Source organism: Novosphingobium sp. Chol11 (assembly GCF_900218065.1).
Taxonomy (GTDB): Bacteria; Pseudomonadota; Alphaproteobacteria; order Sphingomonadales; family Sphingomonadaceae; genus Sphingobium; species Sphingobium agri.
In genome coordinates, this window is sequence record NZ_OBMU01000001.1 from 1,447,077 (window position 1) to 1,503,630 (window position 56,554).

Annotated in this window: 55 protein-coding genes and 1 tRNA gene (2 of these 56 only partly in view); 35 read left to right on the top strand and 21 right to left on the bottom strand. The window is 61.8% G+C overall.

Going from position 1 to position 56,554, the window contains the following annotated elements:
* Together NCHOL11_RS07175 and NCHOL11_RS07180 are read right to left on the bottom strand one after the other, a co-directional pair.
* Positions 1-558: the beginning of a glycosyltransferase family 4 protein gene (locus NCHOL11_RS07175; RefSeq protein ID WP_097091687.1), read on the bottom strand. It extends 582 nt beyond the left edge of the window; the window shows 558 of its 1,140 coding nt (coding positions 1-558); it begins with the start codon at positions 556-558; its stop codon lies off the left edge, out of view.
* A complete protein-coding gene (locus NCHOL11_RS07180) occupies positions 551-1,420 on the bottom strand; it encodes an alpha/beta fold hydrolase (protein ID WP_097091688.1) in 870 nt (289 codons plus the stop codon). The genes NCHOL11_RS07175 and NCHOL11_RS07180 overlap by 8 nt, the downstream gene beginning before the upstream one ends.
* Before the next feature lie 67 nt (positions 1,421-1,487).
* Between NCHOL11_RS07180 and NCHOL11_RS07185 the strand changes: the two genes are divergently transcribed.
* From NCHOL11_RS07185 to NCHOL11_RS07195, 3 genes are read left to right on the top strand one after another with little or no spacing between them, the layout of a single operon-like run.
* Positions 1,488-2,882, top strand: a complete 1,395-nt coding sequence (locus NCHOL11_RS07185) for a protein adenylyltransferase SelO (RefSeq protein ID WP_097091689.1) — start codon at positions 1,488-1,490, stop codon at positions 2,880-2,882.
* Positions 2,879-3,400: a DNA-deoxyinosine glycosylase gene (locus tag NCHOL11_RS07190; RefSeq protein ID WP_097091690.1), complete on the top strand. Its 522-nt coding sequence runs from the start codon at positions 2,879-2,881 to the stop codon at positions 3,398-3,400. Before NCHOL11_RS07185 ends, NCHOL11_RS07190 begins: the two co-directional genes overlap by 4 nt.
* Before the next feature lie 37 nt (positions 3,401-3,437).
* Positions 3,438-3,917, top strand: a complete 480-nt coding sequence (locus NCHOL11_RS07195) for a MaoC family dehydratase (protein ID WP_369680246.1) — start codon at positions 3,438-3,440, stop codon at positions 3,915-3,917.
* Between the two features lie 12 nt (positions 3,918-3,929).
* On the opposite strand, the gene NCHOL11_RS07200 is transcribed toward NCHOL11_RS07195, so the two are convergent.
* A complete protein-coding gene (locus NCHOL11_RS07200) occupies positions 3,930-4,460 on the bottom strand; it encodes a hypothetical protein (RefSeq protein ID WP_255254736.1) in 531 nt (176 codons plus the stop codon).
* A complete protein-coding gene (mutL, locus tag NCHOL11_RS07205) occupies positions 4,457-6,235 on the bottom strand; it encodes a DNA mismatch repair endonuclease MutL (RefSeq protein WP_097091692.1) in 1,779 nt (592 codons plus the stop codon). The genes NCHOL11_RS07200 and mutL overlap by 4 nt, the downstream gene beginning before the upstream one ends.
* Positions 6,236-6,394: 159 nt before the next feature.
* Here mutL and NCHOL11_RS07210 point away from each other — a divergent pair, with 159 nt between their 5' ends.
* From NCHOL11_RS07210 to NCHOL11_RS07235, 6 genes are all read left to right on the top strand, one after another.
* Positions 6,395-7,441 (top strand): rod shape-determining protein, encoded by a 1,047-nt coding sequence (locus tag NCHOL11_RS07210; protein WP_007685698.1) that lies wholly within the window; start codon positions 6,395-6,397, stop codon positions 7,439-7,441.
* Positions 7,442-7,459: 18 nt separating this feature from the next.
* Positions 7,460-8,374 carry a rod shape-determining protein MreC gene (gene mreC / locus NCHOL11_RS07215; protein ID WP_097091693.1) on the top strand — a complete coding sequence of 305 codons (915 nt, stop codon included), beginning with the start codon at positions 7,460-7,462 and terminating at the stop codon, positions 8,372-8,374.
* On the top strand, positions 8,371-8,898 hold the full coding sequence (gene mreD / locus NCHOL11_RS07220; RefSeq protein WP_097091694.1) for a rod shape-determining protein MreD: 528 nt from the start codon (positions 8,371-8,373) through the stop codon (positions 8,896-8,898). The genes mreC and mreD overlap by 4 nt, the downstream gene beginning before the upstream one ends.
* The gene (gene mrdA / locus NCHOL11_RS07225; RefSeq protein WP_097092800.1) at positions 8,895-10,928 is read left to right on the top strand and encodes a penicillin-binding protein 2; all 2,034 of its coding nucleotides are present in this window, start codon (positions 8,895-8,897) and stop codon (positions 10,926-10,928) included. Before mreD ends, mrdA begins: the two co-directional genes overlap by 4 nt.
* Positions 10,925-12,040 carry a rod shape-determining protein RodA gene (gene rodA, locus NCHOL11_RS07230; protein ID WP_097091695.1) on the top strand — a complete coding sequence of 372 codons (1,116 nt, stop codon included), beginning with the start codon at positions 10,925-10,927 and terminating at the stop codon, positions 12,038-12,040. The genes mrdA and rodA overlap by 4 nt, the downstream gene beginning before the upstream one ends.
* Positions 12,041-12,165: 125 nt before the next feature.
* Positions 12,166-12,241, top strand: a tRNA-Lys gene (locus NCHOL11_RS07235).
* Positions 12,242-12,328: 87 nt separating this feature from the next.
* On the opposite strand, the gene NCHOL11_RS07240 is transcribed toward NCHOL11_RS07235, so the two are convergent.
* Genes NCHOL11_RS07240 through NCHOL11_RS07270 form a run of 7 tightly spaced genes read right to left on the bottom strand, consistent with a single transcriptional unit; the run spans position 12,329 to position 19,974 of the window.
* A complete protein-coding gene (locus tag NCHOL11_RS07240) occupies positions 12,329-13,375 on the bottom strand; it encodes a UDP-glucuronic acid decarboxylase family protein (RefSeq protein ID WP_097091696.1) in 1,047 nt (348 codons plus the stop codon).
* Positions 13,376-13,406: 31 nt separating this feature from the next.
* Positions 13,407-14,486, bottom strand: a complete 1,080-nt coding sequence (locus tag NCHOL11_RS07245; RefSeq protein WP_097091697.1) for a CgeB family protein — start codon at positions 14,484-14,486, stop codon at positions 13,407-13,409.
* Positions 14,483-15,586, bottom strand: a complete 1,104-nt coding sequence (locus NCHOL11_RS07250; protein WP_097091698.1) for a CgeB family protein — start codon at positions 15,584-15,586, stop codon at positions 14,483-14,485. Before NCHOL11_RS07250 ends, NCHOL11_RS07245 begins: the two co-directional genes overlap by 4 nt.
* On the bottom strand, positions 15,583-16,707 hold the full coding sequence (locus tag NCHOL11_RS07255) for a CgeB family protein (RefSeq protein WP_097091699.1): 1,125 nt from the start codon (positions 16,705-16,707) through the stop codon (positions 15,583-15,585). The genes NCHOL11_RS07250 and NCHOL11_RS07255 overlap by 4 nt, the downstream gene beginning before the upstream one ends.
* Positions 16,704-17,786, bottom strand: coding sequence for a glycosyltransferase family 4 protein (locus NCHOL11_RS07260; protein ID WP_255254737.1), 1,083 nt, complete (start codon positions 17,784-17,786; stop codon positions 16,704-16,706). The genes NCHOL11_RS07255 and NCHOL11_RS07260 overlap by 4 nt, the downstream gene beginning before the upstream one ends.
* Entirely contained in the window at positions 17,786-18,865 is a 1,080-nt protein-coding gene (locus NCHOL11_RS07265; RefSeq protein ID WP_097091700.1) for an SDR family NAD(P)-dependent oxidoreductase, read from the bottom strand. The genes NCHOL11_RS07260 and NCHOL11_RS07265 overlap by 1 nt, the downstream gene beginning before the upstream one ends.
* The gene (locus tag NCHOL11_RS07270; protein WP_097092802.1) at positions 18,862-19,974 is read right to left on the bottom strand and encodes an SDR family NAD(P)-dependent oxidoreductase; all 1,113 of its coding nucleotides are present in this window, start codon (positions 19,972-19,974) and stop codon (positions 18,862-18,864) included. Before NCHOL11_RS07270 ends, NCHOL11_RS07265 begins: the two co-directional genes overlap by 4 nt.
* 273 nt (positions 19,975-20,247) lie before the next feature.
* On the opposite strand from NCHOL11_RS07270, the gene NCHOL11_RS07275 reads away from it, so the two are divergent.
* The 6 genes from NCHOL11_RS07275 to NCHOL11_RS07300 are packed head-to-tail and all read left to right on the top strand — an operon-like array spanning position 20,248 to position 25,829.
* Positions 20,248-20,868: a histidine phosphatase family protein gene (locus NCHOL11_RS07275; RefSeq protein ID WP_255254796.1), complete on the top strand. Its 621-nt coding sequence runs from the start codon at positions 20,248-20,250 to the stop codon at positions 20,866-20,868.
* Positions 20,865-21,692, top strand: a complete 828-nt coding sequence (locus NCHOL11_RS07280) for a TIGR04290 family methyltransferase (RefSeq protein WP_097091702.1) — start codon at positions 20,865-20,867, stop codon at positions 21,690-21,692. Before NCHOL11_RS07275 ends, NCHOL11_RS07280 begins: the two co-directional genes overlap by 4 nt.
* A complete protein-coding gene (locus NCHOL11_RS07285) occupies positions 21,689-22,612 on the top strand; it encodes a glycosyl hydrolase (protein WP_097091703.1) in 924 nt (307 codons plus the stop codon). Before NCHOL11_RS07280 ends, NCHOL11_RS07285 begins: the two co-directional genes overlap by 4 nt.
* Before the next feature lie 12 nt (positions 22,613-22,624).
* Entirely contained in the window at positions 22,625-23,770 is a 1,146-nt protein-coding gene (locus tag NCHOL11_RS07290; protein WP_097091704.1) for an inositol-3-phosphate synthase, read from the top strand.
* An 11-nt stretch (positions 23,771-23,781) separates the two neighbouring features.
* Complete coding sequence (locus NCHOL11_RS07295; protein WP_217991046.1) at positions 23,782-24,795, top strand: MDR/zinc-dependent alcohol dehydrogenase-like family protein; 1,014 nt, start codon at positions 23,782-23,784, stop codon at positions 24,793-24,795.
* On the top strand, positions 24,792-25,829 hold the full coding sequence (locus NCHOL11_RS07300; RefSeq protein ID WP_097091705.1) for a Gfo/Idh/MocA family protein: 1,038 nt from the start codon (positions 24,792-24,794) through the stop codon (positions 25,827-25,829). The genes NCHOL11_RS07295 and NCHOL11_RS07300 overlap by 4 nt, the downstream gene beginning before the upstream one ends.
* Here the strand turns inward: NCHOL11_RS07300 and NCHOL11_RS07305 are convergent.
* From NCHOL11_RS07305 to NCHOL11_RS07325, 5 genes are all read right to left on the bottom strand, one after another.
* Complete coding sequence (locus tag NCHOL11_RS07305; RefSeq protein ID WP_176502195.1) at positions 25,826-27,112, bottom strand: Coenzyme F420 hydrogenase/dehydrogenase, beta subunit C-terminal domain; 1,287 nt, start codon at positions 27,110-27,112, stop codon at positions 25,826-25,828. The two genes, NCHOL11_RS07300 and NCHOL11_RS07305, sit on opposite strands and share 4 nt — an antisense overlap.
* Positions 27,113-27,218: 106 nt before the next feature.
* Positions 27,219-28,304, bottom strand: a complete 1,086-nt coding sequence (locus NCHOL11_RS07310) for a polysaccharide pyruvyl transferase family protein (RefSeq protein WP_097091706.1) — start codon at positions 28,302-28,304, stop codon at positions 27,219-27,221.
* Positions 28,305-28,766: a DUF6165 family protein gene (locus NCHOL11_RS07315; RefSeq protein WP_097091707.1), complete on the bottom strand. Its 462-nt coding sequence runs from the start codon at positions 28,764-28,766 to the stop codon at positions 28,305-28,307.
* Positions 28,767-28,770: 4 nt separating this feature from the next.
* Positions 28,771-29,676, bottom strand: a complete 906-nt coding sequence (locus tag NCHOL11_RS07320; protein ID WP_097091708.1) for a glycosyltransferase family 9 protein — start codon at positions 29,674-29,676, stop codon at positions 28,771-28,773.
* 251 nt (positions 29,677-29,927) lie between these two features.
* Positions 29,928-30,965: a rod shape-determining protein gene (locus tag NCHOL11_RS07325; RefSeq protein ID WP_097091709.1), complete on the bottom strand. Its 1,038-nt coding sequence runs from the start codon at positions 30,963-30,965 to the stop codon at positions 29,928-29,930.
* Between the two features lie 657 nt (positions 30,966-31,622).
* Between NCHOL11_RS07325 and NCHOL11_RS07330 the strand changes: the two genes are divergently transcribed.
* The 16 genes from NCHOL11_RS07330 (at position 31,623) to NCHOL11_RS07405 (ending at position 49,395) form a co-directional block, all read left to right on the top strand.
* Entirely contained in the window at positions 31,623-31,847 is a 225-nt protein-coding gene (locus tag NCHOL11_RS07330) for a hypothetical protein (RefSeq protein WP_097091710.1), read from the top strand.
* A 290-nt stretch (positions 31,848-32,137) separates the two neighbouring features.
* Positions 32,138-33,529 carry a sugar transferase gene (locus NCHOL11_RS07335; RefSeq protein ID WP_097091711.1) on the top strand — a complete coding sequence of 464 codons (1,392 nt, stop codon included), beginning with the start codon at positions 32,138-32,140 and terminating at the stop codon, positions 33,527-33,529.
* A 753-nt stretch (positions 33,530-34,282) separates the two neighbouring features.
* Entirely contained in the window at positions 34,283-35,356 is a 1,074-nt protein-coding gene (locus NCHOL11_RS07340) for a hypothetical protein (RefSeq protein ID WP_236574961.1), read from the top strand.
* 26 nt (positions 35,357-35,382) lie between these two features.
* Complete coding sequence (locus NCHOL11_RS07345; RefSeq protein WP_097091712.1) at positions 35,383-36,201, top strand: polysaccharide biosynthesis/export family protein; 819 nt, start codon at positions 35,383-35,385, stop codon at positions 36,199-36,201.
* Positions 36,198-37,625, top strand: coding sequence for an ATP-binding protein (locus NCHOL11_RS07350; RefSeq protein ID WP_255254739.1), 1,428 nt, complete (start codon positions 36,198-36,200; stop codon positions 37,623-37,625). Before NCHOL11_RS07345 ends, NCHOL11_RS07350 begins: the two co-directional genes overlap by 4 nt.
* The gene (locus tag NCHOL11_RS07355; RefSeq protein ID WP_097091713.1) at positions 37,622-38,980 is read left to right on the top strand and encodes a GNVR domain-containing protein; all 1,359 of its coding nucleotides are present in this window, start codon (positions 37,622-37,624) and stop codon (positions 38,978-38,980) included. The genes NCHOL11_RS07350 and NCHOL11_RS07355 overlap by 4 nt, the downstream gene beginning before the upstream one ends.
* Positions 38,977-39,885, top strand: a complete 909-nt coding sequence (locus NCHOL11_RS07360; protein WP_097091714.1) for a capsular biosynthesis protein — start codon at positions 38,977-38,979, stop codon at positions 39,883-39,885. The genes NCHOL11_RS07355 and NCHOL11_RS07360 overlap by 4 nt, the downstream gene beginning before the upstream one ends.
* Positions 39,882-40,682 (top strand): WecB/TagA/CpsF family glycosyltransferase, encoded by an 801-nt coding sequence (locus NCHOL11_RS07365; protein ID WP_097091715.1) that lies wholly within the window; start codon positions 39,882-39,884, stop codon positions 40,680-40,682. Before NCHOL11_RS07360 ends, NCHOL11_RS07365 begins: the two co-directional genes overlap by 4 nt.
* A 133-nt stretch (positions 40,683-40,815) precedes the next feature.
* Complete coding sequence (locus tag NCHOL11_RS07370) at positions 40,816-42,063, top strand: polysaccharide biosynthesis protein (RefSeq protein WP_255254740.1); 1,248 nt, start codon at positions 40,816-40,818, stop codon at positions 42,061-42,063.
* Positions 42,064-42,067: 4 nt separating this feature from the next.
* Positions 42,068-43,432, top strand: a complete 1,365-nt coding sequence (locus NCHOL11_RS07375; RefSeq protein WP_097091716.1) for an O-antigen ligase family protein — start codon at positions 42,068-42,070, stop codon at positions 43,430-43,432.
* The gene (locus NCHOL11_RS07380) at positions 43,425-44,354 is read left to right on the top strand and encodes a glycosyltransferase family 2 protein (protein WP_097091717.1); all 930 of its coding nucleotides are present in this window, start codon (positions 43,425-43,427) and stop codon (positions 44,352-44,354) included. The genes NCHOL11_RS07375 and NCHOL11_RS07380 overlap by 8 nt, the downstream gene beginning before the upstream one ends.
* Complete coding sequence (locus NCHOL11_RS07385; protein WP_097091718.1) at positions 44,351-45,295, top strand: glycosyltransferase family 2 protein; 945 nt, start codon at positions 44,351-44,353, stop codon at positions 45,293-45,295. Before NCHOL11_RS07380 ends, NCHOL11_RS07385 begins: the two co-directional genes overlap by 4 nt.
* On the top strand, positions 45,295-46,263 hold the full coding sequence (locus NCHOL11_RS07390; protein WP_097091719.1) for a glycosyltransferase family 2 protein: 969 nt from the start codon (positions 45,295-45,297) through the stop codon (positions 46,261-46,263). The genes NCHOL11_RS07385 and NCHOL11_RS07390 overlap by 1 nt, the downstream gene beginning before the upstream one ends.
* Complete coding sequence (locus NCHOL11_RS07395) at positions 46,263-47,390, top strand: endo-1,4-beta-xylanase (RefSeq protein ID WP_255254741.1); 1,128 nt, start codon at positions 46,263-46,265, stop codon at positions 47,388-47,390. The genes NCHOL11_RS07390 and NCHOL11_RS07395 overlap by 1 nt, the downstream gene beginning before the upstream one ends.
* Positions 47,387-48,472 carry an acyltransferase family protein gene (locus NCHOL11_RS07400; RefSeq protein WP_097091721.1) on the top strand — a complete coding sequence of 362 codons (1,086 nt, stop codon included), beginning with the start codon at positions 47,387-47,389 and terminating at the stop codon, positions 48,470-48,472. The genes NCHOL11_RS07395 and NCHOL11_RS07400 overlap by 4 nt, the downstream gene beginning before the upstream one ends.
* Positions 48,469-49,395, top strand: a complete 927-nt coding sequence (locus NCHOL11_RS07405) for a glycosyltransferase family 2 protein (protein WP_097092808.1) — start codon at positions 48,469-48,471, stop codon at positions 49,393-49,395. Before NCHOL11_RS07400 ends, NCHOL11_RS07405 begins: the two co-directional genes overlap by 4 nt.
* Here the strand turns inward: NCHOL11_RS07405 and NCHOL11_RS07410 are convergent.
* On the bottom strand, positions 49,380-50,570 hold the full coding sequence (locus tag NCHOL11_RS07410) for a family 16 glycosylhydrolase (protein ID WP_236574966.1): 1,191 nt from the start codon (positions 50,568-50,570) through the stop codon (positions 49,380-49,382). The two genes, NCHOL11_RS07405 and NCHOL11_RS07410, sit on opposite strands and share 16 nt — an antisense overlap.
* On the opposite strand from NCHOL11_RS07410, the gene NCHOL11_RS18515 reads away from it, so the two are divergent.
* A complete protein-coding gene (locus NCHOL11_RS18515) occupies positions 50,569-50,790 on the top strand; it encodes a hypothetical protein (RefSeq protein ID WP_236576310.1) in 222 nt (73 codons plus the stop codon). The genes NCHOL11_RS07410 and NCHOL11_RS18515 overlap by 2 nt on opposite strands.
* 91 nt (positions 50,791-50,881) lie before the next feature.
* On the opposite strand, the gene NCHOL11_RS07420 is transcribed toward NCHOL11_RS18515, so the two are convergent.
* Both NCHOL11_RS07420 and NCHOL11_RS07425 read right to left on the bottom strand, forming a co-directional pair.
* Positions 50,882-52,225 carry a UDP-glucose dehydrogenase family protein gene (locus tag NCHOL11_RS07420; protein WP_097092810.1) on the bottom strand — a complete coding sequence of 448 codons (1,344 nt, stop codon included), beginning with the start codon at positions 52,223-52,225 and terminating at the stop codon, positions 50,882-50,884.
* A gap of 271 nt (positions 52,226-52,496) precedes the next feature.
* Positions 52,497-53,258 carry a competence/damage-inducible protein A gene (locus tag NCHOL11_RS07425; RefSeq protein WP_097092811.1) on the bottom strand — a complete coding sequence of 254 codons (762 nt, stop codon included), beginning with the start codon at positions 53,256-53,258 and terminating at the stop codon, positions 52,497-52,499.
* A gap of 90 nt (positions 53,259-53,348) precedes the next feature.
* Between NCHOL11_RS07425 and map the strand changes: the two genes are divergently transcribed.
* The gene (map, locus tag NCHOL11_RS07430) at positions 53,349-54,179 is read left to right on the top strand and encodes a type I methionyl aminopeptidase (RefSeq protein WP_097091723.1); all 831 of its coding nucleotides are present in this window, start codon (positions 53,349-53,351) and stop codon (positions 54,177-54,179) included.
* Positions 54,180-54,208: 29 nt separating this feature from the next.
* On the opposite strand, the gene NCHOL11_RS18350 is transcribed toward map, so the two are convergent.
* Positions 54,209-54,388, bottom strand: coding sequence for a hypothetical protein (locus tag NCHOL11_RS18350; protein WP_141397822.1), 180 nt, complete (start codon positions 54,386-54,388; stop codon positions 54,209-54,211).
* A 30-nt stretch (positions 54,389-54,418) separates the two neighbouring features.
* Here NCHOL11_RS18350 and NCHOL11_RS07435 point away from each other — a divergent pair, with 30 nt between their 5' ends.
* Both NCHOL11_RS07435 and glnA read left to right on the top strand, forming a co-directional pair.
* Positions 54,419-54,757, top strand: a complete 339-nt coding sequence (locus tag NCHOL11_RS07435) for a P-II family nitrogen regulator (RefSeq protein WP_097091724.1) — start codon at positions 54,419-54,421, stop codon at positions 54,755-54,757.
* Between the two features lie 103 nt (positions 54,758-54,860).
* The gene (gene glnA / locus NCHOL11_RS07440) at positions 54,861-56,273 is read left to right on the top strand and encodes a type I glutamate--ammonia ligase (protein ID WP_097091725.1); all 1,413 of its coding nucleotides are present in this window, start codon (positions 54,861-54,863) and stop codon (positions 56,271-56,273) included.
* Between the two features lie 229 nt (positions 56,274-56,502).
* Here the strand turns inward: glnA and NCHOL11_RS07445 are convergent, their stop codons facing one another.
* Positions 56,503-56,554: the 3' portion of a histidine phosphotransferase family protein gene (locus NCHOL11_RS07445; RefSeq protein ID WP_097091726.1), read on the bottom strand. 602 nt of this gene lie beyond the right edge of the window; the window shows 52 of its 654 coding nt (coding positions 603-654); its start codon lies beyond the right edge, outside the window; it ends in the stop codon at positions 56,503-56,505.

Here is a 56,554-nt window from a genome sequence, read left to right on the forward strand (position 1 = left end):
AGCATAGCGCGCCACATCAATCCCGTTGCGGATCAGATGAACCTTTGACGCGGGCTGACGCCATGTTCTTCGCGCAATCTCGTCCAGCCGGATGGACGGCACGACTAGGGCGTGGGCGCGTTGGAGCGCCAGGCGGCGATAGAGGTTGCGCTTCGTTTTGAGCCGCTCTGCCTCCTCGATATTGAAGCCGTCCTCATGATGGATGAGCGGCGGCAGGCGCAGGAAAGGCTCGCAGACGCGATGCGCCATGACGGCGTCCATGGCTCCCCAATTATAGGTGAGCACAAGATCAAAGCCGGACAGGAAGCGTCCCAGCGCCCGAAAGCGGCTTGCGCCGGGTCGGCCGGTCAACGCTGGCGCGTCGGGGAAGCTGACCTCCACCCCCGGCGCGATCGCGAACCGGGCGCCCATGGCGTCAGGAGCGGCGCTGACAATCGTATGGCTGGCGCGATCGCCCCACAGGTTCATGAGACGGACAGCGCGTGCTTCCTTACCGCCCAGGGAAAAGCTGCCGTGAACATGCAGCAGGCGCGGCGGCCCGCTTCGGGTCTCAGCCATGCAGGACTCGTGCGAGGAGGCGGTCGATCCCGGCAGCGGCTTCCGATTCGTCGAGCAGCGGAGCGTGGCCGACATCGGGAACTGTCACAAGCTCAGCGCTGGGACCCATTTCCGAAAGCATGCGCTGCGCAGTGGCAGCGCTGAGCAGATCGGATCTTTCGCCCCGTAGGATGAGAGAGGGGATGCCATTAAAAGACGCCATGACAGGCCAGAGATCGACCCCCGCCTCGCCTCCGGACAGGCGGAGGGGTTCGGCGACGCGCATGTCATAGTCCAACACGACGCGTCCGCCGCTGTTGAGCCGGTAGAGGCGCTTCGCCATGGCAAGCCATTGTTCAAGATCGTAGCGGGGGTAGATGTCGCGATTGGCTTCTTCCAGCGCGCGGGCGGCCTGAACCCAGCTTTGATGCGACTGGCCGACCCCGACATAGGTCCGGATGCGGTCGAGCCCCGCCGGTTCGAGCTTTGGCCCCACGTCGTTCAACAGCGCGCCTGCCAGCCATTCGCGGTGAGTCGCGGCAATCAACATGGTGATCAAGCCGCCGAGCGAGGTGCCGATCGCGACGAAACGGGTAATGGCGAGATCGGCTAAAAGGCGGCTGATGTCCTGCAAGTAGGTTAGCGGGACATAGGTCATCGGGTCCTTCGCCTGCGCGCTTTCGGAACGGCCGCGCATGTCGGGACAGATGAGGCGCCACTCGCCCGCGAGGCGATCGGCCAAGGGTTCGAAATCGCGAGCGTTGCGTGTCAGGCCGGGAAGGCACAGCAGCGGCGGGCGGCCATCTTCACCGCCGGCATAGTCACGATAGTGGAGCCTGAGGCCGTCGGGAGACCACCAGTAGCCGTCAGTGAAGCTGGTCAACGGTCGTGCGTCCTCAAATTACAGCGAAGCGGTTGTAACTGCCCGCCTTGTCCCCCCATATCGCCGCATGGACAAATCCTCGCAAGCCAGCAGATACAATCCGGCAAAGGAAATCTTCGCGTTGCAGCCCGACTTCGCCGATGAAGTCGCAGCGGCGAACTTCCCGCAGACGATATTGCGATATCGGAACGATAGGGCCGCAGCGAGCGTGGGGCTGGACCGGCTGAGCGATGAGGAGTGGCTTCGTCACTTCGGCCGATTCGAACCATTGCCAGGCAGCCTGCCGCAGCCGCTGGCATTGCGTTATCATGGCCATCAGTTCCGGGTCTATAATCCTGACATTGGCGATGGCCGGGGATTCCTGTTCGCGCAGTTGCGCGACGAAGCCGGACGGTTGCTGGACCTTGGGACGAAAGGATCGGGCCAGACGCCCTACAGCCGCTTTGGCGATGGGAGATTGACGCTGAAAGGCGGGGTTCGCGAGATATTGGCGACCGAGATGCTGGAGGCGCTGGGCGTCAACACGTCGAAGACCTTTTCATTGATCGAGACGGGCGAGGCGCTGGAGCGGCATGACGAGCCCTCCCCCACTCGCTCTGCGGTCATGGTGCGATTGAGCCATTCCCATATCCGCATCGGGTCCTTCCAGCGCGCCGCCTATTTCGATGATAAGCCTCTGCTGGAGCGGCTCACCAATTATGCGCTGCGCAACCTCTATAATGAAGAGCCGGGAAACAATGCGCCCGCGCAGTTGCTGGGCCGCGTGGTCGAGCGGACGGCTGATCTGGCGGCGAGCTACATGGTCGCGGGTTTCGTGCATGGCGTGCTGAACAGCGACAATATCAATGTGACGGGCGAAAGCTTCGACTATGGCCCATGGCGCTTTACGCCTTATTGGGAGCCGGGTTTCACGGCCGCCTATTTCGACCATGCCGGGCTTTATGCCTTCGGACGGCAGGCTGAAGCGATTCACTGGGATGTGGCGCAATTGGCTGTTTCGCTGAGACCCTTGGTCGAAGCCGAACCGCTGATCGAGCAACTGGAGCGGTTTCCCGAATTGTTCGGAGGGGCAATGGCGCGGCGCTTTTGCTGGCGGCTAGGCGTCGTCCCCTCAGGCGATGTGAACTCAATGATCGAGGCGGCGGTCAAGGGAATGGCCGCGAGCGAGACACAGATCGATCGTTTCTTTCATGATTGGCGAGGCGGCGAACCGCGCGAGGGAACGGACTATTCGGGCGAGGCTTGGGCGCCGTTCCGCGAAGCTGTTGCCGGGATAGAACCAAGCGGCAGGAAAGAGCATGCTTATTGGAGCGATGCCGCGCCCTGTTCGATGCATATAGACGAAGTCGAGTCCATCTGGAGCGCGATCGCCGAACGGGATGATTGGTCGCCGTTGCAGGAGAAAGTCGCGGCGATCCGGCGGATGGGTGAGGCTTTGGGGCGTGGGCCGGAAGTGCCTTGAAAACCGGCCAGACCCCGGCCCAGCGCAAGGCCGCCTTTCCGCCCAGCGCGGACAAACGCACGACACTGCTGATCCTTGGCAGCCTGCCGGGCGATGCCTCTATCAGGCAGGGTGAATATTATGCTCATCGCGGGAACGCTTTCTGGTCGCTGATGAGCGATGTGCTGGGTGATGATCTGCGCGCACTGCCCTATGCCATGCGGCTGAAGCAATTGCGCGCCCAAGGCGTCGGCCTGTGGGACGTGATCGAAAGCGCGGACCGCGAAGGTAGTCTCGACAGCGCTATCCGGGGTGCGGAGTTTCGGGATTTGAGGGGCTTTATCGCGCAGCTGCCTGCGCTGCGGGCGATCGCGTTCAACGGCAAGACAGCGTCAGTGCATGGCCGACGTCAGATCGGTACTGCCACGGAGTTGACGATGATCGATTTGCCATCCAGCAGCGGCGCCTATGCCATGCTTTCCAGAGACAAGAAGGCAGAGGCGTGGCGGACGTTGCGTCGATGGATTGCACCGTCCTAACATTGACGTAAGCGTAAGGCGGACTTAGACCATTTGCATCAAGAGGGTGCCGACGGTGAGCAAGAGTGTCTATTTCGAGGATTTGGAAATCGGCGACAGGCTGGATTTTGGTCCGGTAAGTGTCAGCCGCGACGAAATCATGGCCTTTGCCGCTGAATTCGATGCCCAGCCTTTCCACCTGTCGGATGAAGCGGCCGCAGGGACGCATTTCGGGAGCCTGTCGGCGAGCGGCTGGCACACGACTGCGCTGTTCATGAAGATGTTCGTCGCGAAGATGCAGGCCGCCGGGCATCAGGATGCGAGCCTGGGCGCCATGGGCATCGATGAACTGCGATGGCTGCGGCCAGTGAGGCCTGGCGATACGCTGAGGGGCACATCCGAGGTCGTGGAAAAGAAGGCGTCCCGGAGCAGACCGGAGATGGGCGTAGTCAAGAGCAGGGTCACTGTGTTGAACCAGCGGGATGAGCCGGTGCTGACGATGATGCCGATCACGATGTTCCGCACGCGTCCGAACTGACGCGGAAAATCTTTATCGGTTCTGGACTGGCGGCAGCGGCTGATTGGCGCGCGCGTCCGCAGCCATGATGCGGACTTGGCTGGATGCCGCACCCAACAGTTGAATGAGATGCACGCCTGGCGTCAGATCGAACCAGACGATCTTCCGGATGCCCGAACATCCCGGGCCAGGACTGTGCGCGGTGGACGCGATAGGGCTATTCCCGAAGACGATATCGACCCAGGCGGGACCGGAAAGGCCTATCCCTATCCGTGCCGGTGTCTTGACGGCCAGGCTGAAGAGGCCGCCATAGCTTTTAGGTGCCTGATGTTCAGGTTTGACCACATATTGGACTTGAAGCGAAGGGCGCAGCGTCGCCACGACGGGCTTGCCCAAGATAAGACGAGGTGCCGAAGCCGCTTCGCCCGCGGCGGATTCCGTTCCGCTCTGGTTCCAACTGGTCCAAGGTTCAGGGGGCAGCGGCGCGTCAAGGCATGGGTCGGCGGCAAGTGCGGGCGCGGAAAGGCTCATGGCAGCGAGGCAAGCGATCAGGCGCATCGTCATTTCCTTCCGAATAGCTTTTCTATGTCTCCATGGCCTAGCTTTACCCAGGTCGGACGACCGTGATTGCACTGGCCGCTGCGTGGCGTGATCTCCATCTCGCGCAGGAGCGCGTTCATTTCCGCCACGCTCAGCACCCGGCCCGCGCGGACCGAGCCGTGGCATGCCATCGTCGCTGCGACCAGATCGAGCCGCTCCTTCAGGGATAGCGCTTCGTCATAAGCAGCGAGATCATCGGCTAGGTCGGTGACAAGCCCCTGCACGTCCCCTTGGCCCAGCATCGCGGGCACGGCGCGCACAAGCATGGCGGAGGGGCCGAACCGCTCCAGTTCAAGGCCGAAGTTACGCAGCTCATCGATGCGCGTTTCCAGGCGATCGCAGGCGGGCTCATCCAGTTCGACCACTTCGGGCAGCAGCAGCGCCTGCGTGGCGACGCGCTGCCCCTCCATGGCGCGGCGCATGCGTTCGAGCGTAAGGCGCTCGTGGGCGGCATGCTGATCGACGATCACCAGCCCATCCTCCGCCTCCGCGACGATATAGGTGCGCGCCACCTGTCCGCGCGCGACGCCGAGCGGGAAGCTGGTCCCTTCCGGCGCGGGTGCGGCGGCAGGCTCGGCGCGCGCCTGTGGCGGGGGCGTGGTGAAGGAGGGGCGACGATCAGCGAACGTGGCGGCAGGCGGCGCATAGTTTAGCGAGCCAGCTTCGAAGATGGGAAGCGCGCTGATCGGCGTGGGCGTAACCGGCTCGGTTTTCCAGGCGGAAAGGCTCGCCGGATCGGCCTGCTGCACGGACCGAAAGCCCCCTGCGTCGAGCGCGCGACGGACGCCCGACACGATCATGCCCCGGATCATCGCAGGGTCACGAAAACGCACTTCCGTCTTCGCCGGGTGGACGTTGACGTCCACCTCAAGCGGTGGAACGTCCAGGAACAGGGCCACCACCGGGTGCCTGTCCCGCGCCAGCATGTCGGCATAAGCGCCGCGCACCGCGCCGATCAGCAAGCGGTCGCGAACAGGGCGGCCGTTGACGAACAGGAACTGATGATCGCCAACGCCGCGATTATAAGTCGGCAGCGACGCCACGCCCGACAGGCGCACGCCTTCGCGTTCCAGCGAGACGATGACATGGTTTTCCGCGAGCGCCCGGTCGGTAAGGGCAGCGACGCGATCCTCCCGCGCCTCTCCCCCCTGAACGGCGATCGCCCGGCGGCCGTCATGTTCCAGCGTGAAGGCCACCGAAGGGTGCGCCATTGCGAGCCTTCGCACGACATCAAGGCAGGCTGCATATTCCGCCTTGGCAGAACGCAGGAATTTGCGGCGAGCGGGCACCCTTGCGAACAGCTGTTCCACGGTGATCCGCGTGCCCGGCGGCAAGGCAGCAGGGCCTTCGGACAGCAGCACGCCATTGTCGACGGTGCGGTTCCAGCCATCCTGCCCCTTGGGCCTGCTGTCGATCGACAAGCGCGCAACGCTGGCGATGGATGGGAGCGCTTCACCACGGAAGCCCAGGGTGGACACATTCTCGATCGCGTCGTCGGGCAGCTTCGACGTCGCATGCCGCTCAAGCGCCAGCGCGATTTCGTGCGCGGCCATGCCGCAGCCGTCGTCACTCACTTCGATCCGGTCCAGCCCGCCGCCGCTCAACCTGATGGAAATGCGGGTCGATTTAGCATCCAGTGCGTTTTCAATGACTTCCTTGAGCGCGCTGGCGGGTCTTTCGACCACTTCACCGGCAGCGATACGATTGACCAGATGTTCGGGCAGGCGGCGTATTGACATTGATTAGTGACTAGCCCAAGCGAGCGCTTTCCGCGAGCCGTTGCCCCCGAAAATTTTGCCTCATCACAGGGAATGATGACAGGGACGGCGGAACGTGGCAGGGACCTCCGAACGCCCCGGTTCGCGTCGCCGGGACGGGCGGGCTGAACAGGAACAAGCATGTCGATCTTTTCGCGACTTTTCAAACTCTCCTCCCAGGATATGGCTATCGATCTCGGCACGGCGAATACCGTCGTCTATGTGCGGGGCCGCGGGATCGTGTTGAATGAGCCATCGGTCGTAGCGGTGGAGACGCTGAACGGCGTGAAACGGGTCAAGGCCGTGGGCGACGACGCCAAGCTGATGATGGGCAAGACGCCCGACTCGATCGAGGCGATCCGACCGCTGCGCGATGGCGTTATCGCGGACATCGATGTCGCCGAGCAGATGATCAAGCACTTCATCACGAAGGTGCATGGCGGCAAGTCGCGTCCGTGGCGCTTTCCCGAGATCGTGATCTGCGTTCCGTCGGGCTCCACCAGTGTCGAACGCCGCGCGATTCGCGACGCGGCCAGCAATGCGGGCGCTTCTCAGGTGTTCCTGATCGAAGAACCGATGGCAGCGGCGATCGGCGCCGACATGCCCGTGACCGAGCCGATCGGTTCGATGGTCGTGGACATCGGGGGCGGCACCACTGAAGTCGCGGTGCTCTCGCTGCGTGGGCTCGCTTACACCACCTCGGTTCGCGTCGGCGGTGACAAGATGGACGAAGCGATCGTTTCTTTCGTGCGCCGCCACCACAACCTCCTCATCGGTGAAGCGACCGCCGAGCGCATCAAGAAGCAGTTCGGCGTGGCCCAGCCTCCCGAAGACGGCGTGGGGGAAACCATCCATATCAAGGGCCGTGACCTGGTGAACGGCGTGCCGAAGGAAATCTCGATCAATCAGGGTCAGATTGCCGATGCGTTGGCGGAACCCATCAGCACCATCGTCGAAGGTGTCCGGATCGCCCTGGAAAATACCGCGCCGGAGCTGGCGGCGGACATTGTCGACCAGGGCATCGTGCTGACCGGCGGCGGCGCGCTGCTGAAGGGGCTGGACGATGAACTCCGCGACGAGACCGGACTGCCCGTCACGATCGCCGAGGATCCGCTGACCTGCGTCGCCATCGGTACTGGCCGCGCGATGGAGGATCCGATCTTCCGAGGCGTGCTGCAGACCGCTTAAGGTCAGGGGGACCACTACATGGCGCGGCCATCCAGCCGACGTCCCGGCCATAACCGCAAGGCGCAGTACAGCCTGTTTGCCAGCTATGTTGTGGCGATAACGGGTGCGGCTGTCGGCTTGCTGCTGGTCGCCGTGGCGATTTTCGATCCCACCGGATTCGCTGCGATCCGTGCTGCTACCGCGGAACTTTCGCGCCCCGCGTCGCTTGGCCTGCGCAACATGGTGAGTGGCGCAAGTTCGCTGGACGATGTGCTGACCGCATATTGGCGCGCAGGGTCGCAGAATATCGCGCTTCGTCGGCAGGTGGAGGCCGACCGTAACCGCATCATCGAAGCAAAGGCGGTCGCGCAGGAAAATCAGCGCCTCAAGCGGCTGTTGAAGCTGGTCGACGAGGATCATAGCGACCTGCTGACGGCTCGGCTCATTTCCTCCTCTTCATCCAGTGCCCGCCGTTTTGCGCGATTGAATGCGGGTCGCTGGCAGGGCGTCCGGACTGGCATGCCGGTCCGCGCTTCGGAAGGCCTTGTCGGCCGCATTCACAGTGTCACCCCCAATACCGCCGAAGTCCTGCTACTAACCGACAGCAGCAACATCGTGCCGGTTCGCCGCGCGACCGACAGTGTTCCGGCCATCTCGACGGGACTAGGCGACGGGACTGTCGAAATCCGATCACTTGCTGCTGGCCGCAATCCTTTCAACGCCGGTGACATTCTCGTCACATCCGGCGTCGGCGGCATCTATCAGCCCAATATCCCGGTGGCTGTGGTCGTTCGGATCGCGGGCGAAATCGCCTATGGAGTGCCACTGGCCAACCCGTCGAAAGTCGATGCGGTGGTGGTCGAACGCTCATTTGAGGAAGCAGTTACGCGCAACGAACCTGCTTCGCCTGACAGCGCGCAGCCAGAGACGGCAGCCAACGCCAGCGTTCCATGATCGACCCGCATCTTCAGCATGTGCCCCGGCTCGGCCGCCATCCTTCCCGTTTTCGCCTGACCGGGACGCCGGTCATCACGGTCATGCTGGGATCATCCGTCACGATCCTGCCGATTGTCGCCCAAGCCCCTGTCATGCCGCCCTTTGGCTTGTTGTTGCTGCTGTCCTGGCGCTTGCTGCGGCCAGAGCTTTGGCGCGCCTGGATCGGTGTGCCCCTTGGCCTGTTCGACGACATGATTAGCGGGCAACCCATTGGTTCGGCAATGTTCCTGTGGACCGTGATGCTGATCGGCATCGATGCGGTGGAACATCGAATGGTATGGCGCAGCTACCGGCAGGACTGGTTAATCGCTGCTGCCGCGATTATCTTCTGCATCGCCGGTGGGCTATTCCTTGCGCGGATAACCGGCGGAGGAGACATCAAGCTGGAACTGGTCGCGCCGCAAATGCTCTGGACGATCCTGCTCTTTCCCTTCGTCGTGCGGCAATGCGCGCGGATCGATCGCTGGCGCGTGATGGCATGAAGCTGCCCAGGCTCAAGCGGAAGACCGTTACCGAAGCATCGCTGTCCTTCACCTTCACCCGCCGGGCAATGGTGGTCGGCGGATTGCAGGCCGGGATCGGCGCGATGCTGATCGGCCGGATGGCGTGGATCAGCGTTGCCGAAAATGAGAAATATAATCTTCTTTCGGAAAGCAACCGCGTCAACCTGACGCTCATTCCTCCACGTCGCGGATGGATATTGGACAGGAACGGGCGTGCGCTGGCGAACAACCGCACGGACTTCCGCGTCGACCTGATTCCCGAGCGTGTCACTGATCCCGAAGGAACGTTGCGCAGCCTGGCTCATCTTCTGGCACTGGCTCCGGACGAGGTCGAACGGATCAGGACGGAACTGGATAAGGCGCCCGGTTTCCGACCGGTCCAAGTTGCCGAAAAGCTGACCTATGATCAGTTCGCAGCTGTCAGCGTTCGCTTGCCCGACCTCCCCGGTGTCGCCCCTAGCCAAGGATTTTCCCGTTACTATCCCACCGGATCAACGGTGGGGCATTTGCTGGGCTATGTCGGTGCCGCCTCGGCGAAAGACTATGAGAAGCGCAAGGACCCCCTGCTTATCACCCCCGGCTTCAAGGTAGGCAAAGAAGGGCTGGAGAAATGGTTCGACCTTGAACTGACGGGTAAGCCCGGGGCCAAGCGGGTCGAGGTGACGGCGCGCGGCAAGATCGTGCGCGAACTGACGACGCGGCCGGACGCGCCCGGAAATGCAGTGAAGCTGACCATCGACGCAGGGCTTCAGGATTATGCAGGGCGCAGGCTCGGTGCTGAATCCGGTTCCTGCATCGTGCTCGATTGCCTGACAGGAGAAATCCTCTGCATGGCGTCGATGCCCTCCTATGATCCAAACAACTTTTCCGACGGCATCAGCCATGATGAATGGGACATGTTGTCGAGCGACGAGCGCCATCCGCTGATCAACAAGTCACTGAACGCCCTTTATCCGCCGGGATCGACCTTCAAGCCGATGGTTGCGATGGCGTTGCAAAGCGCCGGCGTCGACCCGAAGGAGCGGGTGCATTGTCCCGGTGGGTATCGGCTGGGCAACCGCTTCTTCCGCTGCCTTGGCCGTCATGGTTCGGTCGATATGCACCGTGCTCTCGCCAAAAGCTGCAACACCTATTTCTACACCATGGGCAACCGCGTGGGCATCGACGTCATAGCGCGGATGGGCCATGCCATGGGGTTCGGTGAAAAGTTCGATCTGCCTGTCAGTTCGCAAAGTTACGGCACCATGCCCGACACCGCTTGGAAGATGCGGCGCTATGACCAGAAATGGACCGCATCGGACACGCTCAACGCATCCATCGGCCAGGGCTACGTCGTCGTAAATCCATTACAGCTCGCCGTCATGGCGGGGCGGATCGCGTCAGGCCGCAACATTCAGCCCCGTCTGGTGAAAGGCCGCTATCCCGAGGCGCCGTTCATGCCTTTTCCCAAGGAACATTTCGACGCTGTGCGGGGAGGCATGTGGGAAGTGGTGAATGGTGACGGCACTGCAGGACGTAGCCGCCTGGACCTGCCCGGGATACAGATGGGCGGAAAGACCGGCACGGCGCAGGTGCGCAAGATTGCGGGCAGCCAGCGCGGGCAGAGCGGCGCATGGAAATATCGCGACCATGGCCTGTTCGTCTGCTTCGCGCCCACGAGCAATCCCCGTTATGCGGCATCCGTCGTGATTGAACATGGCATGGGCGGCTCCCGCGCTGCCGCCCCGGTGGCGAAGGATGTGCTGACATATTTGTTCGATCCAGCAAAGGCGATGGCCCGGCTGGAAGAATTGGAGAAAGGCTGGGGCGGCCCTCCCGCTGAGCGGATGGAACGTCAAATGGCGGCCTACCGTCTCGCCAAGGCGATCAAAAAAGGGGAAGTCGTTCCCAAGCCAGCCGATGCTTCAGAGGCGGAGAATAGCGCCAACGCAGCTGCGTCGGCCAATGTGTCAGAGACTGCGGATAACCCTCCGCCTCAGCGAGATCCGAACAGGGAAGCAGGTCGGTGAGCATCATTCCCCAGCCGCTTACTGAATTTCCCTGGAGGGTATTGGGCATTCTCCTCGCGATCGCGGGCTTTGGAACGCTCGTACTTTATAGCGCCGCCAGCGGCAGCATCACGCCCTGGGCCATCAACCAGGCCGTCAGGTTCGTCATCTTTACGGGAATGGCGTTCGTCATCAGCCGGGTGCCGCTAGAACTTTTCGCGCGGTTCGCTTTTCCTGCCTATGGGGCCGTTCTCATATCGCTGGTGCTTGTGGAACTGATCGGCGGCGTCGCAGGCGGTAGTCAGAGGTGGATCAACCTCGGCTTCATGCAATTGCAGCCATCGGAATTCATGAAGCCGATCATCGTGCTGGCGGTGGCCCGCTTCTACGCATTGCTGCCCGTGGGAGAAATTCGACGGTGGACGGCCATATGGCCCGCGCTCGTTCTGATCGGTGTACCATGGGCGCTGGTGCTGGTGCAGCCGGACCTTGGCACAGCGACGATGATTGCTGCGGGCGGCGTAACTGTGATGTTCCTTGCCGGACTGCCGCTGCGGTTGTTCGTCGGGTCGGGACTTGCGATCGCCGCCATCATCCCCATCGCCTTCAGCTTCCTGCATGATTATCAGCAGAAACGGGTCCTCATCTTTATGGACCCTGAAAGCGATCCGCTGGGGGCCGGATACCATATCAGCCAATCGAAGATCGCAATCGGCTCCGGCGGCATCTGGGGCAAAGGCTTCCTCAAGGGCACCCAGAGCCACCTCGATTATCTTCCCGAAGGACATACCGACTTCGTTTTCGCCACCATGGCTGAGGAATGGGGACTGGTTGGGGGGGTATTCCTGATCGGCGCTTTCCTGTTGCTGTTCCGCTGGGGAGTCGGCGTATCGCTGCGTACACAAGATAAATATGCGCGGCTGGTGGCGGCGGGGCTGACAACGACCATTTTCTTTTATGTGGCGATCAACCTCATGATGGTGATGGGGTTAGCCCCGGTTGTCGGCATCCCCCTGCCCTTCATGTCCTATGGTGGCTCGTCCATGCTGACCGTCATGCTGTGTATCGGCATCATAATGGCCATCGAGCGTTCGACCCGTCGCGGCGGACGTAAGCCCGGAAGTTGGGGCTAAAAACCGGCACTGGCGCAAAATTTTCTGCAGCGCCGCGATTTACTGTTTGCAAAGCCGGAGGATAATGCTAACCGCCCGGCCACGCCAAGACGAGGCTCCGAACGGGGCAATCCGAAAGCGAGTGTGGACGCATAGCTCAGTTGGTAGAGCAGCTGACTCTTAATCAGCGGGTCCTAGGTTCGAGCCCTAGTGCGTCCACCACCTTCCCTCTATCTTCAAATAGTTAGCAACGGAAACTCGCAAAATCCGAGAGTTACGGAGATCACCTGAATTGGTGGGCCGCCTCCACTACTCCGCTGCGAGACCGGCGCTGGCTGTCGAGGCCGCTCCCGCGATGGCGCCATCAAAGGCGTAGTCGGGCATCTGCGAAAACAGCTCCTTCTCGAAGAAGGCGCAGGTGATCGCGAGCCCCTCGGCCAATGAGACGCGGGGTTCCCAGTCCAACAGTGTCCGCGCGCGCTTGATATCGGGGCGGCGGCGCCGGGGATCGTCGATGGGCAAGGGCTTGCGGATGACGCGTGACCTGGTGCCGGTCTGCGCCCTGACCAGTTCCAGCACCTCCATCATGCTATATTCTTCCGGATTGCCCAGGTTGATGGGCTGGAGGTCGGCCACGTCCGATTCCATCAGACGCATGAGCCCATCGACCATGTCAGACACATAGCAGAAGCTGCGCGTCTGCGATCCGTCGCCATAAATAGTGATGTCCTTCCCCGACAGCGCCTGGCAGACGAAGTTGGAGATGACCCGCCCATCGTCCGGATGCATGTTGGGGCCATAAGTATTGAAGATGCGTGCGACCCTGACGTCGGCGCGGCCCAGGCGAGCGAAGTCGAAGGCAATGGCTTCGGCGGCTCGCTTGCCCTCGTCATAACATGCGCGAGGGCCGGTGCAGTTCACCCAGCCACGATAATCCTCACGTTGGGGATGCGCTTCAGGATCGCCATAAACCTCACTGGTGGAGGTCAGGAGGAAACGGGCGTCATTCTGTTCCGCGAGCCTGAGCAGCCGATCCGTACCCACGACGCTGGTCAGCATCGTATGTTCAGGATCTGCCTGATATTGCGGAGGCGACGCTGCGCAGGCGAGATTGTAGATGCGCGTGATATCCCGGCGGCGCGTCACGGCGTCGGGCAACGGATCGACGATGTCGGCGCGGATGAAGCTGAAGGCGCGATGGCCCTCCAGCATTTCGAGATTCACTTCGCGCGCAGTCTGGAGATTGTCGAGGCAGATGACGTCATGCCCCTGTTCCAGAAGAGCGCGGCAAAGATGGGAACCGATAAAGCCAGCTCCGCCTGCGACCAGCGACACATTTTTGTTCATGCTTATCATCCGTTGTTATCCTTCTCCCTTTGCCGGGACGTCATCCTGCGATTGCGACCTTATCCTGCGCCTGCATCGCCGAAGCTTCGTGGAGGTAGGTTTCGAGCTGCTGCGCTCGATGGTCGGCGGTATGTTCGGCGAGGATGCGGGCGCGCCCCGCTTCGCCGACAGCCGCGCGCTCCTCATCCAGCGCGACGATCACCTGCTCGGCATTCCAGGCGAACAATATCTCCTTGTTTGGTGTCAGCAGGTCGCCAAGGCCTGGCCAAACGTCCGAGATGATCGTGGTCCCGCAAGCCCCCGCCTCGAACAGCCGGACGGAGGGTGACCATCCCGCCTCAATCATGTCGGCGCGCGTCACGTTGAGGGTGAAGCGTGAGGCCGAATAGAATTCCGCATGGTCCTGCGGGGGCAGATGCTCGATCCGCTCCACATTGGCTGGCCAATCGATGTCCGCCGGATATTGCGGACCGGCTACGACGAAGCGCCGGTCAGGCATCAGGCGCGCGGGTTCGATCAGCAACCGTTCCAAGGTAGGCTGCCGATCTGGACTATAAGTGCCGAGATAGGACAGGTCCCAGCGCTTCGGCACATCTATCGGCCGGTAGGCCGCCGCATCGACCGAACAATAAAGTGCCCTCGCCATGGGCGAGCCATATTCACGCTCCAGCAGATCAAGCGTCGGGCCACCAGTGAAAGAGCAATAAATGTCATATCCGGAGATGAGGTCTGGCGACAGATAATCACATTTTCCCGCACGCACATTGGCCAAGGTGATCGGCGTGTCGATGTCGTAGAAAAGCGTGGTGCCGCGGGCATGGCGCTGCACATATTGGCCGACCGCGATACCTTCCGGCACATAAGAACCGACCATGACCGCGTCGGCACTTTCGATCTCCCCGCGCCAGTGATCGAGCGAGGGAAGATCATCGTAGAACGCCAGACGGCAATAATCTGGATCCACTAGGTCTCGCTGGCTGGCATACCAGGGGACATCACGCTCAAGGAACAGAATGTCATGCCCCCGCTTGGCAAAAGCCGACAGCAGGGCTCGGAAGGTGGTGGCATGGCCATTGCCCCAGGAGGATGAGAGGCTGAGGCCGAGGACGACGAGTTTCATGCTCTTTCCATCTCCTGTTGCGGTGTCTTGGCGGCACTCCGTTCACGCAGAATGGCATCCACCTGCTCTCCACGCAGGGCGTAGCTGTGTTCGGCGCGGACGCGGGCAAGAGCGGCTCGGCCAATCATCCGCGCGCGTTCGGGGGTGAGCGTAGCGAGGTGGTCGGCGACGTCCTGCCCGTCGCGGGCGACCAGCACTTCCTCATCAGGCTTCAGGAACAACTCAATGCCTTCCCAGGCGTCGGTGATGAGGCAGGCTCCTGCTCCCGCTGCTTCGAAAACGCGGGTGGCAGGAGAGAAACCGATATGCGCCATGCTGTCCCGGGCGACGTTGAGCACCGCGAGCGGCGTACAGTTGAAAGCATTATGTTCCGCCGTGTACACATGGCCGCGATGGCGAACGTTGGACGGCATCGCCTTGCTTTCCCATCCATTGCCACCGATGAGAAAGCTGCGTTCTGAAAGCAACGTGGCGGGCTTGAGGAAAAATTCCTCGACCCGGGCTTCACGGTCCGGCAGGCGATTGCCTAGAAACGCCAGGTCGCAGGCGAAGCGCGGGTCCGGTTCGACCGGGAAGTGGCTCTGCGGATCGAGGGCATTGTAAACGGGAATGCTCTCGCGCGCGCCCATTTCCCGATAAGCGCTCACCACCGGATCGCCGCCGCCATAGGTCAGCACGAGGTCCAGCCCCGGGAGCGCCCGCCGGACAGCATGATCGGGCGCCGCCCGCATTTCATCCAGAGTAGCCGCCGCATCCACATCCCAGAAGATACGCAGCGCGTCAGGGCGAGCGCGCTCCATCACGCCTTGCAATAGCTCGTCATCGAACACACCGACGCCGCTCGCCTTCACCACGACATCAGCGCTCGCCGCCTGATCCATCACCTCGTTCAGCGCTTCGGTCGTTGCAGGATAGACCACGACGGGCGCCCATTCAGGCGGATCGATGTCGCGATGCTGCTGGCGATCAAAGGCGTCGGGCTCGAAGAATGTGACGTCATGGCCGCGCTCAGCCAGTTCGCGCAGGATGCCGCGATAATAGGTCGCCGCCCCATTCCAGTAGGAGGAAAGCAGGCTGGAACCGTAGAAGGCAATTCTCATGCGACATTCCTTGCAAGCGAGATCGGTGTGGCGGAGGCATTGAGCGACGCGATGATCCCCACAAGCTGCTCTGCGCGATGCGCACAGCTATGGCGGCTGCGTATCGTTTCCAGTCCGCTGCGGATCAGCGACGCGCGCAGGTCCGGATCGGATGCAACTGCGCGAAGATGATCCGCCATTTCCTTCCCATCGCTCGCGAATAGGAAGTCCTGCTCGGAACGGAAGAGATGCTCGCTATCCTCCCATGGCGCCGACAGCAGCGGAATGCCGCAGGCCAGCGCTTCAAACACGCGGATGGTCGGGATGCCGGGCAGCAGCTGCGTGTAGTAGCGGCGCGGCACATGAACCGTGGCGAGATGCTGCGCGAAGATGGCAGGCGCGCGAGCATTGGCTGCCCAGCCATGATAATCTACGCCATAGCGCTTTAGTGTGGCGAGGGCCTCGTCAGGATAGCGTACCCCGTAGATGTCGAGGGGCAAGTTAGCCTGTGACGCCGGGCGAAAAAGGAAATCTTCCAATTCGGCTGTTCGCTCGCCATCGCCCCAGTTTCCAATCCAGACGACGCCTTGGCGATCCTTCTCCACCTGAGGCGGACGGAAATGCTTGAGGTCTGCTGCTTCGTGCCAGGTCCAGACGCGGTCGCCCCAGCCCCAACGGCGATAAACCTCGGACAAGGTCTCACCGAACGCCAGCACCCCGTCATAGGCCGACAGGTCGAAAGCCCGGATTGCCTGGGGATCTGAGACGGCACGGTGGTGCGTGTCGTGGAAGAGGAGCGTGAATGTCGCGCCTCTTGCACGGAGGCTGCCAAGGGCGGCTACCAGCGTGGGATCATTCCACTCATGCACGATGACGACCTCGGCACCATCAATTAGCGCTTCCGGTTCACTGTCGGGCCCATAGCTGAAGGTTTTGAGTTCAGGGTAGGCGGCATGAAAGGCAGAGAGGCCTGCTTCGCCATGATCCGAAAGAAGGTTGGAGAGGCTCCAATTGCCTTGCGGCTCCAGCGCCAGCACATCATGGCCCAGAGCGGCCAGTTCGCGCAGCACGCCGCGAAGGAAATGCGCGTTGCCATGGTTCCAGCATGATAGCAGCGAGTGGGTGAAATAGCGGATCTTCATGCGGCGACCCTTTGTTCGGCCATGGCATAGTGGTGAGCCATCGCTCCCGCCATGGCAGCGGGGATGTAGCGGTGGGCGCGTTCCTGTGCCCTCCCCCCGGCGTCCAGGCGGGCAGCGCGGCTGCTCAGCATATGCTCGATCGCGCGGGCATAGCCTTTGGCATCGTTCGCATCGACGAAGGTGGCAGCGCCTTCCCACAACTCACGGAATGTCGGGATATCTGATAATATGAGGGCGCACCCGGCTGATGCCGCTTCGAGGACGGCAAGCCCGAACGGCTCGTAAAGCGCTGACGAAGCGAAGACTGGCCGCTCGCTTAGCCTCTCGGCGAGCCCAACCTCATCGAGCGTGCCGATCGCCTGAAGCGATTCTATGGCAAGCGCACCGCCATGTGGTGCGATGACCGGACCTGCGGCGAGAAAGGGAGCGCTGATCCGGGCAGCAGCCTCATCCAGCACGCGGACATTCTTGCCGTCATCCCATAAACGCCCGGCCGTGAAGACATAATCGCGCATTGGTTTTCGCGCCGGGACTGGCAGAGCCCGGCCATTATGCACTGTAAAGGGCATGACGCCATAGACCCGCCGAACCGCCTCTGCGAAGGCTGTGCTGGGGGCGATCGCAACGGCGGCATGCTGAAGGCCGCGCGCCACCATCTCTGTCCGCCAGACGAAGTCCTCGGGCATGTCTCCGCCATGGACCGCCGCCCACCAGGTCGCGACGCAGCTATGCTGGACCGCGATAACAGGGCAGCGATAGCGCCCCATGCTGACGAGCGCTGGCGTGTGTAGTTGAACAAGGTCCGCGCCGAGATCGCCCGCCATCTCGGCCAGACGCCGCTCGGCGTCGATCACCGGCGCGGGATCGGCCGCCAGCCAGTCAAGCTCAAGTCCGCTGTCGACCAGGCTGATATTGGCCGACCCGGCGATACTGTCGCGGGCTGCTTCATTGGGAGACGGTCCCATGACCGCAAGCGTGACCTGGTAACCAAGTGGTTCGAGGGCGCGGGCAAGGTCGGTGGAATATTGCCAGACGCCGCCGACGGCATCGCATGTGAGCAATAGATGACGCATCGCCATCAAAGCGCCCTCGCCGCCATCGCGGGGGCCGCGACGGCCTTACGCTCCGGCCGTTCAGCAAGCAGCCATTCCGCCAGGTCGGCGACCCCCTTCTGCCATGGCGTTCGGGGTTTGAGATCCACCGCCTTCTGAAGCTTGCGCGTATCCGCCACGAAATAGCGCTGATCGCCTGCACGCCAGTCCGCCATGTCGATAAGTGGCTGGCGGCCGACATAGTCGCCAATGAACTTCAAAATCTGGTGCAGGCTGACGGCATTGTCCGGCCCGCCTCCCAGGTTGAAGGCCTGGCCGCTGAGCCTGTCGATGTCGCGCCATACCGAAAGATAGGCACCGACCGCGTCCCGCACGTCGAGAATGTCGCGAACCTGACAGCCATCACCATAGAGGATGATGCGCCGCCCTTCGATCGCGCTGATCAGGAAGTGAGCGACCCAGCCCTGGTCCTCCGTCCCCATCTGCCGCTGACCATAAATGCAGCTCATACGCAGCACGGCCGTGGGCACGCCGAAGCTGCGCCCATAGTCGAGCACATATTGATCCGCCGCCCCTTTCGAACAGCCATAGGGGGTGTGGAAGTCGAGCGGGCGGCTTTCGTCTATGCCATGCTCGCGCGAGGTGCTTTCGGCCGGATGATAGGCGCCGCCCTCAAGCCGAAACTCTACATCCTCAAGACCACCATAGACCTTGTTCGTCGATGCGAAGATCACCGGCGGCGGAGAAACGCAGCGCCGTGCGGCCTCCAGCACGTTGAACGTGCCGAGCATATTGACCTCAAGGTCTGCGCGCGGGTCGGAAAAGCTGGTGGTGACGGCGACCTGCGCCGCCATGTGGAACACAGCCTTGGCCTTGGCTACAGCCCCCTCCACCTGCCCCCCATTCCGGACATCAGCGATGATGGGGACGATGCTGGCCCCATGGCGCTGTTCCAACCATCTGAGGTTCCGCTCAACCCCTGGACGGGCAAGGCTGTCGTAGATGATGACCTCCTCGCCTTCCCCAGCCAGCCGGTCAGCGATGTTGCTGCCGATGAAGCCAGCGCCACCGGTAACAAGAACAGGTCTGCGATCGGGCGGCGTCATGCGACCAGCCCTCTTGCTTCGAGTTCGGCGCGCGCCTGATCGACACGATCGTCGGCGGTCTGCTGCGCCACCCATTCGGCCAGTTCGGCAAGACCTTCCTGAAAGTCCTGCCTTGCCCGGAAGCCGAGTTTCTCCTCCGCCAGGCTGGTGTCGCAGAAACAATGACGTATGTCGCCTGTGCGCGCCTTGCCGACAATCTCGGGCTCGATGCTGTTGCGCCCCATCGCCTGCGCCAGCTTCTCCGCCACTTCCGTAACAGATCGATCATGGCCAGAACCGATATTGAAGGTGCCGCCGGCCGCTTGCGGCAGTTCAAGCGCGTCGGCGAATGCGCGCGCGACGTCACTCACATGCACGAAGTCGCGGCGTTGCTCGCCATCTTCGAAGATCATCGGCTTCTGACCGTTCAGCAGCCGGGATGCGAAGATCGCCAGCACGCCAGTGTAGGGATTGGAAAGCGCCTGCCCCGGCCCGTAGACGTTGAACAGTCGCAGGCAGACGCCCTCCATCCCATAGGGAGCCGTCATGATATGGGTCGTGCGTTCCTGCACATATTTGTTGAGGGCGTAGATGGACGCGAGGTTAGGCCGCTTCCACTCCGGCGTGGCGATCGGCGTGAGCGGACGCCCTGCTCCGTCAAGCGGTTCCCAAATCTTCTGATTGTCGCGAATGGCACCGCGCTCTGCATCCTGAACGACTTGACCGTCCGCGTCGCGATAGAGCCCCTCGCCATAGATGCTCATCGAGGACGCGGTAACAACGCGCCGGACGGGGTTGCCGATCAGCCTTTCAAAGAGAACAGCCGTCCCCACATCATTGACGGATGTGTAACGTTCCACCTCATACATGGACTGTCCCACGCCTACCTCGGCGGCGAGATGGATAACGCTGTCCACGCCTTTGAGGGCATGCTCGACCACATCGCCGTTGCGCACGTCCCCGCGGATCAGTTCTACCTCGCTATCCAGATCCTCGGGCCGCTCACCATCGCCGTGGACTTGTTCGATCAGATTATCGAGCACGCAAACTCTGTTCCCGCGCGCCAGCAACTCCTTGCAAACCGCCCGGCCGATAAAGCCCGCTCCGCCAGTGACGAGTATATTCTCCACGGCCAATCCCCTCATGATGGTGAAACAGCCGCGGGAAAGGCGGCTCATTGCAGTAGGGCAACAACAGGTAATGGCAGCAGCAACATCTTCTTCTACCGGCAAGTTCCCCGAGTTTTCGCCCGACATTAACGATAGAGCCAACAGAATATCTCTGATTACTAACCTATATTATCTGCACTAACTTATGTGTATCATTAGCTTTTACTTGCCTACGAAAGTCGGATCGGATATGGAACTTTCCTGACTTCGATATTGTTAGCAGCATCTATGTTGATGCTTGCGACACCCCAGAAAACACATCACACTTGTTTTCACCTCATTCGCCATGGCGCGCATGATGAGTTGGGACGAGTTCTGAGCGGACGCGCGGGAAGCATTCCTTTGAATGAGGAAGGAGGCCGTCAGGCGAAAGCTTTGTCGCGCTGGGCGACCCAAGAACATGTCAGCGCTATTTACTCCAGCCCCCGCCCGCGCACCGTGGAAACGGCTTCGATAATCGCAGGCGCGGCCAACTTGGAGGTACAGATCGCGCCGGATTTGGATGAGCTCGATTTCGGCGCTTGGAACGGCAAGGCATTTGACGAGCTGAGTGCAGATCCCCTCTGGCAGCGCTGGAATGACAGCAGGGCCACCGCCGCCACCCCCGGTGGCGAAACGATGGCGGCCGCGATCGATCGAGGGGTCGCGTTTCTGAACTCCTTGGCGGAAGCTCAGCCCGGCGGCACGTTCCTGTGCGTCACCCATTGCGACATCATCCGGGGCATGGTCGCCCATTTTTTGGGTTTAAGCTTCGACAACATCCTCAAATTCGACGTTCAGCCTGGATCGGTCAGCACGGTGCTGCTCGGCCCGTCCGGCGGTCGCGTCTCTCGCCTGAATGAGGTGCCAGCATGAAGACAGTGAAGATCGCCGCTGACCACAAGGATGATGGCGACCTTCGTCGTCGGATTGCAGAACTGGGTCCTTGGTTTCACAATCTGCACATCGGCGGGATAGAGACCGCGCCAGATCATTTCCTGGGGGATTATCCCGCCTTCAAGTTCGCCCGGTTCGCAGACGCCCTGCCTGAAGACCTCACTGGCAAGTCGGTCCTCGACATTGGCTGCAACGCTGGCTTCTATTCCATTGAAATGAAGCGCCGTGGCGCGGCGGAGGTCATAGGGATCGATTCAGACGATCGGTATCTGGCGCAGGCACGCTTTGCAGCCGGCGCGCTCGGCTATGATGAAATCAGCTTCCACAATCTTTCAGTCTATGACGTGGCAAAGCTTGGTCGGCGGTTCGATGTCGTCATCTTCATGGGAGTGCTCTATCACCTGCGGCACCCGCTGCTCGCGCTGGACCTGATCCGCGAACATGTCGCGGGCGACTTGCTGCTGTTCCAGACAATGCAACAGGGGTCGGCCGATGTCCTGCTGGTGCCGGAAGACCACCCCTTCCACGTTCCCGGCACCAACCGGCCTCCCACCTTTTTCGACAATCCCGCCTTCCCGCGAATGCACTTTATCGAACGCAAGTTCGCGCATGACTGGACCAACTGGTGGGCGCCCAACAAGGCAGGCAGTCAGGCGCTGTTGCGTGCCGCCGGGTTCACCATCGAGGCCGAACCCGAAGAGGAAGTCTATCTCTGCCGCGTTGCTCCCGTCCCCTATGCGGACCTGATGGGCAGCGCGGCGGTCTATCCAGCACAATCACCGCAGGAGGTAACGCAGGCATGATCGAAGCCGCGATGATCTGGAACGAGCCCAACAACAAATCGCATTGGGACCTGGAGATCGATCCCGACTGGTCCCGCTATGCAGACATGGTGGTCCGGGCCGGATCAGCCATTCAGGACGCTAATCCGGCGGTGACGCGCGTATTGGGCGGCATGTCTCCGATCGATCCCCACTGGGTCAACCGCATGCGCGATCATGGCGCGCTTGATGCTGTGGATGTCGTGGCAGTCCATGGCTTCCCGCTCGACTGGAATTTGTGGCCGATCCATGACTGGCCGGACAAGATTGCGGAGATCGAAGCGGTCGTTCCAGACAAGCCGATCTGGGTGACGGAGGTCGGCGTCGGCTCCTTCGGGGCAGAGGAAGTGCAGGTGTTCGGCGTCAACCGCACGGCGGAACTGCTTGTCGGCCGCGTGCCCCGCATCTTCTGGTACAGCCTTTATGATTTGCCCCAGGAATGGGGGGCAACCACCCGGCACCGCGAGGCCGAAGGGTCGAGCTATTACCGCCATTTCTACATGGGACTCATCCGGGCGGATGGCACGCCAAAGCCTGCGCTGGAGGATTATGCCAAGGTGGCTGGCGACATGGGGTTGATGCAGTGGTTTCATTTCGAAGACCCGCGCCTGGATGATGCCGTGGCCTGGATGAAGCGTCTCGGCGTCCGCCACCTTCGCACTGGCCTGTCCTGGGCCGACAGCTTCCGGCCCAATGCAATCGACTGGTTCGACCGCCAGATGGAGGCGTTGGCGGACTTCGACGTGACGGTGACCTTCTGCTTCACGCCCGAGCATCTGGGCATCGCCCCCCATCATAGCAGCGCGGTTCACGAGCCCGATGCTTTCGCTGATTTCTGCGCCTGGATGATCGATCGCTACGCCCCCGCATCGGCAACCATGCCAGCGGTTCGCACCGCCTGAAGGAGAAGGAGCATGACGTCATCACCGCATAGCCTGGCGAGGCAGCCGATCAACATCGCCATCATCGGCGTGGGCAATTGCGCCAGCTCGCTGGTTCAGGGGCTGTCCCACTACAGGGCTGAAAGCAATGATCATCTGGGGCTGATGCATTGGGATCTTGGCGGCTACCGTCCTTGCGACATTCAGGTGGTCGCAGCCTGGGACATCGACCGGCGCAAGGTCGGGCAAGATGTCGCGCAGGCCATCTTTGCGAAGCCCAACTGCACCCAGACCTTCTGCCGCGAGGTGCCCGAACAGGGTGTGAAGGTGGAGATGGGCCACATTCTCGACGGCTATGCAGAGCATATGGCGGATCATCCGGACGATCGGACCTTCCTCCTAGCAGAAGAGGAAGCTCAGCCGAGCCGCAGCGATATCGTCAGACGCTTGCGAGAAGCGAAGGTGGACGTGCTTCTGAATTATTTGCCCGTTGGATCGCAGGAGGCGACCGAATTCTACGCGCAGTGTGCGCTGGACGCGGGCGTGGCATTTGTGAACAACATCCCGGTCTTCATCGCCAGCGATCCCAAATGGGCGGCGCGTTTTGAAAGCGCAGGCGTTCCAATCATCGGCGATGACATCAAGGCACAGTTGGGCGCGACCATCGTCCATCGGGTGCTGACCGACCTGTTCGCCAAGCGCGGCGTGAAGCTGGACCGCACCTATCAGCTCAACACCGGCGGCAACACCGACTTCCTCAACATGTCGAACCGTACCCGGCTGAAGTCCAAGAAGATTTCGAAAACGGAGGCTGTGCAATCGGTCGCTGAAACCCGGCTGGAGGATGAGAATATCCACATCGGCCCGTCGGATTATGTCGCCTGGCAGAATGACAACAAGGTTTGTTTCCTGCGCATGGAAGGGCAGCTGTTCGGGGGCGTTCCGATGAACCTTGAACTGCGCCTGTCGGTGGAGGACAGCCCCAATTCGGCTGGAGTGGCGATCGACATGATCCGCTGCGCCAAGGTGGCGTTGGACCGCGGCATTGGCGGGCCCGTCCATCCTGCCGCTGCCTATTTCTGCAAGCACCCTCCGGACCAAATGACTGACGACCGAGCATATGAGGCGCTTGAAGCCTTCATCAATGGAGAGGGCGCGGTGGCGCTGGCGGCGGAATGATGGATCAGATGATGCCCCTCACCATAGATGACGGCCGCGGAGATCATACTGGTTATGCGCCTGCCGCCACGATGCGGGTAGCGACCGTCACGGCACCGGGCACGGTGCGGATCGACCATGCGCAACTTCCTGAGCCAGGACCGGGGCAGGTCCGGTTGAAGCTGGAAGGATGCGGTGTCTGCGCATCCAATCTGACGCCATGGGCCGGGCCGGAATGGCAGCAATATCCGCTGGAACCCGGGTCTCTGGGCCATGAAGGATGGGGTATCGTCGACGCCGTGGGTGAGGCTGTTACCAGTGTGAAGCCGGGCGATCGGGTCACGGCCCTCTCTTATGCCAGCTATGCTGAATATGATCTGGCAGAAGAGTCTGCGGTCGTTCCCTTGCCTCCTGCCCTTGATGGCGTGCCGTTTCCCGGAGAGCCGCTGGGCTGCGCATTCAACATCTTCCGCCGGGCCGACATTCACGCTGGTCAAACCGTCGCCATAATCGGCGCCGGTTTTCTGGGCGCTATATTGACGCAGCTCGCAACCGAATCTGGCGCTCGCGTGATCGCAATATCGCGTCGGCAGTGCTCGCTCGATCTCGCCCGCAGCTATGGTGCTGCTGAAACGATCATGATGGACGACCATCACGCCATCATCAATCGGGTGGGCGACCTCACCGGCGGCCGCTTTTGCGATCGGGTCATCGAGGCCGTGGGCAAACAATGGCCGCTCGACCTGGCAGCCGAACTCACCGCAGAGCGCGGCAAGCTGATCATCGCAGGCTATCATCAGGACGGCCCCCGCCAGGTCAATATGTGGCTCTGGAACTGGCGTGGGATTGACGTCATCAATGCGCATGAGCGCGATCCCGCCACCTATGTGGAAGGCATCAGGGAAGCCGTCGAAGCCGTCGCGTCGGGCCGACTGGACCCGGCGCCGCTCTATACGCATCGCTATCCGCTTGAGCAGCTGGGCGAAGCACTAGACGCCACCCGCGACAAACCGGACAATCTCGTGAAGGCGCTGGTAATCCTATGAACCTTTCCTCCAGCGAAGCCCTCGCCTCCGCGATTACTCTACCTCGCCCCCGCCTGGGGTTCCTTGGCGTCGGCTGGATCGGCCGCAACCGGATGGAAGCGATGCTCGCGACCGGCGGCATCGAAGCTGCGGCGATCGCCGACGCGCTCCCCGGCAATACAGCGGACGCTGCGCTGCTTGCACCGGATGCTGCACAGCTGGACTCGTTCGACGCCTTGCTGGAGCGGGATCTGGACGGCATCGTCATCGCCACGCCTAGTGCGCTGCATGCCGAACAGTCGATCCGTGCGTTGGAGCGCGGCAACCCTGTCTTCTGCCAGAAGCCGCTGGGGCGGAGCAGCGCCGAAGTGGAGGCCGTGATCGCAGCCGCCAGGGCGTCCGACCGCCTGCTGGGCGTTGATCTCTCCTATCGCGGGACCGAGGGCATGCGAGCGATCAAGCAGCAAGTCGACGGCGGGGAGTTGGGCCCGATCCATGCAATCGATCTGACCTTCCACAATGCGTATGGTCCTGACAAACCGTGGTTCTATGATCCTAAGCTGTCGGGAGGCGGCTGCATGATGGACCTGGGGGTTCATCTCATCGATCTCGCTCTCTGGACGCTAGGGTTCCCGCAAGTGGACCATATCGACGCCGACCTGTTCAGTAAGGGTCACCCGCTGACCGACAGGGATAGCCAGGTCGAGGACTTCGGGATTGCCACGCTCCGCCTTGCCGACGGATGCGTTGTGCGCATCGCCTGCTCCTGGCACCTTCCTGCGGGGCAGGACGCCGTCATCACCGCAGACTTCTTCGGGAGCAAGGCAGGTGCAGCCTTCCGCAACGTCAACGCCTCCTTCTATGACTTCAAGGCGGAGCTTTTCCATGGCACCGCGCGGCAGACGCTGGCGGAGCCAGGCGACGCTTGGGGCGGGCAAATGGCGAGTGCCTGGGCAACGCAACTCGCCCGATCTCCCCGCTTCGATCCGCAATGCGAAAGCTTCGCCGCCATCGCGGCCGTCATGGACGGTATTTACGCCGCGAGCCTGCGTTAGCCCAGCCGCCGTTCCGCCCAGTCGAATGCGGCGCCCAATCGCCCACGTGAATAGGTGACGCCATGATAGAGCTTTAACATCAGGCGCCCCCAAACCATGAAGATGCCTGGTCGTCCCAGCCTTTTCGCCAGCTGGAATGCATCGCTGCTCCCTCGGCTGATCCTGTGCCGCAAGCGGTATATCAGCTTCCGCCGCCATCCAAGATGGTGATGCCCGGAGTGTACACGTTTACGCGGCTTTACGCCTCGCCGGGCCCATCCGAGGCGATAGGCGAGCCCTTCCCGCCGCTGCCGGAAGCCCGCTGCTTGAGTCTCCCGCACAAAGTCGGCATCGACGGCGCTGAGCGCGACGCGGCCTTGCTCCAGCCCGTTTCGCAAAAGCGCGTGGATCTCAGGGGACCGTACGACCACGACGTTGGTCCCGCGGCCATCCGAAGAATAGGGTTCTACCCACGCATCACCGAAGCTGATGTCGGCCGTCTCCGCCACTACATCATCACAAAAATCGCACGCGCTGTTCTGGAAGAAGCCAGATCCCCAGTCGCCATCGACGAGGTGCCACCAATCCTGTTGCCGCTCCTCACCATCCCGGCAAGAAAGTTGAGCCCTGTACCAGTTTGCCGGACGGCTCGGGTCCTTCAGCCGATACTCCACCCGTGCCACATCACGCACATCGACGCCCATCTGCCAGCCGAAGCTCTCCACCATGTTCCGGCTCTTCATATGGCCGCACACCAGACCCAGCGTGAAAACGATGCGCTCACGCAGCACCGTATCCTGCGCGCAGGCCAGGTGAACCGCTTTGATAAAGCAAGGAATGCCGACGATGGCATAACGGCCCGGAACGGCACGAATTTCCTCCAATATCCCTGCCATATCGACCGGATAATATCGGGACTTCGCGCCTCGGTTCAGCGCATCGAGATCACGCGAGATGCTGTAGCGAAAGAAGCGCCCGCCTGCGTCGGGATCGGCGGGTGCCACATGAGCGACGCCATCGACCAAGCCGCGCTGCAGCAGTTCTGCCCCGACCCAACTGACCATGCCGCCCGAACTGCCCCGATCACGGTAGCTGTCCTCCAAAGCGTGCCCAACATAGGCTCCCTCGAACCGGCCAATCCACTGATCCGATCCTGCGGCCTTGGGGAAAAGACGGGCCGCAATGCTATCTTCATCTTCTGACTGAGGCGAGAATGGGCAGAGAGTTGAGAAAGCACGGGTCCGCGAGCGCATCCATTCGCGCGGTCCATCCGGCTTCAACTGCCCTTCGCCATCCCAATCCATCCGGGCGCCGCTGCAAGCCGCCTCGGCCGCACATGCCCCGCACCCGATGCAAAGGCCGGATCGCACCATGTCCAGTGGACTGACAGGCTCATCCCGACCCATGACTTCAGGGCACCAGCGCGTGGAGAAGATAATCGGCTGAATGTTGCCGCAACCGCGACAACCGATCGCTCACTCGATCGTCAAGCGGGTCGGTAAGTAGAGAAGCATAAAATCCCGCGCCCGATCCCTGCCGGGCCAGTCGGCGTTCCAATCCCAAACGTCGCATCAAATCATGAACCTTGTTCGCGCGATAGGAGGATGGCACCGTCACGAACGGCTTCTGGTTCAAAATCGCAAAAACGCAGCCGTGGAAGAAGCTGGTCACGACGGCATCCGCGCTCGCCATGAAGCGCGCAAATTCATGCGGTCCGGAGGCGAGGCGCTGCTCATCGGCCCAATCATTGCGGTAGCCGATGCTGACGATCCGGCGGCCGCTTTTCATGGCCCATGCCCGGACATGATCCGACAACCAGCTGGGGAAATTATGTCCGTAAACGGCTACCATCCCCTCCCCTTCTCTCTCTTCGCCAGCGAATTGCGGCGGGAACTGAAGACAAGGGTCCAGCACCAGGGCCGGATCAACATCCAGCGCTGAACGAACCATGCTCCGGCTATTCTCATCCCGCACCGAAAGCGAAGCAAAGCCGCGCAACTGATCCGCCCAATAGGGCGGAAGTCCATCGGCAGCATCCTGATTGCCGAAGCTGGCGGCATAGGAAATCACCCGCCCGCGAAGGCCAGTTCCATAGAATGTCGCACATCCCCCGTACCAGGGATGGCGAAGGTTCCACACCTCGTCACTGCCTACGATGATAGCGTCATATTCCTCCAGCTTGTCCGGGCGGTGGAGAGGAAAAGCGACTGACAGGGGCAACTGAGCGAACGCCTCTAAAAATTTCCGGGTCTTGCGCCCGTAGGCTGCGAAGTCCGACCTCGGCGTCGGTTGAGGCAAGGTGGGACGAAAGGCGCATCTGATCTCGGCCCTTGCCGCAGCTGCGCATTCGTGATCCAGCAGCACCGCGTCCGCGCCCAACGCTCTCAGGCCGTCTACCAGGCACCGAGCCTGCCAATAGGAACCATAGTTGATGCAACGGTGAAAGGTCAGGATGCCAAGGCGCCTGCCCAGAAGAGGCTGATGCCTGCCGTGCATCTAACGGGTCCGGTCCGCCAACGACGCGCCTTCTCGCAAAGGGCGCTGGAATGCCCCCGAATTCCTACCCTCGGTGGCATAGCTTTTTTCCTCCACCAATTCCGATTCCAGCACGCGGTTGATCTCACGCTTTATGGCCGCCCGCCGATCGTTCATCTGGTAGACTGAGCGAGCCAAGGCGACGAAACTCGTCCCGAAATCGACAGCAGCCTCTCGTTCGCGGATCGCATCTTCGATATCCCACAATGCTTCATTCACCTGCTTCAGGCTGTGACGCAACGGCTCGACTTCGGGCACCTTCAACGCCTCCGCACCGATGACGCTCAGCAGCCGATATTCCCTGCTGACATTTTTATGGGCAGAGATCGCTTCGATGCGGGCACGCTTGATCTCCAGTATCGTCAACTTGTCGATCAACTCGCCCCAGGACACGGGCACTGAAGGCGTAGGTATCTGTCCCATTGCACTAACCTTTCGCTGACCCGGTATAGCGCATCGCCAGATCGCGCCGAACCTGTTCCACCACTGGTTCCCAACCGCCGCCATCCAGATCGGCATAGATGCGCATCGACGGATACCAAGGCGTCCGGATGCCAGCCGCGGGCCAGCGCCAATCCGGATTTGCTTTAAGCAGCAACCAGACCGGCTTGCCCATGGCCCCAGCCAGATGAGCGATCATCGTATCGACCGTGATCACGAGGTCGGTGGCCGCGACCAAAGCCGCCGTCGCCTCCATGTCAAAGGGACAGCCCTCCCGATTGATGACCGGAAGCGTGGTCGGCTCAGGCATCAGACTGAGGCAGCGCGCTTCTTTGCACAGCGGGGCCAGCAATTCAGGGGCGATTGATCGGGACGGGTCCCATTCCCCCGCCCCATAACGAAGTCCAACTGTGCCGCGCGGCAGCACTCCAGGACTAGCAGTAAGGTAAGGAACGGATGTGTCTTCAGGCCTCGCTTTCAACGCGAAGCCCAGCTCGGTTATCTCCATGTCGCATTCCGATGGCGGGAGCGGCCGTGCCTCGTCGAAAGGAAGAAGGCGGATGGACGTTTCGCCCGCTCGCGTTGCTGATCGCTGCAAAACAGGCAGCAACCGTGGCTGCACCTCCACGGTCAGCGATCGCGTCCTTGCTCGCAACAGCGGAAGAAAACGGACGAACTGGATCGTGTCGCCCAGTCCATGGTAACAGCGTATCAGGCAGTGCTTACCGCGATAGGGGCGGCCGTCCCAAACCCAACGCATATGATAGGGAAGCGTTGGATCGTCCCGCCTGGCTGGATCACGCTCTGCCAACTCCTGTTCGGCCAGCGCCCAAGCGGCGGCATATTCCCCTGCCCGCATGGACGCTATCCAATGTGACATGCGGTCAGCCATGCCCTTCAAAATCCGCGCCTACGACGCAAGTTCATGTTGGTTGCCGATATCCCAGGTTAGCGGCGTGAACCCGGCGCCCGGCGGTCTGGTTTGACCTCCCGGTCACCATGGCGAGGACAAGTCCGTAGAATATCCCCGAACCATTGGAAGCGCCTTCGCTCGACCGGACAGGCTCGCGCGGATTGGTTATCTGACTACAGGCGTCGCTTTCCTTTGCGCGATGGCTCGTGGGCAGTTGCTTGCTCTAACGATCAGGAAATGGCGAGGACGCCCTGATAGGCGTTATCTTCCAGAGCCTTCCCCGCGCCCATCGCAACGCACATCAGCGGTGTCTCGGCGATCTTCACCGGCAGGCCCGTTTCCTCCATCAGAGCTTCGTCGAGCCGCCGCAGCAGCGCGCCGCCGCCGGTCAGGGTGATGCCTTCCTCGATAATATCCGCCGCCAGCTCAGGTGCGGTCTGCTCCAGCGCGGTTCTCACCGCCATCTTGATCTGGCCGACCGGTTCAGCGAGCGCTTCGACGATCTCCGCTTCGCTGATCGTCATTTCAGCAGGGCGTCCATTGACCAAGTCCCTCCCTTTGACGATGATCCGCCGCCCTTCACCATCAGGCAGGGTCGCCGCGCCAATTTCACACTTCACCCGCTCCGACGTTGCTTCGCCGATCAGCAGATTGTGGTTGCGCCTGATGTGTGAAGCGATGGCATCATCCATACGGTCGCCGCCAACGCGGGCGGAATTGCTATAGGCTATCCCCCGCAGCGACAGGACAGCGACTTCTGTCGTCCCGCCTCCAATGTCGACCACCATTGCGCCGCGCGGCTCCGTCACCGGCAAGCCCGCGCCGATCGCTGCCGCCATCGGTTCCTCGATCAACTGCACATGGGCCGCCCCCGCATTGGCGGCAGCGTCACGCAGAGCCCGCCGTTCCACCATGGTTGATCCCGAAGGCACGCAGACCACCACCTCATGACGGCGTCCAAACCGGCTGCCGTTCAGCGCCTTGTCGATGAAGTGTTTGATCATCTGCTCAGCCACGTCGATGTCTGCGATGACGCCATCGCGAAGCGGCCGGATCGCCTGAATATTGGCGGGCGTCTTTCCCATCATCAGCTTGGCTTCATTGCCTACAACCTTCACGCGGCGGAAACCTTGCTGGGTCTCGATGGCTATGACCGACGGCTCATTAAGGACGATCCCGCGGTCGCGGACATGGATGACTGTGTTCACCGTGCCAAGGTCTATGGCCATGTCAAACGCGGAGGACGAAAGGAACCGTGGTAATTTCATTGAAGGATGGCGATCTTTTCGGAAGGGACGGCTGGGCTCGCCCCTGCCTACGCGCCCGCGCGAGCAGAAGAGGCCTGCGACGACCCGTCCGGTTACTGGGGCCAGCCGAATTGCTTTAGCTCGGTGCCCCATCAAAAAACCCCGCTCTCAAAGCTGAGTAGCGGGGCCAGTTTGGGTCGCAATGCGGGCATATGCCTGCGCTGAACAATAGGTCATGCCGCTGAACTGATTTCAAGATACACAAATTTGATCCAGATGAAGAGGTCCATTACTGAAACGGATTCAAATGGTTGTTCAAAGGCATAGACGGGCATCTAACGACGACAAATAACCTAATTTATAGAATTTTTAATGGCAGGCGGGCCGCCATTTTCTGCTCCCCGCCTCAAGGGCGTCTGATCCTGCTATCCATCTTGTGAGATGCGGCCGATTAGTCGCCACAAGCAACGATGCGTCAATTCGCTGCCTTCCAAACTGAACATGATGGATTTTAGACCACGGTATGTCCGGCTCCATTTTTCAGAGGTTTGTCGCGGCCACTGAGATTATGTCTGGTCCGTTGCTCCTTAAAAAGCCTAGGAAATTCCTACAGACCACTTCTTTTTTGAGCCAGTTTTCCTATGTGATATAAGCGCATATTGCTCGGGGCCTTTGCAGATGATCGACTTGTCACCTCAACCTCAGGATAAGACAGCCGATACAACGGAATTGTCCGTCGCGCCCCGGCACGATCCTGCGATCAAGACGTCTTCTCCAAAGAAGCACTTTCAGCTCTTCACATATGAGAATGCCGAAACCGGCATCCAGTTCTGCTCGCGCTGGGCCGGCCCCATCGTCTTGCTTGCGACACTGGGCCTGCTCGGCTGGTGGCTGGTCAGCTGATTCGCCAATTGCCTAAGATGATTCGGGCAAGCTGCTCCGTTCAGTGGTAAATTTTCGCTTGCACATTTCCGCCATTGAATTTCAGGTCGTCGTGGAAGTCGGGCGTCACAGCTGCTGAGCCGAACGGATCATCGGAAAAGAGCTTCCGGGCGTCCCATGCATGATTGTCAGCCTCTCACATTTATGTCCTGCTGCTCCGCAACATAATCTCAAGGCAGCGGATGTCTGATGCATGCAAGTTGTCTTTCGGGACGGCTGGCGATTGACGTCAGGACAAAAAAGGGTTGCAGATGTCGAAAATCGATCTGGCGATCGAGGGTTTCCCTAGTCGTCAGCCCACAACAGCCGCCATTCAGCGGAATGTAAGGCTTTGGCTGTGCCTGTTGCTGGCAGCGGCCGATATGGCAGCGCTGGCGATCGGCTTTGTTCTTGGTCTCCGCGCATCTGGTGTGCCATTGGTCTTCGCCGATCTATGGCAACCACTTGGCGGCGGAATGGTCGTCTACGGCATTGTGGCCTTTCACAATCAGGCCTTCAATCCTGTTTGCCTTACCCAGTTGACGCCAAGCTTGCGCAACGCGGCGCTCGCACTTGCCGGGACATTGTTGATCTTTCTTCTGACACTGTTCTCTCTGAAGGCAACAGGCCAACTCTCACGTCTTGGCATATCGTCCGGCATCATATGCAGCGTAACGCTGCTGGTCGTGCAGAGACTTTTCATCGTGCGCGCCGTGCAACGGAATTTCAGCGACAATTTATTTGCGCAATTGATGATCATTGATGGCGGCGTCATTCCCGATGATGTCAGCGGCATGGTGATTGTCGATGCAGAAGCGGCGGGCATCAAGGCTGATCTTGACGACCCATATATGTTGCATCGCCTCGGCACATTGCTGCGGGACTTTGATCGTGTGGTGATATCCTGCCCTGGAGATCGCAAGACCGATTGGGCGCAAATGCTTAAGGGTGGCAACATCCTGGGCGAAATTATCGTGCCCGAGCTGGACTCGATGGCGCCTTTGGCGGTGCAGAACCACCGTGGCGTTTCAACGCTCGTCGTAGCACGCGGCCCGCTGAACCTTGCCAATCGCGCGCAGAAGCGGCTTTTGGACATTGCCATCACCGTTCCGCTGTTGATTGCATTGGCGCCGTTGATGATCGCTGTGGCGATCGCTATCCGGCTGGACTCGGCCGGCCCCGTCTTCTTCAAGCAAGAGCGCATCGGCCGCGGAAACCGGCTGTTCCACATCTTGAAGTTCCGCAGCATGCGTGTGGAGCAATGCGATGCAGCGGGAGCGTCATCCACGCGCCGCGACGACAATCGCATAACGCGGGTGGGCGCATTCATCCGGAAGACGAGCATTGATGAACTGCCGCAGTTGATCAATGTGCTGCTCGGCGAAATGAGTCTGGTCGGACCACGTCCCCATGCTTTGGGATCGACGGCGGAAGAACAGCTGTTCTGGCAGGTCGACCGCCAATATTGGCATCGGCATGCGCTGAAGCCTGGGATTACGGGACTGGCTCAAATACGCGGGTTTCGCGGAGCGACCGAGACTCGCCGCGACATACTCAACCGCGTCGAGGCAGACCTGGAATACCTCCATGGCTGGAGCCTGATGCGCGATATCGCCATCCTGATCGGGACCTTCAGCGTGCTGGTGCATCGCAACGCCTATTAAGGCGATCAGTTACAGATGGATCGCGTGGGATTTTTGCACCACCTCCTTGATTTTGCGATAGAATGAGGCGCACCTGATCTTCGCGCCAACTATTTGTTAACCGTAAAATAGGATATGTCCGTCATCTGAAATAGGGCGGATTTATCAAGTGGCAGACGATTTTGCGCCGGTCGCAGTTGCGCGACCTTCTTCCACAGGCGGCTCAACGGCTCGTCCCCTTCCTCCCCAGCCATCATTGGCCCAGCGGCCATTTGCCGACCGCGCTGATCGCGGCGTCGAGATTCTGTCTCGCTGGGCGGGGATTTTCAGCTTCGCAGCTGCGGTAGGCGCCACAGGCTGGCTGCTCATCTCCTGAAACGCATATCCCTCGTCTCTACAAAGTTGTGAATCCGTCTTCTCTTTTCCTTGCTGCCAGATGAACAGTTGTCAGCAGGCGACATGCGCTGCTGATCAGTCGTTTTTGCGATGAAACGAAGCGTGGTTTAGTTACGACAAGCTGCGCCTGCAGAGGTTCGTTTTGTCCGCAAACGCGACTAGCATGCCCTCATTGCTGCAATGCAATAAAGGGTTGCACATTTGGCTATTGCTTACACTCCGCGTTTTTGGAGGCGCCTTAGTGCGCCTGCCATACAAAATTTCTTCATTGTTCACAGAGCAGCAGCGGTAGCGGTCAGCTGCGCTGCCGTTGCCGCTACCCCTTCTGCCGTCAGCGCCCAGTCAGCAAAGGTTGATGAGGGCGTCCGACTGAAAACATTGGGGCTGCACGCGACGGCGGGCATCGATCTTCTTTATGATGACAACGTCTATCGCGTCGATGATCAGATAGAGAACCCGACAAAAGACATCATTGTCACGCCTTGGGCCGAGCTGACCTATGGCAAACCAATAGGGCGTCACGATCTTCTGCTGCGTGGTCGTGTCGGATATGACCAGTTTATCTCCGAAGGTCAGCGGAGCAAGTTGCGGCTCGATACCGAAGCGAAGGCGGTGATACGATTTGGGGCCACCTGCTCTGTGACGCCACTTCTATCCTATCGGCAGCAGCGCGCCGATTATGGGGATATCAACCAGCAGACCGAAAATCTCCAGCGGTTCGCCACATTCGGCGCGGACCTGAGCTGCGAACGTCCAGGCCTTTTCCCCGTCGCATCCTATCGCCGCGACCTGACCCGCAATGATGACGCCTTTGATTTCGCGGATCAGACCAGCGACACTTACATGGCGGGGATCGGCTATAATATGCCGAGCCTGGGCACGCTGACGGCATTTTACGAGCGCGTGAACAGCGATCGTAAAAAGCTGGGAATCGAGAACCGCACCAACAGCTATGGACTACGGTTCAAGCGCGAAGTTTCTCCGATCACGCAGTTGGACGCCGAGCTTCGCTGGCTGGACGTAGATAGCGACTCTCCCGCGGTCGGCAGTTATAATGGCCTGGGTTGGGACATCAGTGTTTCCACCGGCATCGTACCGCGTCTCAAGCTTACTGCCACGACCGAGCGCAGCATCGTCAACGACAGCCTGATCGCCAGTGGCTTCGCAATCCGCACCCGGCACAGGCTGGCGGGCGAGTTCGCGATCTCGGAACTGACATCAGCTGGCTTTTATGGCGAATTGGAAAAGCGGAAGTTTCGGCAGGATGCCGCCTTGCGTCCATTCTCCATCACGGCCGACCGCAACCAGCGCTTTGGCGCGATGCTGAAGCGCAAGCTGTCGGACCGTTTCGACCTCTCGCTCGATGCGCAGCGCTACAAGCGGCGCACCGATACGGATGTCGCCGAATTTAGTGGAACCCAGGTGACGCTGGGCGCGGCGATCAGATTTTGACCCTCGAACATGAAGGAGCATGAGCTGTGAAAGCAGAGACCCTCCTGACCAGCTTCTCGATCTTCCTCACGGCTGCCGCGGTGTTTCCAGCGTCGGCGCAAACAGCTGTCGCGAACGCCCCGGCGGCAACTGCTCCAGCCCAGCCGGTAGCCGACGCAGGATATCTGCTTGGTCCCGACGATGAAGTGAAGATTTCGATCTTCGGCCAACCGGACCTGTCGTCAACTACGCGGATAAAGGAAGATGGCTCGGTCACACTCGCCCTGATCGGACCTGTTCAGGCGCGAGGAAAGACCACCTCACAACTGGCGCAGACCATAGCTGCCAACTACGCAAGCGGCGGGTTTCTCACCAATCCATCCGTCAATGTGGAGGTGAGCAACTATGTCAGCCGCTTCGTGACTGTTCTGGGCAATGTGCCGCAAGCGGGCAATTACCCGCTCGACCGCAACTATAGCGTGGCGTCTATGCTGGCAAAGGCTGGCGGTTCGACCAAGGACGGCGCCAACGCCGTCATCCTGACGCCGGCCGATGGGAGCGGCGCTGTCCGCATATCGCTTGCCGATATGGCAGTGGGGGGTAGCCGCCAGTTGAAGCCGGGCGACATATTGTTCGTTCCTCCGGCCGAGAAGGTCTATGTTTACGGGCAGGTCCAGCAGCCGGGCGCCTTCTCCTTCGTGCCGGGCCAGAGCTTCCGCCAGGCCCTTGCATTGGCAGGAGGCCCGACGCTCGCGGGTTCGACCAAACGCATAAAAGTACGCCGGGGAGGCAAGGAAATACAGGCGAACCTGGATGATCCGGTTCAGCCTGAAGATGTCCTCATCATCCGGGAGAAGCTGTTTTGACTACGATCGATCATGGCTTCGCGCAGGATCGGCCCAGCGGGATGCTGGACTGGCTCATGTCCTTTCGCCGCAACATGGCGTCTGCCGATACGCATTCTGGCGAGCCTCGCATGAGGGCGGCTGAGCCCTTGTTGCTCGACACGCCTGTGGCGCCCGGCTTTCGGCCAATTCAGCAGGAGGATGAGGTAGCGGAAGCGCCACGGGCTCTTTCCATGGGTGCGATGGCGGCGCCTTTGAAGCCGATCAGCTTGCGGCGGGATTCCATTTACAGCGCTTTCAGTACGGCGATGCCGGTGACGGATCGGCACGGGCTGGCCGGACGGAACAGCGAGCTTGAGAAGCTGGTCGAGGCGATCGTCGTTCAGCGGAAACATGCGGTGATCTTCGGAACGCGGGGATCGGGCAAGACTTCGCTGGCGCGGGTTTTCGGCGATCTGGCGGATGAGGCGGGATGCGTCGCGCTTTATGGATCGGCGAGTGGGGACGCGGATTTCGACGCGTTGTTCCGGCCTTTTCTGAGCGAACTGCCGATGAGTGGGGCGGGGCAGGAAAAAGCGCGCAAATTAATGAATGAAACCATTGATGGAACGCGTTTGGCGAACCTGCTGGTGGAAGACGTACGGCAGCGTACGATTTTGATCCTGGACGAGTATGACCGGGTCCGATCGGATGAGGCGAAATCGGATGTGGCGACGCTGCTGAAGCTGCTCACCGACATTCACTCGCCGGTCCAGGTGGTGCTGGTCGGCATCGCGGGAGACGTGGATGGGCTGATCGCGGCGCATCCGTCATTGCGGCGGCATATCGCGCCTCAGCGGGTCGCGCCAATCCCGAAGCCGGAACTGGAGCGGCTGCTGATGAGCTGCGCGGACAATGCCCGGCTGAAGCTTGATCCGGACGCGCTCGACGCGCTGGCGGGCGCGGCGATGGGGTCACCCTATCATGCGCGGCTGTTCGGCATGCAGGCGGCGCTCGTCGCCGAAGCGGCGGGCCGCGAGCGCATGACGCTGGCCGATGTGGAGCAGGGACTGGCGTCCGCGCTGGAAGACTGGGCGGAGATGAGCGGCGCAACCCATGCGCTGTTCCGCCGCATCCTGTGGGACGCGGGCGCAAACCGGCGGATGATCGCGCTGGCAGGGGTCGCAGCGTCCCAGATGTCGGTCATTTCCCATGACCGGCTCGTCCGTCTGAGCCATGAAGTACTGGGCGGCGGATCGATCAATGAAGGTCAGGCCGCCGACACGCTGCGGCGGTTGGAGCCGATCCTGACACCGATGCCCGGCGGCGAACTGTTCATGTTCGAAGATACGCTGGCGCCGCAATTCCTGTTGCTGATGGCAAAGCAGCCGGTGCCCGCGACGCCCCCTGCCCCGACGCCTGCCGAAGAAATGCGCGCCATGCTGCGAGGAGTTGACGGGCTATGACCATGAACCCGATCGATCTGCTGTCCGCCGTCCAGGCCCGGTGGCGGACGGCGGCGCTGCTGGGCGGCGCGCTGTTCCTGATCGTCGCCATATTGGCGTTTCTACAGCCCCGCCAATATGCGGCCACATCCTCGCTGCTGCTGGACCTGTCCCAGACAGACCCGACCGACGCCAACAACCAACCGGGCGCACGCGTCGAGGTGGACAGCATATTGGGCACGCAAACGGACGTCATCCGATCCGCCAAGGTCATCAATGCGGTGGCGAAGGAAGCCGGGTTCGTCGATGAACTGCCGAAGGATGTCCCGCTCGATGCGCGCGTGCAGCAAGCGGCCGACCGCGTGCGGGCCAGCCTGACCGTGACGACCGGGCGGCAGAGCAATGTGCTGCAATTGCAATATATGGATGCCGATCCGGCCGTCGCGGCGAAGGTCGCGAACCTGGCCGCACAAGTCTACATGCGCGAGCAGGTCGAACTGCGCGCGTCGCCTGCGCGGGGATCGGCCAAATGGTTCGACGAGCAGACGCAGGAAGTACGCCGCCGGTACGAACTCGCGCAGAAGCGCCTGTCCGATTTCCAGCGCGCGCATGACATCATCGGCATCAACCGCATGGACCTTGAGGCCGAAAAGCTGAAGAACCTGTCCTATCAGCTGACCCAGGCGCAAGCCGAGGCGGCGGCTGCACGGTCGAAAGCCGGCGCGGGATCGGTGTCCGACATCGAAGGGTCGCTGATCGTCCAGAATTTGCAGGAGCAGGTGGCGACGCAATCAGGGCGGGTTTCGGAATTGTCGAAGACCCTTGGCCCCAACCATCCGAGCATGGTCGCCGCCAACGCCCAATTGTCGGAGCTTCAGTCGAAGCTGGCAGCGGCACGCGCCAGCCAAGCGGGCGCGGTGAACGCCAACAGCCGGGCGGCAAGCAGGCGCGAAGGGGACCTCAAGTCCAACATGGCGGGCCAGGAAGATCGCATGATCCGCATGTCGGACGTGCAGGACCAGTTGATGGTCATGCAGCGGGACGTGGATGCCGCGCGCCAGACCTATGACACGGTGCGCCAGCGGTTCAACGAAGCGACGCTGAAGAGCCAGATTTCGCAGCCCAATGCCAGCTTGCTGGACGAGGCGGCGGTGCCGTTGCTGCCAGCCAAGCCGAACATCATGCTTTGGCTGATCGCGGGGGTTGCGCTGGGCCTGATCGGCGGGGTGGCGGCAGTCGTCATCGCCGAGATCCTGAAGCCCCGCGTCCGTTCCGCAACCGGTGTCGCCAAGGCGACCGAAGTTGAAGTCATCACCGAACTGTTGCCGGTCCCCACACGGGGCGGCTGGTTCCTCAATCGGCAGGAGGCCGCATGAGACTGCGTTCCACGGCAGGCGCCCCACCCCAGTTGATGCCGGGCGGCGGGACCGCCGCGCTCCGGCCCAGAGGACGCGACAAGCAGAGCTTTGCGAAGCTGGCGGTCGATCACGGGTTCCTGGCGGAATCCGACGTCACCCGCGTCGACATGCATGCGCGCGAACATGGGCTTCCCTTTCACGAGGCAGCGGTGGAGATCGGCGCGCTGGATGCCGAGGCGGCCAATCTGCTGGCGGCACTGGCGGGCGGATTTTCGCTGCTGCCGACCGGAGATGAACGGATAGACCCGGCGGTGGTCGCGGCCTTTGATCCTGCAAGCCCCTATGCCGCCAAAATCAGGACGGTCCGGGCCAAGATGCGGGCAGCGGCGAAGGCGGGCGATCCGTCCGCGCTGCGGCTGGCGGTACTGTCGGTGGATGCCGGAAACGAGGCTGCGGTGATGGCCGCGAACCTAGCGGTCGTGCTGGCGCAGATGGACGGTCAGACGATGTTGATCGACGTCGACATGGGCAATCCGTCGCTCGACCGGTTGTTCCGCGTCGCGAACAAGGCGGGATTGGCGGAACAGTTGATGGGCAGTGCGGCGTTGCTGCCAGCGGCCAAGACCGCGATCGAGGGATTGTGGCTGATGACCGCGGGACGCGCTTCGGGCAGCGCGTCGAGCCTGATCACGCGCGGCCCGCTGGCGGACACAGCCAATGGATGGGGCCTGAAGGAAACATCGATGCTGTTCTACCTTGCCGAGCGCAAGGGCGAGCAGACGCCGGTCGGCAGCATCCTGGCAGGGTTCGACGCCGTGGTCATCGTCGCCCGGCGCGGCGATACCGCGATCGCCGACCTGCGCCGCATCATCGACGATCTCGACCGGCAAGGCGTGCCGATCGCCGGGACGGTCATCGCATGAGTGCTGAGCGGGCCCTGCCTCAACCTTTTCCTGCCGCAGACGCGCAGGAAAAGCATGTCGTCGTGGGCGGCGTTCCGGTTTCCACCCTGTCCCTCGACGCCCTGATCACGAAGATGGTGCGGGAAGCCCCGCTCCGCCGGATGCAGCAGGGAACACCATTGCTGGTGTTCGACTGCAACGGACAGGGCCTGTCGATGAATGCCATCGACCCGCAGTTCCGGGCCGATCTGGCTCAGGCGGACCTGATCCACGCCGATGGGCAGATCATCGTCAAGGCGTCACGCTGGTTCAGCAAGACGCCGATCGCGGACCGGTCGAGCACCACGGACATGTTCATCGACAGTCTGCCGCGTGCGGCCGCACAGGACGTGCGCTATTATCTGCTGGGCGGCGAGGAGAAGGTGAATGCCGAGTGCGCCCGGCGGGTCACCGAACAGACGCCGGGCCTCAAGCTGGCGGGCCGCCGCAACGGCTTCTGGAAAGCGGAAGACGAGGACGCGCTGATCGAAGAGATCAACGCGGCGGCGCCTGACGTGCTTTGGGTAGGAACGGGGAAGCCGCGCGAGCAGGCCTTTTGCGTGCGCAACCGGGATCGCATTAAGGCGGGGTGGATCGTCACTTGTGGCGGCCTCTTCAACTATGTGACCGGCGATTATCCGCGCGCGCCGATGTGGATGCAGAATGCGGGGCTTGAATGGCTGCACCGGATGGCGACGCGGCCACGGCAGCTGGCCTGGCGCTACATCACCACCAATCCCCATGCGCTTTGGCTGATCTGGAAGCATCGCCATGGCTGATGGGACAGCGGTTGCGCAGGCCCACCCCCTAACCCCCTCCCGCTTGCGGGAGGGGGAGCTGGAGAAAGACTTGCCCAACCCGCAGCGAGAGGGGCAGCTGATAGGGCGCGCGACCTCCTCTCCGGAGACGCGCGTGAGGAAATTGGGAAGCGTCTTTGGCCGATTTGGCCTTGCCAGCCTGTCGTCCGCCATCGTGTCGGTCAGCCATCTGGCCGTGCAGCTTTTTTCGATCCATCATCTGGGCACGGCGGCGATCGGTACGCTGGCCTTCCTGCTGGTGATCATCCAGTTTGGCTATGGCCTGTCCAACGCGCTGGTGTCGACGCCCTACACGATCGCGGTCAATCAGGATGACCGAGCCGATCGCACGTCATTCGACTTCTTCTTTCCGGTGAACCTGCTTCTGGCGGCGAGCCAGGGACTGATCTGCGCGGGAATAGCCTGGGCCACGGCATCCCCAGCGGCAGCGGCGATGTTCGGGTTGGCGGGCACCTTATCGCTCATCCGCTGGTTCGGGCGATCCAATGCCTATGCGCATCACCGGCCCGCGCGCGCGGCGCGATCGGACCTCGTCTATGCAGGGACGATCGTTGCTGGCCTGCTTGTGGCCACGCGGACAGGCGCTGACCTGGCGAGCATCGGCGCGATGCTGGTCGTTGCGAGCCTTGCCGGGCTGCTGCCATTTGGAATTTCCTATGTGCGGCGGCACTTCATCATGCGTCCCACGACGGCGTTGAGCGCCTATCGCCCGGTGTGGCGCGAGCAGTCCGGCTGGACATTGGTGGGGGTGCTTTCGACCGAGGCGACGTCGAACGCGCACAGCTATATCGTGACCCTGCTTGCCGGGCCTGCCGCCTTTGCGCCTGTTGCGGTGGGCATGCTGTTCTTCCGGCCGGTCAATGTGTGCATCACCGCGCTTACCCAGCTGGAGCGGCCCCGCATGACCCGTGCGGTGGCGCGCGGGGATCATGACGGCGCGATAAAGTCCGAGCGGATATTCATGGGCGCGCTGGTATTCCTGTGGGCGGGGACATGCGTGCTTGCGGCGCTGGTGCTGTTTGCCTTTCCGCAGTTGATCCTGAAACCGACGCTGGATTGGCAGCTGGTCGCGATCGCGGTGGGACTGTGCGCGCTGCTGTCGCTGGTCCAGTGCGTGCAGACGCCGATGAGCGTGATGACTCAGGCGCGCAAGGCGTTCCGGCCGCTCGCCCATCAGAGCCTGCGCAGTTGCGGCGTCGGCATAGCGGCGGTGACGCTGCTGACGCTGGCGGTTGCGCCGATCTTTTCGATTGCGGGCGTGGTGTTGTCACAACTGGTGATGATGCTGGGCATCTGGCAGCTCGACCGCAAGTGGCGGGCGAGCCAGCGGGCTGAGGACTGAAACCATGGCTTCGGCATGGCACCGCATGGGCACTGCGCCCTCCCTCCCCTCTCCTGCGGCTTCGCAGGACAGCCGGATGGTCGTGATCGCGCAGATCTTCTACTTCGTGTTCCTGATGATGGTCTTCATCGGCCAGCAGCCTTTTGCCTCGCGCACGCAGGATGAGCTGGTGGCGATGGCGGCGGACAATGACGGGTCGGACCTTTTCAAGCAGGCGCTGTTCATCGGCTTCGCGCTGCTGCTGACGGTGGTGCAGCTGTTGCGGCAGCATCCGCTGAAATACCGGTTCACCTTCTGGCCGCTGGCGATCATGCTTGTGTGGTTCCTGATCACTTGCAGCTGGGGCGTCGATCCGTTCGTGTCCTTCAAGCGGGTGATGCAACAGTTCATCGTGATCTACATCACCTTCTGCGCATTGGCGCTGATCGGGCCTGAGCGGTTGCTGACGGCGCTGCGATGGGCGCTGATCTCCTCGCTGCTGATATGCTGGGTGTCGATGCCACTGACGTCCGCGGCGGTGCATCCGCCGACCGAGAGCGACAAGGCGCTGATCGGCGCGTGGCGCGGGTTCTTCTTCCACAAGAATATCGCGGGCGCGGTGATGGCGCTGTGCTTCATCGTGTGCGGCAATGCGTGGATCGACCGGCGCAAATGGTATTATGCGTTGTTTGCCGTCATGGCGTTCGTCTTCGTCATCGGGACGAAGAGCAAGACGTCGCTGGCGCTGTGCGTGGGGATGCTGGCGATCAGCAACATCTACCGCGCGCTGAGCGATAATACGCAAAAGCGGGCGATCCTGCTCATCATGCTTGGCTTTGGGATGGTCGGGTTCCTGGGGCTATACATCGCCTACCAGCCGACGATCGAGCGGCTGTTCGCTGATCCGACGAGCTTTACCGGGCGCGTGTCGATCTGGCGTGTGGTGTTCGATTATCTGGCGGATCACCCGTTCCTGGGGGCGGGCTTTGGCGGCTTCTGGCAGGTGGGGGCGAACTCCCCGGCGCATGACTATCTCAACCAGCAGTTCCAGATGCTGACGGCGCATTCGCATGACGGCTATCTGGAGATCTGGGTGACGACCGGGCCGCTGGGGCTGGCGCTGCTGCTGCTGAGCTTCCTCGCGCTGCCGGCCTATTGGTTCCTGACCGGATCGACCAGGGAGAACCAGCATCTGATGGTTCCAGCCTTCGCGATCTGGGTGTTCGTCATGTACCAGAATCTGCTGGAAACCTCCTTCTTCGACAAGGACCGGCAGGTTTGGGTGATCTTCCTCGCGGCCATCGCGACCGCGCACGCAACCTTCAAGGCCAAGCCGCGCCCGCAGTGGCAGCGGCGGCGCATTTCTTCCCGGGAGGCTGTTCATGGCTAGGATCATCGTCTGCATCGCCACATGCAACCGGCCGCAGGGGTTGCGGCGGACGCTACATTCGATCGCCGCGCTGGAGACGGCGCATCAGATCGAGGTGCTGATCGCCGATAATGACGCCGCCCGGGCCGAAGGCATGGGCGTGGTCGAACGGCTCGCGGCGCAAGGCTATCGCTGGCCGATCAAGGCGCTGCTGGTGGCGGAGCGGGGCATTCCGGTGGTGCGCAACAGGCTGGTGGCGGAAGCGCTCGCGCGGCCCGGCGCGACGCATGTGGCGATGCTGGACGATGATGAGGCTGCATCGCCCGGCTGGATCGATGCGCTGGTGGACACGGCCATGCGGTGGAATGCCGATGTCGTGGGCGGAGCGGTGGCGCGGGAGATGGACGCGCGGGTCGCGCACTGGGCTGCGCGCCATCCCTTGTTGCAGGCGAAGCGGCGCGGTAATTCGGGGCCTGTGGCTCTGGTCGACAGTACCGCCAATGTGCTGATGACCGCGCAGGCGCTGCACCAGATGGGCGAGCGGCCCTTCGACGAACGCATGGCGCTGACCGGCGGGTCGGACAAGCAGTTGTTCAGCCGCATGGCGCGCAAGGGGTTCCGCTTCGCCTGGTCGGAAGAGGCGCTGGTGACGGAGCTTATCCCGGCGAGCCGGGTGACGGCGAAGTGGCTGCTGATGCGCGGCTACCGGCTGGGCATGACCGACATGATGGTCGAGCGCTTCCACAAGGGGCGGCTGCGTACCCTGCTGATCGAAGCGCCGCGCATTGCTGCCGGGTTCCTCGTCGGCACGCTGGGCGCTGCCGCAACATTCGACCGGGGCAAGCGCGTCGTGCGGCTGGGCAAGCTGTACCGCGCCATCGGCAAGATCGCCGGGATCGCCGGTTTCCGCTATGAAGAATATCGAAAGGTGCACGGCGCATGAGCGATGCCGCCCCCTTCTTTTCCGTGGTCATTCCCCTCTACAACCGCGCGGCGATCGTCGGTGACACGATCCGATCCGTGCTGTCGCAGGATTGGCAGGATTTCGAGATCGTCGTGATAGACGATGGATCGCGAGACAATCCCCGGCCTGCGATCGAAGCCATCGGCGACAAGCGGGTGCGCTATATCAGGCAGGACAATGCCGGAGGCGGGGCGGCGCGCAACCATGGCATCGAAACAGCGCGGGGACGCTATATCGCCTTCCTCGATTCCGACGATCTTTTCCTGCCGGGAAAGCTATCCATCATTGCCCGCGCGCTGAAGGATGATGACGGCCGCACGGTCCTCTATTCGCGGATGAAGGTAGACCGGGGTGTCGACCGTTACTGGATAAGGCCCGATCGGGGCATCCGGGACGGCGAGGATGTCGGCGAATATCTGTTCTGCGCCAATCAGTTCATGCAGACGTCGACCATGGTCGTGCCAAGCGACTTGGCGCGCAAGGTGTTGTTCGATCCGGCTCTGAAAAAGGGACAGGATCTGGACTTCTGCGTCCGGTTGCAGGGCGCCGGGGCGCGGTTCAAGATGGTCGAGGAGCCGCTGACGGTCTGGCTCGATGCGACCGAAGCGGGCCGTACATCCTATGTCCGGGGCTATGAAACGTCGCTCGATTGGCTCGACCGCTGCGGTCATATGCTGACTGGCCGGGCACGGCGCGGCTATCGCGCGACCGTGCTCGCCTATCATATGGCGCCTGTCCGGCCCCTCGCCGCCCTCCGTGATCTGGTGGTCGGCCTGTTTGCGGGCGGCGTACCGCCAACGGTGGTCGCGCGGCAGCTGCTGCGGTCGTTCCTCCCAAAGCCGCTCTACCGGTCGCTGGTGAACCGCTTCGTGCTGCGGTTCGGCAAAGGCGAACCGGCCCATGGCGGGGCGCGGTCGTGATGACGGCGTGGCAATCGCCATCGCAGCTGCAGGCTGCCGTCGCCGAACCCGTTTTTTCGGTCGTCATCCCCACCTATCAGCGGCGCGACGCTGTCGTGGCCGCAGTGCTGTCCGCGCTGGAGCAGAGCATCGCGGTAATCGAGGTGATCGTCGTCATCGATGGGTCGACGGACGGCACCGAATTGGCGCTTCAGGCCATCAAGGACCCGCGCCTGTCTATCATCGTGCAGCAGAACCGGGGTGCATCGGCAGCGCGCAACGCTGGCATCGATCAGGCACGGGGGCGATATATCGCATTTCTGGACTGCGACGACCGTTTCCTGCCGCATCATCTGGCCGACCTGCTGCCGCTGTTGGAGGAGAATGAAAATATCGTCGCCTATGGCCAGGTGCTGGCAGACCGGGGCGGCGGGCGTAATTTCCTGAAGCCTCCACGCGCGATACAGCGCAACGAGCCGGTTGATCGCTACCTGATGTGCGATCGAGGCTTCATCCAGACGAGCAGCGTGGCGCTCAGCCGCTCGCTGGCGGAGAAGGTGCGGTATCGCGAAGATGTGAAGTTCGGCGATGATACCGATTTTGCGCTGCGCCTGTCGCTGGCAGGGGCAGTCTTCGTGATGGCGAGCCGCCCCGGCACCATCTGGACCGACAGGCAGGCGCAGGACCGCTTGTCGCAGGTTCGCGGCAATGTCGGGAGCCTGGCGTGGCTGGCCGACCTGCGCCCGCATATCTCCACGCGTGCCTTTTCGGGCTATATGGGCTGGCATGCCGCAAAGAGCATCTGGCCGACCGAGCGGCTGCGCGCCATCCGCTATTATCTGACGGCCCTTTTGCATGGCGCTTATGGCCCGCGCCTGGCGGGGGCCGTGCTGATGCAGATCGTCCTGCCTGACGGTGTTTACCGAAGCCTATGCGACCGGTGGATCGATGTCTCGCGCCTTTTCACTGGACGGAGGCAGAGCCTGTGATGCGGCGCGAATTCCTGACAGGCGCAGCGACATTGGCCGCCTGCTCCCCCATACCGCCCGGCGCCGCGCGCGTGGTGTCGCGCGAAGGGCTGGCCGATCACGCCAGACAATCCGGCCGCTATTTTGGCGCGGCCGTGAAGTCGCGGCTGCTGCGCGAGGACAGGGCCTACCGCGCGGCGGCCGCGCGGGAATGCAACATATTGGTGCAGGAATATGAACTGAAGCGCAAAACCGCCGAACCCAAGCCCGGCAAATATGATTTCAAGGGCGCGGACGAGATCATCGATTTCGCGCAGCAGCATGGGATGCGGGCGCGTGGGCACACGCTGGTCTGGTACACGGCCAATCCCACATGGCTGGAACCAGCGGTGGAGCGCGCGGGGAAAGCGGAACAGCGACGCTTGATGACCAGCTATATCGACGTCGCCATGCGCCGCTATGCGGGCCGGATCAGCGAATGGGACGTGGTCAACGAGACGCTGGAACCCAATCAGGGCCGAGCAGACGGCATGCGTGCGGAAAACCTTTGGATGAAAGCCATGGGCGAACATTATATCGACCTCGCCTTCCACCGCGCCCGAGAAGTCGATGGCGACGCTACGCTGTTCCTCGGCGACTATGGACTGGAGCATGATTCCCCGCGGTGCGAACGGCGGCGGACGGCGATGCTGAAGCTGCTCGATCGCTTGCTCGGGCGCGGCGTGCCGATCGATGCTGTCGGAGTTCAGGGGCACTTGAAGCCCTATAGGGAGCCCTTCAAGCAACGGCAGTTCGCAGACTTTCTCGACACATTGAGCGGATATGGGCTGAAGCTGGCGATCACCGAACTGGACATTGCCGATCGTGGCGGGCCGCCCAATCCGGAAAAACGAGACCGCGAGGTTGCGGCGTTCGGCAAGGCTTTCCTCGATGTCGCCCTGGACAATCCTGCGGTGGAATCGGTGCTCTGCTGGGGCATTTCCGATCAATATTCCTGGCTGTCCAATTATCCGGAATATAAGTGGCCGGACGGGCAATTGTCGCGTGGCCTGCCCTTCGACGGCAAGATGGCGCGCAAGCCATTTTGGGATGCGATTGCGGGCGCGTTCGATGCGGCGCCGCCTGTCGGCAGGAGGAACCGAGCATGAGGGTCGCTTCCCTGACAGGCCTGCGCGGGGTCGCGGCGGTTTCCGTCCTGCTTTATCATATCCCGCATCAGCCGGCCTTTTCGCAGTTTGCGATTCCCCTGTTCTCGCGCGCCTATCTGGCCGTGGACCTGTTCTTTATCCTGAGCGGCTTCGTCATTTCCTACGGTTATCATGACCGGGTCGTGACGCATCTGAGCCGGGCAAGCTATGCCGACTTCCTGATCAATCGCATGGCCCGGGTGTGGCCGCTGCACCTGATCGTGACATTGGTGTTCGGGCTTCGCATCCTGCTGAACGTTTCCGGCAACCAGTCGATCGACTTGAACGCGGGCAACGTGATCAGCAATCTATTCATGGTGCAAAGCTGGGGATGGGGAACGGAGCCGATCGCTGGCAATAGCTGGTCGGTCAGTACGGAAGTCGCCGCCTACCTGATCTATCCCCTGATTGCGATGCTGGCCTTTTCGCGCCTGGCCTGGGCGCAGGCGGCGCTTTGCATCGGGGTGCTGATGTTCGTGGCATCCTCGGGCCTTGGATCGAGCGGGCCGCTGGACGTCAACGATAGCGACAGCGTGTTGACGCTGTTGCGCTGCGTTGCGGGCTTCTCGCTGGGCGTACTGACATATCGGGTTGCGGACCATCCTGTATGCAAGGCGGTGATCGATCGCAGGGGCGGCTTTGCAGGGGTCTGCGCCCTGATCGCGCTGGCGCTGCTGTTGCCGGGAGCCGATGTGCTGGTCGTGTGCCTGATGCCTGCGCTGGTGCTGAGCTGCTATTATGATGGGCCTGCCGCGCGCGCTGTGATGGCCAACCGATTGAGCTTTCACCTCGGCCTCATCAGCTATTCCATCTATCTTTGGCATCCGCTGGTGCGTGACGTCGCGGCGCGTACGATGGGTGTGGCGCAGCGGCACGGGATTGCCGGGATGGATTGGCTGTTCGTGCTGGGGATGCTGGTCGTCACCTGGCTGATTTGCTGGGTCAGCTACCTGTTGATCGAGGTGCGCGGGCATCAGCTGATCAAGTGGATGCAAAAGGGACGTCCGCAGCGCCCGGCAGCACTGGAACCCGCGGCGCCATGATGGGCAAGCCGATCTGGATCGCCATCCCGACATTCAAGCGGCCAGCCGAATTGCGGCACTTGCTGGAAACGCTGGCGCGGCTGGTGCGGGGGCAGGATGTCATGGTGCTGGTCGCCGACAATGACGGGCAGGCTGCGGATGGCGCTGCGGTGGTGGAGGCTTTGCGAGGGGACGGCTATCCCCTCCCCCTTAGGCTGCTGCGGGTGGCGGAGCCGGGGCTTTGCTCTGTCCGCAACGCGATATGTGAAACGGCGATGGCTGATCCGACGATGCGGTTCATCGCCATGATCGATGATGACGAGTGGCCTCAGCCGGGCTGGCTGGACGCCCTGCTCGCCTGTCAGGCGCAAGTGGGCGCGGATGTGGTGGCGGGACCTGTCGACTTTCACTTCATGGGAAAGCCGCCGCGATGGGCCGGGCAGACGCTCGTGTTCCGGCCCGAACGGCGCGCCTGGGGAGCGACGGGGATGCTGTGGGCGAGCAATAACCTGCTGGTGAGCCGCAGGGCGCTGGAGATGGTGACGCGGCCGTGGTTCGATCCGCGCTTCAATCGCAGCGGCGGCGAGGATCTGGATTTCCTGGCGCGATTGCGGGAAGCGGGCGCGCGGTTCGCCTGGGCACCCGAGGCGCGTGTCAGCGAATGGGTTCCGCCGGAGCGGGCGAAGCTGAGCTGGGTGCTCAAGCGGATGTGGCGGATCGGCTTTACCGAGACTTTGGCACGGCGGAAGCGGGGGCCGGGGCGCCTGGCCCGGCTTGCGCTGTTCGGCCGGACGCTGGGCATATTGGCATTGCGCACCGTTGGCCTTGCGGGGCTGATCCTGCCCGGCGCGCACCGCGTGGACGTTGCCGGGCAGTGGGTGAAATGCTGGGGACGCCTCTATGCCCTCTCGGGCGGCGCCCACAGCCATTATGGCGCGTTGTAGATACGGAAGCTCTTGATGATCATGTCGCCCGAGCCGTCATCATAGGCCCCGCTGGTTTTCACCGCGACGTCCATGATCGGATACCAGCGGTGCCCCTGGAAGGGATTGACCGACTGATAGGTTTCGACCCCGTCCACGAACCAGGTGATATAGTCGCGCTGAATATCCACCGCGAAGCTGTGGAAACCCTGGGAGAAGCCGTTCAGGCCGTAAGCCTGCTCCGCCTGGATCGTGACGCCCCGCTGAAAGCTGCGCACGCCGCCGCTGCCGCCATGGATGGTCTGGCCGATGTGGCGGTCGAAGTCCCAATAGCTCTGATAGCCAAAGCCTTCATAGATATCGATTTCGGGCGGCCAGCCGCTGGTGGAGATCAGCCAGAATGCAGGCCATGATCCGCGGCGGCTGGGCATCTTCGCTACCCATTCATATTGGCCGTAGCCGATCTGCGAGGCGATGAAGTTGCGGCCGTCCAGTACGGTGGCGCCATAATACCAGTTCTGGCCTTCATACCAGATGGGCGTCTTGAGCTTCTGGCTGTGCAGGACGAGCCCCTGCGTACCCCAGTAGACGGGCCCCTCCACGCCGGGGAAGACGGATGAATCGAGGTAGAGGCCGGCTTCGCCATTGGCGATCTGGGTGCGGCCATGCGAGAGCGAGGTGGCCCAGCGGTCCCAGCCGCCGTCAGGGGAGCGCTTGTGCGTCTCCTTCTTAAGCTCGAACTGAAGCGTGCCCGTCGCCGCGAAGGCGCGAGGTTGGCGGAAGGTGCCGCTTGCCTTGAGCGTCGGCGCGGCGGCGCTGGTAGCGGTGATGGTCGCGAGCGATTGCCCCTGCAGGCCGCCCCAGGGTGCTTCGCGCAGCTTCACCTGGAACTGCTGTCCTTCGGCGAGGCTGGTGATCGGCACCTCGACCGTCTGGACGAGCGGATCGCCGGGGCGGAAGATGACGACCGTGTCGACGGTCTGGTAATTATATCCCGACAACGCTCGCAGCGTGCCTGATCCGTTAATCGTGATGACCCGCGCGATGACCGTGTTGGGCGTCGGCCGGTCCAGCGTCACCGGCACATAAGCAGTGCCGCTGCCCGGAAGAACCGTGGCATTGCCCAGCGACAGTGTCGCCTTGTCCGGCAGCTTTGTACCGCTGGCGAAATCGAAAGTGGAAAAGCTCGACGTCATGGTCGAGCTCGGACCAGTCGTGGACGAAGTCGTCGAAGATGTGGTCAACGCTGGTGCGCTGCCCAGCAGAGTGGTTGTCGATCCAGTCGATGAGGTGGGTGACGATCCGCCCGATATGATTGTCGCGGCCCCCGCCGCCATGACGCACAAAAGCGATAATCCGGCTCCAACCATGGAGCCGGTCAGCCTGATATTCATGTTTGCAACCCCCGCTTATTAGCCCCCTTAGGGTCCTATACGAAGGTTAACAAAAACTTCCGGTCAAGCACGGCTCATCGCAAAGGAGAGATCTTTGCGACGAGCCGAGGAACTTATTCAGCTGCCTGGATGAGCGGCTCTGGTTCGGGCTCCGCGCCCCTGCCCACGCTGACATAGGTAAAGCCGGCGGCTTCGGCGTCCGCCGGGCGGTAGATGTTGCGCAGGTCGACAAGGCCGTCCCCGTTCATCACCGACCGGAGGCGTGGCAGGTCCAGAGCCCGCAAGGCGTCCCATTCGGTGACGATCACCACGGCCGAGGCTCCCTTTGCCGCGTCATAAGGGCTGGTGCAAAAGTCCACATTCTGGAGCATCGAACGCGCGGCATCCATGCCTTCAGGGTCATAGGCGCGGACCTGCGCGCCCGCATCCTGCAGTGCCTGGATGATGGAGAGCGAGGGCGCATCCCGCATGTCGTCGGTGTTGGGCTTGAAGGTAAGGCCCAGCACGCCGATCGTCTTGCTCCGTACCGATCCATTGCACACGGCGACCACCTTGCGAGCCATGGCGCGCTTGCGGCTTTCGTTGATCGCCACCGTCGTTTCGATCAGGCGGATGGGCGCGCCCGCATCCTCGGCGGTCTTCACGAGAGCCAGCGTGTCCTTCGGGAAGCAGGACCCGCCATAGCCGGGACCAGCGTGGAGGAACTTGCTGCCGATGCGGTTGTCCAGGCCGATGCCGCGCGCGACCTGCTGCACGTCCGCGCCGACATGTTCGCACAGTTCCGCGATTTCGTTGATATAGGTGATCTTCATCGCAAGGAAGGCATTGGCCGCATATTTGATCAGCTCGCTGGTGCGCCTGCCGGTGAACTGAATGGGAGCCTGGTTGAGGTAAAGCGGACGGTAGACTTCTTCCATCACCGGGCGCGCGCGATCATCCTCTATGCCGATGACGATGCGGTCAGGCCGCTTGAAATCCTGGATCGCCGCCCCTTCCCGAAGGAATTCAGGGTTGGAGGCGACAGCAAATTCCGCGGCCGGATTGGTTTCCCGGATGATCCGGTCGACTTCGTCACCGGTGCCGACCGGAACGGTGGATTTGGTGACGATGACGGTGAAGCCGCGCAAGGAGGATGCGATTTCCCGCGCGGCGTCATAGACGTAGCTGAGGTCCGCATGGCCATCGCCCCGCCGAGCAGGCGTGCCGACCGCGATGAACACGACATCGGCCTCTGCGACAGAGGCAGCAAGGTCCGTCGTGAAGGTCAGCCGTCCCGCCTTCACATTGCGCGCGATCAGGTCGGCAAGACCCGGCTCATAGATGGGAACGCCGCCTCCGCGCAGCACCTCGACCTTTGACACATCCTTGTCGACGCAAATGACGTCATGGCCAAAGTCCGCCAAGCATGCGCCCGAAACCAACCCGACATAGCCCGATCCGGTCATAACGATCCGCATCACCATTCTCCCTTCGAAAGAGCTTCGCGCCTGGCATCCGTTCCGCGAAGAAGGGCGCAAGAAACCAACCCCGCAAAACGCAGGATGACGGGCTCAGCCATTCACCATGAACCGGACGCACAGGCGCTAAAGCCCGACATCCAAAAGCTGGAACCAGCCAGCTATTGATGCGGCGCAGCATAGCGTTCGAGGCCAAGTGGATGCAACGCAGCCCGCCGCTCGGCAGACACATATGAGCGTGGAAGCAGCGCTTACTTACCGGAAAATATGGTCAGATGCCGCCGGTCACGACGGGCCAGCCGCCACTTTCCAGGCGATTGGTGAGATCGGCGACGCACTGTTCCAGGGTTGCCGCGTCCGTTGACCGGATGACGAAGTTCGCGCCTGTCCTTCCTTCGCGGAAGAAGGGATAGCTGCCGATCTGACAGCCTTCATGGCTACGCTCCGTCTTGGCGAGGATATCGGCAATCTCGCTTTCCGCGACCCAGCAGCCGATCTGCGCAGACATCAGCGGGCGACCACCTTCCAGCGTGCCGGTCAACATGTCCAGCATGCCTGCGGTGATATGGGGCACACCGGCCATGATGAAGATGTTGCCGTGACGGATACCGGGCGCGCCCGACATGCGGTTTTCGATGAGGTCGGAGCCTGCCGGCACTCTCGCCATCCGTAACCGCGCGTCGGTGAGGCCGCCGCGCGTTTCATAATAGCCCTGCAGCATGGCGCGCGCCTCAGGGTGAATTTCGACGTTCACCTCAAGCGCCCGCGCAATCGCATCGACGGTGATGTCATCATGCGTCGGCCCGATGCCGCCGGTCGTGAACAGATAGTCATTGCGGGCGCGAAGCGTGTTCACCGCCTCGACAATGGAGTCGCTGTCGTCGGCGATCACGCGGACCTCCCGCAACCTGATCCCCTGCACATTCAGCCAGGACGCGATCTGCGCGATATTCTTGTCCTGGGTTCGGCCGGACAGAATCTCGTCTCCGATCACGATCAGCGCGGCGGTCCAGATGCGTTCGGTTACGGGCATGGGGCTGGCCATAGCCCTTGATCGGTCTGCTGCCTAGCCCGGCGCGAACGGGGCCTCGCAATATCACCTTGTTCCGCCTATAATCGCATCATGACCGAATATATGACGATGACGGCCGATGCGCCGATTTCCCGATCGACCGCGATCAAATTGTACGACGCGACAGGCTTTGACGGCATGCGCAAGGCGGGCCGGTTGGCGGCGGAGATCCTCGACGCATTGGTGCCGCATGTCGTGCCGGGCGTCACCACCGGCGAGTTGGACGACATCGTCCGTCGCATGACGCTGGATGGCGGCGGCGTACCCGCGACCCTTGGCTATCGCGGCTACACGCACAGCTGCTGCATCTCACTCAACAATGTCATCTGCCATGGCATACCTGGCGACCTGAAGCTGAAAGAAGGCGATATCCTGAATATCGACGTGACGCCGCTCGTCGATGGCTGGCACGGCGACACCAGCCGCATGTTCATCGTCGGCGAAACGAGCATCAAGGCCAAGCGGCTCATCGAAGTAACCTATGAGTGCCTGATGCTGGGCATCGAACAGGCAAAGCCCGGCAATCATCTCGGCGACATCGGCTATGCCATTCAGCGGCATGCGGAGAAGCATCGCTACGGCGTGGTCCGCGATTTCTGCGGCCATGGCCTTGGCCGGGTGTTCCATGACAGCCCGGAAGTGGTCCATATCGGCCGTCCGGGAACGGGCCCGGAACTTCGTCCCGGCATGTTCTTCACGATCGAGCCGATGATCAACATCGGGAAGCCGGGCGTGAAGATGCTGGAGGATGGCTGGACGGCAGTGACGCGCGACCGGACGCTTTCGGCACAATTCGAACACAGCATCGGCATCACCGAGACAGGCTGCGAAATCTTCACGAAGAGCCCGGCCGGACTGGATGCGCCGCCCTATCTGGGATGAACTTCCGGCTGCCTAAAATTTAGGCAGGACTAATCGCAGCTGCCCAGAAACCGGGCGATATGGACAAAGATTGCTGCATCTACGAAAGCGTGGCTAAGCGATTCGCCAATTGGCACGGTAATTGATTGTTCAAAGGCGCGGCTCATGTCTTTGGGGGGCATGAAGATCGTTGCTTTTGAAGATGGGTGGATGGAGAGCGTCTCCATCATCAAGCGCGGGTTTGGGTTGGGAATAGAGTGATGAAAAAGATCGAAGCGATCATCAAGCCGTTCAAGCTCGACGAGGTGAAGGAAGCGCTTCACGAAGTGGGCGTGTCCGGCATCACGGTTACCGAAGCCAAGGGTTTCGGCCGCCAGAAGGGACATACCGAACTCTATCGCGGCGCTGAATATGTCGTCGATTTCCTGCCCAAGGTGAAGCTGGAGGTCGTGGTCGACGATTCTCTGGCGGACCGCGTGGTGGAGGCGATTTCCACCGCTGCTCAGACCGGCCGCATCGGCGACGGCAAGATCTTCATCACCGCGATCGAAGGTGCCGTTCGCATCCGTACCGGCGAGCGGGACAGCGACGCCATCTAAACCGCATCAAATCCGATTTCGCGCCAGCTTCGTGAAGGGGCTGGCGAACTGCAACATCCAAGACCCCTTCGGGGGGGCAAATATGAAAGAAGGGCAAGCGCACATGGCCAACACGCCAAAAGACATCCTGAAGATGATCGAAGAAAAGGAGATCGAGTGGGTCGATCTGCGCTTCACCGATCCCAAGGGCAAGTGGCAGCACCTGACCATGGTGTCTTCCGTGCTGGGCGAAGATGAGCTGAACGAAGGCCTGATGTTCGACGGTTCGTCGATCGAAGGCTGGAAGGCGATCAACGAGTCCGACATGATCCTGAAGCCCGACCTGGACGCCGTCTATGTCGATCCCTTCAGCGCGACCCCGATGCTGATCCTGTTCTGCGACATCGTCGAGCCCGACACTGGCGAACTCTATGCCCGTGACCCGCGTTCGACCGCCAAGCGCGCAGAAGCCTTCGTCAAGTCGGCTGGTTTCGGCGACACAGTCTATGTCGGCCCCGAAGCCGAATTCTTCATGTTCGACGACGTCCGCTTCAACAACGACTATAACGAGTCCTTCTACAAGATCGACGACATCGAACTGCCGACCAACACCGGCCGCGAATATGAGGGCGGCAACCTTGCCCACCGTCCGCGCGCCAAGGGTGGCTACTTCCCCGTCGCTCCGGTCGATCCGGCCACCGACATCCGCGCCGAGATGGTCACCACCATGCTCGAAATGGGCCTGCCCTGCGACAAGCACCACCATGAGGTGGCTGCGGCCCAGCATGAACTCGGCCTGACCTTCGGTACGCTGGTGCAGACCGCCGACCGCATGCAGATCTACAAGTATGTCGTGCAGATGGTCGCCCAGGCCTATGGCAAGACCGCGACCTTCATGCCGAAGCCGATCGCAGCCGACAACGGTTCGGGCATGCACACCCACATGTCGATCTGGGACGGCGGCAAGCCGCTCTTCGCGGGCGAAGGCTATGCCGGCCTCAGCGATATGTGCCTCTACTTCATCGGCGGCGTCATCAAGCACGCCAAGGCGCTGAACGCCTTCACCAATCCGACCACCAACAGCTACAAGCGTCTGGTGCCGGGCTTTGAAGCACCGGTTCTGCTGGCCTATTCGGCGCGCAACCGCTCGGCTTCCTGCCGTATCCCCTATGGCGCGGGTTCGAAGGCCAAGCGCGTGGAATTCCGCTTCCCCGACGCGATGGCCAACCCCTATCTGTGCTACGCAGCGCTGCTGATGGCTGGCCTCGACGGCATCGAGAACAAGATCCATCCGGGTTCCGCGATGGACAAGAACCTCTATGATCTGCCGCCGGAAGAACTGAGCCAGGTGCCGACCGTTTGCGGTTCGCTCCGTGAAGCGCTGAACAGCCTGGAAGCCGATTATGAGTTCCTGCTGAAGGGCGACGTGTTCACCAAGGACCAGATCGAGGCCTATATCGAGCTGAAGTGGCCCGAAGTGTACCGCTGGGAAATGGCTCCCTCGCCGGTCGAATTCGACATGTACTACAGCGCCTGATCCGATCAGACTGTAGGTTATGGAAGGGCTCGGCAGCGAAAGCTGCCGGGCCTTTTCGCTTTGTTGGGCGAACGCGTCAGCGCGGCGTTGTTGAGTGGAGGGCTTGGATGTGGGCGGTCGCCATGAGAACGCACGGGCCGGCACTGGCGTGATCTGGACGCGACAAAAGGAGCAGCCCGACCGTTCGGCTGCCTGCTACACTCTGTCTGTTGATAATCTCGTAGGCGGATCAGCCCTGATCAGGGATCGATGCGCCGAACAGCAACACCGGCTCTCCCGCA

Coding starts and splice junctions, on each gene's coding strand:
- NCHOL11_RS07245 (WP_097091697.1), bottom strand. CDS start 14,486: ATGAAACTCGTCGTCCTCGGCCTCAGCCTCTCATCCTCCTGGGGCAAT.
- NCHOL11_RS07360 (WP_097091714.1), top strand. CDS start 38,977: ATGAGACTGCGTTCCACGGCAGGCGCCCCACCCCAGTTGATGCCGGGC.
- NCHOL11_RS07295 (WP_217991046.1), top strand. CDS start 23,782: ATGCCCCTCACCATAGATGACGGCCGCGGAGATCATACTGGTTATGCG.
- NCHOL11_RS07365 (WP_097091715.1), top strand. CDS start 39,882: ATGAGTGCTGAGCGGGCCCTGCCTCAACCTTTTCCTGCCGCAGACGCG.
- NCHOL11_RS07310 (WP_097091706.1), bottom strand. CDS start 28,304: ATGCACGGCAGGCATCAGCCTCTTCTGGGCAGGCGCCTTGGCATCCTG.
- NCHOL11_RS07290 (WP_097091704.1), top strand. CDS start 22,625: ATGACGTCATCACCGCATAGCCTGGCGAGGCAGCCGATCAACATCGCC.
- mrdA (WP_097092800.1), top strand. CDS start 8,895: ATGAAGCTGCCCAGGCTCAAGCGGAAGACCGTTACCGAAGCATCGCTG.
- NCHOL11_RS07435 (WP_097091724.1), top strand. CDS start 54,419: ATGAAAAAGATCGAAGCGATCATCAAGCCGTTCAAGCTCGACGAGGTG.
- NCHOL11_RS07280 (WP_097091702.1), top strand. CDS start 20,865: ATGAAGACAGTGAAGATCGCCGCTGACCACAAGGATGATGGCGACCTT.
- NCHOL11_RS07335 (WP_097091711.1), top strand. CDS start 32,138: ATGTCGAAAATCGATCTGGCGATCGAGGGTTTCCCTAGTCGTCAGCCC.
- NCHOL11_RS07390 (WP_097091719.1), top strand. CDS start 45,295: ATGACGGCGTGGCAATCGCCATCGCAGCTGCAGGCTGCCGTCGCCGAA.
- NCHOL11_RS07275 (WP_255254796.1), top strand. CDS start 20,248: ATGCTTGCGACACCCCAGAAAACACATCACACTTGTTTTCACCTCATT.
- mutL (WP_097091692.1), bottom strand. CDS start 6,235: ATGTCAATACGCCGCCTGCCCGAACATCTGGTCAATCGTATCGCTGCC.
- NCHOL11_RS07395 (WP_255254741.1), top strand. CDS start 46,263: ATGCGGCGCGAATTCCTGACAGGCGCAGCGACATTGGCCGCCTGCTCC.
- NCHOL11_RS07325 (WP_097091709.1), bottom strand. CDS start 30,965: ATGAAATTACCACGGTTCCTTTCGTCCTCCGCGTTTGACATGGCCATA.
- NCHOL11_RS07210 (WP_007685698.1), top strand. CDS start 6,395: ATGTCGATCTTTTCGCGACTTTTCAAACTCTCCTCCCAGGATATGGCT.
- NCHOL11_RS07410 (WP_236574966.1), bottom strand. CDS start 50,570: ATGACGTCGAGCTTTTCCACTTTCGATTTCGCCAGCGGTACAAAGCTG.
- NCHOL11_RS07355 (WP_097091713.1), top strand. CDS start 37,622: ATGACCATGAACCCGATCGATCTGCTGTCCGCCGTCCAGGCCCGGTGG.
- map (WP_097091723.1), top strand. CDS start 53,349: ATGACCGAATATATGACGATGACGGCCGATGCGCCGATTTCCCGATCG.
- NCHOL11_RS07250 (WP_097091698.1), bottom strand. CDS start 15,586: ATGAGAATTGCCTTCTACGGTTCCAGCCTGCTTTCCTCCTACTGGAAT.
- NCHOL11_RS07380 (WP_097091717.1), top strand. CDS start 43,425: ATGGCTAGGATCATCGTCTGCATCGCCACATGCAACCGGCCGCAGGGG.
- NCHOL11_RS07265 (WP_097091700.1), bottom strand. CDS start 18,865: ATGACGCCGCCCGATCGCAGACCTGTTCTTGTTACCGGTGGCGCTGGC.
- mreD (WP_097091694.1), top strand. CDS start 8,371: ATGATCGACCCGCATCTTCAGCATGTGCCCCGGCTCGGCCGCCATCCT.
- mreC (WP_097091693.1), top strand. CDS start 7,460: ATGGCGCGGCCATCCAGCCGACGTCCCGGCCATAACCGCAAGGCGCAG.
- NCHOL11_RS07420 (WP_097092810.1), bottom strand. CDS start 52,225: ATGCGGATCGTTATGACCGGATCGGGCTATGTCGGGTTGGTTTCGGGC.
- NCHOL11_RS07255 (WP_097091699.1), bottom strand. CDS start 16,707: ATGAAGATCCGCTATTTCACCCACTCGCTGCTATCATGCTGGAACCAT.
- NCHOL11_RS07300 (WP_097091705.1), top strand. CDS start 24,792: ATGAACCTTTCCTCCAGCGAAGCCCTCGCCTCCGCGATTACTCTACCT.
- NCHOL11_RS07200 (WP_255254736.1), bottom strand. CDS start 4,460: ATGACGATGCGCCTGATCGCTTGCCTCGCTGCCATGAGCCTTTCCGCG.
- NCHOL11_RS07330 (WP_097091710.1), top strand. CDS start 31,623: ATGATCGACTTGTCACCTCAACCTCAGGATAAGACAGCCGATACAACG.
- NCHOL11_RS07400 (WP_097091721.1), top strand. CDS start 47,387: ATGAGGGTCGCTTCCCTGACAGGCCTGCGCGGGGTCGCGGCGGTTTCC.
- NCHOL11_RS07405 (WP_097092808.1), top strand. CDS start 48,469: ATGATGGGCAAGCCGATCTGGATCGCCATCCCGACATTCAAGCGGCCA.
- NCHOL11_RS07305 (WP_176502195.1), bottom strand. CDS start 27,112: ATGGATTGGGATGGCGAAGGGCAGTTGAAGCCGGATGGACCGCGCGAA.
- NCHOL11_RS07425 (WP_097092811.1), bottom strand. CDS start 53,258: ATGCCCGTAACCGAACGCATCTGGACCGCCGCGCTGATCGTGATCGGA.
- NCHOL11_RS07185 (WP_097091689.1), top strand. CDS start 1,488: ATGGACAAATCCTCGCAAGCCAGCAGATACAATCCGGCAAAGGAAATC.
- glnA (WP_097091725.1), top strand. CDS start 54,861: ATGGCCAACACGCCAAAAGACATCCTGAAGATGATCGAAGAAAAGGAG.
- NCHOL11_RS07320 (WP_097091708.1), bottom strand. CDS start 29,676: ATGGCTGACCGCATGTCACATTGGATAGCGTCCATGCGGGCAGGGGAA.
- NCHOL11_RS07240 (WP_097091696.1), bottom strand. CDS start 13,375: ATGATAAGCATGAACAAAAATGTGTCGCTGGTCGCAGGCGGAGCTGGC.
- NCHOL11_RS07385 (WP_097091718.1), top strand. CDS start 44,351: ATGAGCGATGCCGCCCCCTTCTTTTCCGTGGTCATTCCCCTCTACAAC.
- NCHOL11_RS07375 (WP_097091716.1), top strand. CDS start 42,068: ATGGCTTCGGCATGGCACCGCATGGGCACTGCGCCCTCCCTCCCCTCT.
- NCHOL11_RS18515 (WP_236576310.1), top strand. CDS start 50,569: ATGGTCGAGCTCGGACCAGTCGTGGACGAAGTCGTCGAAGATGTGGTC.
- NCHOL11_RS07260 (WP_255254737.1), bottom strand. CDS start 17,786: ATGGCGATGCGTCATCTATTGCTCACATGCGATGCCGTCGGCGGCGTC.
- NCHOL11_RS07315 (WP_097091707.1), bottom strand. CDS start 28,766: ATGGGACAGATACCTACGCCTTCAGTGCCCGTGTCCTGGGGCGAGTTG.
- NCHOL11_RS07285 (WP_097091703.1), top strand. CDS start 21,689: ATGATCGAAGCCGCGATGATCTGGAACGAGCCCAACAACAAATCGCAT.
- NCHOL11_RS18350 (WP_141397822.1), bottom strand. CDS start 54,388: ATGATGGAGACGCTCTCCATCCACCCATCTTCAAAAGCAACGATCTTC.